General features: G+C 62.1%; 52 protein-coding genes (2 of these 52 cut by a window edge). 38 read left to right on the top strand and 14 right to left on the bottom strand.

The genetic code is table 11. The features are described 5' to 3' along the window. The 32 genes from AC1ROB_RS19930 to AC1ROB_RS19775 form a co-directional block, all read left to right on the top strand. Nucleotides 1–1046: the 3' portion of a DegT/DnrJ/EryC1/StrS family aminotransferase gene (locus tag AC1ROB_RS19930; protein ID WP_492969359.1), read on the top strand. Its footprint begins 127 nt before the window's first position; 1046 of the gene's 1173 nt are visible here — the last part of the coding sequence; its start codon lies off the left edge, out of view; it ends in the stop codon at nucleotides 1044–1046. 8 nt (nucleotides 1047–1054) lie between these two features. Next, nucleotides 1055–1624: an acetyltransferase gene (locus AC1ROB_RS19925; RefSeq protein ID WP_492969360.1), complete on the top strand. Its 570-nt coding sequence runs from the start codon at nucleotides 1055–1057 to the stop codon at nucleotides 1622–1624. Nucleotides 1625–1633: 9 nt separating this feature from the next. Then, the gene (gene neuB / locus AC1ROB_RS19920; RefSeq protein ID WP_492969361.1) at nucleotides 1634–2632 is read left to right on the top strand and encodes an N-acetylneuraminate synthase; all 999 of its coding nucleotides are present in this window, start codon (nucleotides 1634–1636) and stop codon (nucleotides 2630–2632) included. Next, nucleotides 2629–3783 carry a UDP-N-acetylglucosamine 2-epimerase gene (gene neuC, locus AC1ROB_RS19915; protein WP_492969362.1) on the top strand — a complete coding sequence of 385 codons (1155 nt, stop codon included), beginning with the start codon at nucleotides 2629–2631 and terminating at the stop codon, nucleotides 3781–3783. Before neuB ends, neuC begins: the two co-directional genes overlap by 4 nt. Then, nucleotides 3746–4801, top strand: coding sequence for a Gfo/Idh/MocA family protein (locus AC1ROB_RS19910; protein WP_492969363.1), 1056 nt, complete (start codon nucleotides 3746–3748; stop codon nucleotides 4799–4801). Before neuC ends, AC1ROB_RS19910 begins: the two co-directional genes overlap by 38 nt. Further along, the gene (locus AC1ROB_RS19905) at nucleotides 4791–6233 is read left to right on the top strand and encodes a DegT/DnrJ/EryC1/StrS family aminotransferase (protein ID WP_492969364.1); all 1443 of its coding nucleotides are present in this window, start codon (nucleotides 4791–4793) and stop codon (nucleotides 6231–6233) included. The genes AC1ROB_RS19910 and AC1ROB_RS19905 overlap by 11 nt, the downstream gene beginning before the upstream one ends. Next, on the top strand, nucleotides 6233–6955 hold the full coding sequence (locus tag AC1ROB_RS19900; protein ID WP_492969365.1) for an acylneuraminate cytidylyltransferase family protein: 723 nt from the start codon (nucleotides 6233–6235) through the stop codon (nucleotides 6953–6955). Before AC1ROB_RS19905 ends, AC1ROB_RS19900 begins: the two co-directional genes overlap by 1 nt. Beyond that, nucleotides 6952–8073, top strand: coding sequence for an N-acetyl sugar amidotransferase (locus AC1ROB_RS19895; RefSeq protein WP_492969366.1), 1122 nt, complete (start codon nucleotides 6952–6954; stop codon nucleotides 8071–8073). Before AC1ROB_RS19900 ends, AC1ROB_RS19895 begins: the two co-directional genes overlap by 4 nt. Beyond that, entirely contained in the window at nucleotides 8070–9452 is a 1383-nt protein-coding gene (locus AC1ROB_RS19890) for an amidase (RefSeq protein WP_492969367.1), read from the top strand. Before AC1ROB_RS19895 ends, AC1ROB_RS19890 begins: the two co-directional genes overlap by 4 nt. After that, entirely contained in the window at nucleotides 9452–10009 is a 558-nt protein-coding gene (locus AC1ROB_RS19885) for a GNAT family N-acetyltransferase (protein WP_492969368.1), read from the top strand. Before AC1ROB_RS19890 ends, AC1ROB_RS19885 begins: the two co-directional genes overlap by 1 nt. Continuing rightward, the gene (locus AC1ROB_RS19880) at nucleotides 10006–11181 is read left to right on the top strand and encodes a hypothetical protein (RefSeq protein WP_492969369.1); all 1176 of its coding nucleotides are present in this window, start codon (nucleotides 10006–10008) and stop codon (nucleotides 11179–11181) included. The genes AC1ROB_RS19885 and AC1ROB_RS19880 overlap by 4 nt, the downstream gene beginning before the upstream one ends. Nucleotides 11182–11183: 2 nt before the next feature. Beyond that, entirely contained in the window at nucleotides 11184–12284 is a 1101-nt protein-coding gene (locus AC1ROB_RS19875; protein ID WP_492969370.1) for an N-acetyl sugar amidotransferase, read from the top strand. Further along, a complete protein-coding gene (locus AC1ROB_RS19870; protein WP_492969371.1) occupies nucleotides 12281–13177 on the top strand; it encodes a class I SAM-dependent methyltransferase in 897 nt (298 codons plus the stop codon). Before AC1ROB_RS19875 ends, AC1ROB_RS19870 begins: the two co-directional genes overlap by 4 nt. Nucleotides 13178–13198: 21 nt before the next feature. Next, nucleotides 13199–14206 carry a radical SAM/SPASM domain-containing protein gene (locus AC1ROB_RS19865; protein WP_492969372.1) on the top strand — a complete coding sequence of 336 codons (1008 nt, stop codon included), beginning with the start codon at nucleotides 13199–13201 and terminating at the stop codon, nucleotides 14204–14206. A gap of 3 nt (nucleotides 14207–14209) precedes the next feature. After that, nucleotides 14210–15241, top strand: coding sequence for a sugar phosphate nucleotidyltransferase (locus AC1ROB_RS19860; RefSeq protein WP_492969373.1), 1032 nt, complete (start codon nucleotides 14210–14212; stop codon nucleotides 15239–15241). A gap of 15 nt (nucleotides 15242–15256) precedes the next feature. After that, the gene (locus AC1ROB_RS19855) at nucleotides 15257–17026 is read left to right on the top strand and encodes an ABC transporter ATP-binding protein (RefSeq protein WP_492969374.1); all 1770 of its coding nucleotides are present in this window, start codon (nucleotides 15257–15259) and stop codon (nucleotides 17024–17026) included. Between the two features lie 72 nt (nucleotides 17027–17098). Further along, entirely contained in the window at nucleotides 17099–18100 is a 1002-nt protein-coding gene (pseB, locus tag AC1ROB_RS19850) for a UDP-N-acetylglucosamine 4,6-dehydratase (inverting) (RefSeq protein ID WP_492969375.1), read from the top strand. Nucleotides 18101–18146: 46 nt separating this feature from the next. Beyond that, entirely contained in the window at nucleotides 18147–19073 is a 927-nt protein-coding gene (locus tag AC1ROB_RS19845; RefSeq protein WP_492969376.1) for a class I SAM-dependent methyltransferase, read from the top strand. A 95-nt stretch (nucleotides 19074–19168) separates the two neighbouring features. Then, nucleotides 19169–20881 (top strand): HAD-IIIC family phosphatase, encoded by a 1713-nt coding sequence (locus tag AC1ROB_RS19840; protein ID WP_492969377.1) that lies wholly within the window; start codon nucleotides 19169–19171, stop codon nucleotides 20879–20881. Continuing rightward, entirely contained in the window at nucleotides 20874–21128 is a 255-nt protein-coding gene (locus AC1ROB_RS19835) for an acyl carrier protein (RefSeq protein WP_492969378.1), read from the top strand. The genes AC1ROB_RS19840 and AC1ROB_RS19835 overlap by 8 nt, the downstream gene beginning before the upstream one ends. Next, on the top strand, nucleotides 21121–21690 hold the full coding sequence (locus AC1ROB_RS19830) for a GNAT family N-acetyltransferase (protein WP_492969379.1): 570 nt from the start codon (nucleotides 21121–21123) through the stop codon (nucleotides 21688–21690). The genes AC1ROB_RS19835 and AC1ROB_RS19830 overlap by 8 nt, the downstream gene beginning before the upstream one ends. Nucleotides 21691–21705: 15 nt before the next feature. Continuing rightward, on the top strand, nucleotides 21706–22935 hold the full coding sequence (pseC, locus tag AC1ROB_RS19825; protein ID WP_492969380.1) for a UDP-4-amino-4,6-dideoxy-N-acetyl-beta-L-altrosamine transaminase: 1230 nt from the start codon (nucleotides 21706–21708) through the stop codon (nucleotides 22933–22935). Further along, a complete protein-coding gene (locus AC1ROB_RS19820; protein WP_492969381.1) occupies nucleotides 22932–23924 on the top strand; it encodes a hypothetical protein in 993 nt (330 codons plus the stop codon). The genes pseC and AC1ROB_RS19820 overlap by 4 nt, the downstream gene beginning before the upstream one ends. Nucleotides 23925–23926: 2 nt before the next feature. Further along, on the top strand, nucleotides 23927–25768 hold the full coding sequence (locus AC1ROB_RS19815; protein WP_492969382.1) for a hypothetical protein: 1842 nt from the start codon (nucleotides 23927–23929) through the stop codon (nucleotides 25766–25768). After that, the gene (locus AC1ROB_RS19810; protein WP_492969383.1) at nucleotides 25765–26805 is read left to right on the top strand and encodes an N-acetylneuraminate synthase family protein; all 1041 of its coding nucleotides are present in this window, start codon (nucleotides 25765–25767) and stop codon (nucleotides 26803–26805) included. Before AC1ROB_RS19815 ends, AC1ROB_RS19810 begins: the two co-directional genes overlap by 4 nt. An 8-nt stretch (nucleotides 26806–26813) precedes the next feature. Continuing rightward, nucleotides 26814–27863, top strand: coding sequence for an ATP-grasp domain-containing protein (locus AC1ROB_RS19805; protein WP_492969384.1), 1050 nt, complete (start codon nucleotides 26814–26816; stop codon nucleotides 27861–27863). After that, nucleotides 27863–28552, top strand: a complete 690-nt coding sequence (locus AC1ROB_RS19800; protein ID WP_492969385.1) for a cytidylyltransferase domain-containing protein — start codon at nucleotides 27863–27865, stop codon at nucleotides 28550–28552. Before AC1ROB_RS19805 ends, AC1ROB_RS19800 begins: the two co-directional genes overlap by 1 nt. 15 nt (nucleotides 28553–28567) lie before the next feature. Next, nucleotides 28568–29860 (top strand): aminotransferase class III-fold pyridoxal phosphate-dependent enzyme, encoded by a 1293-nt coding sequence (locus tag AC1ROB_RS19795; RefSeq protein WP_492969386.1) that lies wholly within the window; start codon nucleotides 28568–28570, stop codon nucleotides 29858–29860. Further along, nucleotides 29857–30330 carry a GNAT family N-acetyltransferase gene (locus AC1ROB_RS19790; RefSeq protein ID WP_492969387.1) on the top strand — a complete coding sequence of 158 codons (474 nt, stop codon included), beginning with the start codon at nucleotides 29857–29859 and terminating at the stop codon, nucleotides 30328–30330. Before AC1ROB_RS19795 ends, AC1ROB_RS19790 begins: the two co-directional genes overlap by 4 nt. Beyond that, the gene (locus AC1ROB_RS19785; RefSeq protein WP_492969388.1) at nucleotides 30327–31007 is read left to right on the top strand and encodes a PIG-L deacetylase family protein; all 681 of its coding nucleotides are present in this window, start codon (nucleotides 30327–30329) and stop codon (nucleotides 31005–31007) included. Before AC1ROB_RS19790 ends, AC1ROB_RS19785 begins: the two co-directional genes overlap by 4 nt. A 16-nt stretch (nucleotides 31008–31023) precedes the next feature. Beyond that, nucleotides 31024–32112 carry a non-hydrolyzing UDP-N-acetylglucosamine 2-epimerase gene (gene wecB / locus AC1ROB_RS19780; RefSeq protein WP_492969389.1) on the top strand — a complete coding sequence of 363 codons (1089 nt, stop codon included), beginning with the start codon at nucleotides 31024–31026 and terminating at the stop codon, nucleotides 32110–32112. Next, nucleotides 32109–33350, top strand: coding sequence for a glycosyltransferase (locus tag AC1ROB_RS19775; RefSeq protein WP_492969390.1), 1242 nt, complete (start codon nucleotides 32109–32111; stop codon nucleotides 33348–33350). The genes wecB and AC1ROB_RS19775 overlap by 4 nt, the downstream gene beginning before the upstream one ends. A 4-nt stretch (nucleotides 33351–33354) precedes the next feature. Here the strand turns inward: AC1ROB_RS19775 and AC1ROB_RS19770 are convergent, their stop codons facing one another. Then, nucleotides 33355–34485 carry a DegT/DnrJ/EryC1/StrS family aminotransferase gene (locus AC1ROB_RS19770; protein WP_492969391.1) on the bottom strand — a complete coding sequence of 377 codons (1131 nt, stop codon included), beginning with the start codon at nucleotides 34483–34485 and terminating at the stop codon, nucleotides 33355–33357. A 204-nt stretch (nucleotides 34486–34689) separates the two neighbouring features. Here AC1ROB_RS19770 and AC1ROB_RS19765 point away from each other — a divergent pair, with 204 nt between their 5' ends. Then, nucleotides 34690–35757 (top strand): glycosyltransferase, encoded by a 1068-nt coding sequence (locus AC1ROB_RS19765; RefSeq protein ID WP_492969392.1) that lies wholly within the window; start codon nucleotides 34690–34692, stop codon nucleotides 35755–35757. Nucleotides 35758–35763: 6 nt separating this feature from the next. Then, entirely contained in the window at nucleotides 35764–37647 is a 1884-nt protein-coding gene (asnB, locus tag AC1ROB_RS19760) for an asparagine synthase (glutamine-hydrolyzing) (protein WP_492969393.1), read from the top strand. Here the strand turns inward: asnB and rimO are convergent. The 4 genes from rimO to AC1ROB_RS19740 form a co-directional block, all read right to left on the bottom strand. Beyond that, on the bottom strand, nucleotides 37644–38981 hold the full coding sequence (gene rimO, locus AC1ROB_RS19755; RefSeq protein ID WP_492969394.1) for a 30S ribosomal protein S12 methylthiotransferase RimO: 1338 nt from the start codon (nucleotides 38979–38981) through the stop codon (nucleotides 37644–37646). The two genes, asnB and rimO, sit on opposite strands and share 4 nt — an antisense overlap. Nucleotides 38982–39035: 54 nt before the next feature. Continuing rightward, nucleotides 39036–39533: a transcription termination/antitermination protein NusG gene (nusG, locus tag AC1ROB_RS19750; protein ID WP_492969395.1), complete on the bottom strand. Its 498-nt coding sequence runs from the start codon at nucleotides 39531–39533 to the stop codon at nucleotides 39036–39038. Then, nucleotides 39530–40195 (bottom strand): hypothetical protein, encoded by a 666-nt coding sequence (locus tag AC1ROB_RS19745; RefSeq protein WP_492969396.1) that lies wholly within the window; start codon nucleotides 40193–40195, stop codon nucleotides 39530–39532. The genes nusG and AC1ROB_RS19745 overlap by 4 nt, the downstream gene beginning before the upstream one ends. A gap of 67 nt (nucleotides 40196–40262) precedes the next feature. Then, nucleotides 40263–41570: an amidase gene (locus tag AC1ROB_RS19740; RefSeq protein WP_492969397.1), complete on the bottom strand. Its 1308-nt coding sequence runs from the start codon at nucleotides 41568–41570 to the stop codon at nucleotides 40263–40265. A 95-nt stretch (nucleotides 41571–41665) separates the two neighbouring features. Here AC1ROB_RS19740 and AC1ROB_RS19735 point away from each other — a divergent pair, with 95 nt between their 5' ends. Together AC1ROB_RS19735 and AC1ROB_RS19730 are read left to right on the top strand one after the other, a co-directional pair. After that, nucleotides 41666–43420 (top strand): glucan ABC transporter ATP-binding protein/ permease, encoded by a 1755-nt coding sequence (locus AC1ROB_RS19735; RefSeq protein WP_492969398.1) that lies wholly within the window; start codon nucleotides 41666–41668, stop codon nucleotides 43418–43420. Nucleotides 43421–43436: 16 nt separating this feature from the next. Then, on the top strand, nucleotides 43437–43874 hold the full coding sequence (locus tag AC1ROB_RS19730; RefSeq protein ID WP_492969399.1) for a hypothetical protein: 438 nt from the start codon (nucleotides 43437–43439) through the stop codon (nucleotides 43872–43874). A 4-nt stretch (nucleotides 43875–43878) separates the two neighbouring features. Here AC1ROB_RS19730 and AC1ROB_RS19725 read toward each other — a convergent pair whose 3' ends face one another. From AC1ROB_RS19725 to AC1ROB_RS19685, 9 genes are all read right to left on the bottom strand, one after another. After that, a complete protein-coding gene (locus tag AC1ROB_RS19725) occupies nucleotides 43879–44193 on the bottom strand; it encodes a hypothetical protein (RefSeq protein WP_492969400.1) in 315 nt (104 codons plus the stop codon). Nucleotides 44194–44367: 174 nt separating this feature from the next. Next, complete coding sequence (gene hutU, locus AC1ROB_RS19720; protein ID WP_492969401.1) at nucleotides 44368–46044, bottom strand: urocanate hydratase; 1677 nt, start codon at nucleotides 46042–46044, stop codon at nucleotides 44368–44370. Nucleotides 46045–46057: 13 nt separating this feature from the next. Further along, a complete protein-coding gene (gene hutC / locus AC1ROB_RS19715) occupies nucleotides 46058–46825 on the bottom strand; it encodes a histidine utilization transcriptional repressor HutC (protein ID WP_492969402.1) in 768 nt (255 codons plus the stop codon). Nucleotides 46826–46930: 105 nt separating this feature from the next. Then, a complete protein-coding gene (locus AC1ROB_RS19710; protein ID WP_492969403.1) occupies nucleotides 46931–48319 on the bottom strand; it encodes an amidase in 1389 nt (462 codons plus the stop codon). 40 nt (nucleotides 48320–48359) lie between these two features. Further along, a complete protein-coding gene (locus AC1ROB_RS19705; RefSeq protein WP_492969404.1) occupies nucleotides 48360–49646 on the bottom strand; it encodes a M20 family metallopeptidase in 1287 nt (428 codons plus the stop codon). A 44-nt stretch (nucleotides 49647–49690) separates the two neighbouring features. After that, nucleotides 49691–51304: an ABC transporter ATP-binding protein gene (locus AC1ROB_RS19700; protein ID WP_492969405.1), complete on the bottom strand. Its 1614-nt coding sequence runs from the start codon at nucleotides 51302–51304 to the stop codon at nucleotides 49691–49693. 16 nt (nucleotides 51305–51320) lie between these two features. Then, nucleotides 51321–52163, bottom strand: coding sequence for an ABC transporter permease (locus AC1ROB_RS19695; RefSeq protein ID WP_492969406.1), 843 nt, complete (start codon nucleotides 52161–52163; stop codon nucleotides 51321–51323). Further along, complete coding sequence (locus tag AC1ROB_RS19690; protein ID WP_492969408.1) at nucleotides 52163–53104, bottom strand: ABC transporter permease; 942 nt, start codon at nucleotides 53102–53104, stop codon at nucleotides 52163–52165. The genes AC1ROB_RS19695 and AC1ROB_RS19690 overlap by 1 nt, the downstream gene beginning before the upstream one ends. Before the next feature lie 38 nt (nucleotides 53105–53142). Continuing rightward, nucleotides 53143–54744 carry an ABC transporter substrate-binding protein gene (locus AC1ROB_RS19685; protein WP_492969409.1) on the bottom strand — a complete coding sequence of 534 codons (1602 nt, stop codon included), beginning with the start codon at nucleotides 54742–54744 and terminating at the stop codon, nucleotides 53143–53145. Nucleotides 54745–54965: 221 nt separating this feature from the next. On the opposite strand from AC1ROB_RS19685, the gene AC1ROB_RS19680 reads away from it, so the two are divergent. Next, nucleotides 54966–56432 carry a M81 family metallopeptidase gene (locus AC1ROB_RS19680; protein ID WP_492969410.1) on the top strand — a complete coding sequence of 489 codons (1467 nt, stop codon included), beginning with the start codon at nucleotides 54966–54968 and terminating at the stop codon, nucleotides 56430–56432. A 25-nt stretch (nucleotides 56433–56457) separates the two neighbouring features. Next, on the top strand, nucleotides 56458–57671 hold the 5' portion of the coding sequence (locus AC1ROB_RS19675) for a gamma-glutamyltransferase family protein (protein ID WP_492969411.1). Its footprint extends 334 nt past the window's final position; the window shows 1214 of its 1548 coding nt (coding positions 1–1214); it begins with the start codon at nucleotides 56458–56460; its stop codon lies off the right edge, out of view.

Here is a 57671-nt window from a genome sequence, read left to right as displayed (position 1 = left end):
CCGATAACTGGATATCTTCCAGCGGTCCGCAGGTGACGGAGCTCGAAGCGCGCTTCGCCCGTCTGACCGGGCGCGCCGCTGCTGTTGCAGTCAGCAGCGGCACCACGGCCCTGCAGCTGGCCCTTCTTGCCCTCGGGGTGAAGCCGGGGGATACGGTCATTCTGCCGGATTTCACATTTGCAGCGACGGCAAACGCAACAATTCACACCGGCGCAGTGCCCTATTTTATTGATATCGACCCCACAAATCTTGCCATCGATCCCGAACGTTTGGACGCTGTGCTGACCCAGCAGGCCGGTCAGCGCAGGATTGCAGCAGTGATCGCCGTCGACGTGCTGGGTGAAATTGCCGACTTGCCGAAACTGGAAGAAATTTGCCGGCGCCATGGCGTGAAACTGCTATCGGATGCGGCGGGTTCGATCGGTTCGACGCTGGCTGGCCGGCCGGCCGGCAGCTTCGGCGATGCCGCCACCTTCAGTCTGAACGGAAACAAGGTAATCACCGGCGGCGGCGGCGGTATCGTGGTGATGGACGATCCGGCCGTTGCTGCGAGAATCCGGCAGTTGTCGACCCAGGCGCGCAGCGGGCGACGCTACCGTTACGAGGATGTCGGGTTCAATTACCGCCTCACCAATCTGAATGCGGCCGTAGCTGTGGCGCAGTTGCAGCGCCTGGATGAAATTCTTGCAGCGCGACGTGCCATCGCGGCTCGCTACGACGCGGCCCTGGCGCTGCGCGGTGACGATACGCTGCGTGCAACGCCGCGCCAGCAGGCCAACAGCAGCAATCACTGGCTGTACTCGGTTATCTGCAGGGATGCTGCGGCTGCGGACTCTCTGGTCGAGCATCTGCAGGCGAATGGCGCAGAGGCCCGTCATTTCTGGGAACAGCTGTCGCCCCAGCAGCCCTATGCCGGCTTTCCGGCTGAGCAAAATCCGGTTTCGGCTTCGTATTCGGGGCGCATCGTATCGCTGCCGTCCAGCAGCAATCTCAGTGCCGCCGACCAGGATGTCGTTATCGCAGCTCTGTCGCGCTGGCACGGATAATCGCTGGTATGTCGGGTATTGTCCTTGTCGGAGCCGGCGGCCACGCAAAGGTCGTGCGTGACAGCATCCTGGCCCTCGACATGACCATTCTCGCCTATGTTGATGCCCATGCAGCCGCGTGGTTGACGGCAGATCGCTTTGAGACTGAAGCGGCCTTGCATGATGCCATGCCGGGCTGCAGCGTGACGGTTGGTTTTGCCGGTATGGAGCCGGCGGCGCTCCGGCGGCGTCTGGATACGCTCGATGGCTTGGTTCAAATGGGGCATGGCTCGCCTGCGCTGTGTCATCCGTCGGCTCAGATCAGCCCTGATGCAAGGATCGATGCAGGCGTTCAGGTCATGCCCGGAGCTGTGATCAATGCTTTTGCCGCGCTTGGACGTGGCGCCATTATCAACACCCGGGCGATCGTCGAACATGATGCGGTCATCGGGTGCGGTGTCCATATCGCCCCTGGCGCCATTGTCCTTGGAGGTGCAAAAGTCGGCGACTGCAGCATGGTGGGTGCTGGCGCCGTCGTGCTGCCGGGTGTCGAGATTCCGACGGGAACCATGGTTCCGTCAATGACTCGTGCAAAGTAGGGCAAGGGTATGACGGTCAGCGTCATTGCGGAGATTGGCGTCAATCACAATGGTGATCTTGCGCTGGCGCGGACCATGGTCCGGGCGGCAGCGGATTGTGGCGCCGATATTGTGAAATTTCAGGCCTTCACGGCCAGCAGTATTGTTTCTGCGGGCGCCGGTGCGGCGGCGTACCAGAAGCGCAATGCAAACACGGATACGCAGTTTGACCTGCTGCGCGGGCTTGAGCTGAGCCACGGGGATTTCGCTGAGTTGGCAAAGGAATGCGCTTCATGCGGCGTGGAATTCCTTGCCACGCCGTTTGAAACGTCGTTGTTGCCGGGACTGATTGGGCTTGGCATGAAGCGCATCAAGGTGGCTTCGGGCGAGTTGACCAACGCCCCTGCTCTACGTGAATTTGCGGCCACCGGTTTGCCGATCATTCTTTCAACCGGAATGGCCACGCTGGGTGAGGTTGGCGAGGCGGTCGCCGTTCTCCGGTCGGGTGGCGTCTCTGATCTGACCATACTGCACTGCACTTCGCAGTATCCTGCGCCGCCGGAGGCGATCAACCTCGCAGCCATGAATACCATGCGGACGAGGTTTGGCTGCCCGGTGGGCTACTCGGATCACAGTCTGGACGATCATATTTCGATCGCCGCAGTGGCCCTGGGCGCCACGGTGATTGAAAAACACTTCACGCTGGACCGGAACTTGCCCGGTCCCGATCACAAGGCTTCGCTCGAGCCGGCGGCATTCAAGGCCATGACCGCACGGATCAGGGAAACGGCCATCGCCATCGGCGATGGTGTGAAGCGGCCCCATGACAGCGAACTGGACACCAGACAATTGGTCCGGCGGAGCTGGCATGCCGCGCGTCCCATGCCGGCCGGCACGGTGCTGCAGTTGTCCGACATTGCGTTGAAGCGGCCGCTTGGCGGACTGTCGCCAAAGGCTGATCTTGTCGGGCGCCGGCTTGTGCGCGACGTCGACGGCGACGTGCCGATTGTCGAGGCAGACCTGGCGTGACCCGGATTTTGAGCATCACGTCGGGGCGCGCCGATGTGGCCATACTGACTCCGGTTTGGCAGGCCCTGGCTGAGCGGCCCGGTATTGACCTTCACATCCTGGCGACGGGCATGCACATGATGCCGGGTGCGGAAGCGCCACCGGTTCCGGCCGGCTCGGTGTTGCATCGGGCGGGCGCCGATCTGGGCGGCGGCGATGGCCTGATGGCTGCTGCGGGCATGGCCCGTTGCACCGAAGCCGCCGCAGCGGTTATTGCCGAGAATGCCATAGAGTGCCTGTTTCTGATCGGAGACAGGCTGGATATGCTGCCGGCAGCCTCCGCGTCTTTGCCGTTCAATCTGCCGGTGGCCCATCTGCATGGCGGCGAGCTTTCCTATGGTGCCGTCGATGACCGTGTTCGACATGCCATCAGCAAACTGGCGCATATCCACTTTACCAGTTCCGCCGATGCCGCAAGCCGGCTTGCGAACCTCGGAGAAGAGCCGTGGCGCATTCATGTCACGGGCGGTCCGGGCATCGATACCTTGCGCATGGCGCCTGCAGTCAGTCGTATGGAATTTGCAAAAGCTTTGGATCTTCCTTTTTCCGGTGATTTTATTCTTGTGACGGTGCACCCGGAAACGAATAGCACCGATATGTCGGCCCCTATGCGGGCCGTGCTGGCGGCACTGGACAAGGCCGGTCGGCCGGCGCTTATCACGGCTCCGAATTCCGATCCGCAAGGCCGGCATCTGCAGAAGATGATTGATGATTTTGTCCGTGATCGTCCCTGGGCTATCGCCAGATCGTCGCTTGGCGCACGTTATTACCCAAACGCTCTGCGGCATGCGGCTGCGATGCTTGGGAACTCCTCGTCGGGACTGATTGAAGCCGGCTACTTCGGCCTGCCGGTCGTGAATGTCGGTTCGCGGCAGCAAGGCCGTCCTGCCGGAAAGAATGTGATATCGGTATCCAATGACCAGAATGACGTCTCTGCCGCCCTCGACAAAGCTTTGAGTATGCCGCGCATGGACGGCAGCAGTCTTTACGGCGACGGATATGCTGCGCCACGGATTGCAGAGATCCTTGCTGATCTTCCAGGTCCGGAGAAGCTTCTCGGTAAGCAGTTCTTCCATGGGGATTCGCACTTTGTCGCGCCCTGGAAAAACTGATCGAATCAGCATGACGGACAACAGAATACCTGTCGCCATTGTCGGATTGGGGCGTGTTGCGTCACGGTTCGACGAAGAGCCGGGCCGGACAACGATCTGGACTCATGCCGGCGCCTATCTTGCGCGCCCCGACCAGTTCAAGATCGTCGGCGCCTGCGAACCGTTGGCAGAAAACGTCACGGCGTTTCAGCAACGCTGCCCCGATGTGCCGGTCGCGGGCGACATTGATGCACTGTTTGATCTTTGCAAGCCGGCACTGGTCAGTGTCTGTACACCCACGGATGGGCATTCTGCCGCGATACATCGTTCACTCGCCGAGCCGTCCGTGCAGTTTATATGGTGTGAAAAGCCTTTGGCGGGGAATCTTGCCGAGGCGGAAGAAACGGTACAGCGCGCGGCGGAACGCAATGTCCGCATTCTGGTGTCGCATGCGCGGCGCTGGACCCCTTTGTGGAAAGCCGCGCGAGACCATATTCAGCAGGGAGATCTGGGCCAGATTCGGTGCATTCGCGTTGCGATGCCCAATCGCCTGCTCAGTATCGGTTCCCATGCAGTGGACCTTGCCATTATGCTGGGTGGCGACGTTTTGAGCGTCCACTCCATGGATATTCCGGGGCTTCACGAAGATGGCGAGCCGGCGGTGGCCGTCATGCTCGGATATCAGTCGGGCGCTTACGGCATAATCCAGGTGACTGGCCTGCGCGATGTCCTGATTGTCGAAGCTGAAGTTATCGGCGATAAGGCGCGGATGACGGTCCGTGAGGATCGCGGCGAGATTATTATTGAAAAGCTCACCCTGGATGAGCGTTATGCCGGCTATCGTCGCCTCGGAGGCGGGGAAGTCGAGCGGCACTCGACGCTGGGTGACATGTCGCCCTTCGTGGCAATTGCTGACGAGATTGCAGCTTTGTTTCCTGATGCGGCATTGCGGCCGACCTGCGATGCGGCAGCGGCGCTCGAAGTGCAGAAAGTGCTGCAGTCTATGGTGGCCAAAAGGATGATTGGCGATGGAAAATAGTGGAATTGATGAACTGGCCCTGTTCGGCGGCGAGCCGGTCCGCAAGGCGGCCTGGCTGGTCGAGCCAATGGTCGACCAGGATGAGGAAGATCTGGTCCTGGCCGCCGTTCGTGAAAAGAATTTCTCACGTTATATCGGCAGCACGGCGCCCGATATTGAAACGACCCTTCGGATGTCCAGCCGCCAGGCTGCGCAGGTTTCCGATTACTGGCATTTTCTCGGCGGCACAAATGTTCGCGCGTTTTCCGCGGAGTTTGCCGAGATGTTCGGGGTTGAATACGCGATCCCGGTGAATTCGGCCACGACGGGCATCAGCGTGGCTTTGGCTGCCGCGGGTGTTGGCCCCGGTGACGAAGTCATCGTCCCGGGCATGTCCTATACTGCAACGGCAAGCGCCGTTCTGCTGTTCAATTCGATCCCGGTTTTTGTCGACGTCGATCCAATGACCTTCTGTATCGATCCGCAAGCCATCGAACGCGCCATCACGCCACGGACCCGGGCGATCCTGCCTGTGCATCTGACCGGCAATGTGGCCGATATGGGCGCCATTCTAGATATTGCCCGTCGTCACGGCCTCAAGGTGATCGAAGACGCCGCGCAGGCGATTGGTGCGACCTGGAACGGACAGAAAGTCGGCGCGATTGGCGATGCCGGGATTTTCAGCTTCCAGCAGTCCAAGAATATCATGACCGGCGAAGGCGGCATGATCATCACTTCTGACCCTGAGATTGCGCGTCGCTGCCGCCTGATCATCAATCATGGCGAGGTGATTTTCGATGAGCGCCACACGGTCGAAGACGTCGCCAACATCATTGGCTGCAATTTCCGCATGCCGGAATTGTGTGCCGCTGTCGGCCGCGCCCAGCTGCGCAAGCTGGATCGCGTGAACGAGTGGCGCACCAGGAATGCCGACGTTCTGTATTCCGAGCTGAAGGACCTGCCAGGCATCAAGGTCCCGTTGCCGCAGCGCTACGGTAACGGGCCGGCGCGTGATATTCCGCATCTTTTTGTCGCATTGTTCGATGCCGAGGAAATGGGGCTTTCGCGCGCGCAGTTCGTTGCGGCGCTGCGGGCGGAGGGTGTACCGGTCGGCACGGGCTATACCCGGCCGATGTACGCCAACCCGACCTTCCTGCTGAAGACCGCCTACGGCAATAACGGCTATCCCTGGACCGACTCAAGTGTCGAATACAGGATGGGCATGTGTCCGGTGGCCGAGCGGCTGATGGATGAGCAGTTCCTGTGGTTCTATCACATCGCTCATGCCTCCACGGCGAGCGACATGCAGGATATCGGCAATGCCGTGCGCAAGATTATCCGGCACCGGGATCGTCTGGCTGAGACGGATCAGGCCCGTCTTGGTGAACTGGGGGCGCGCGGACAGGGGCGTATCGGTACCGGGCCGGCGGTCCAGGCAAAGGCTGCGCGTTGATGAGATCGCTCGGCGTCATCTGTGCGCGCGGCTCTTCCAAACGGCTGCCGCGCAAGCATCTGCGTCCGCTGCTGGGGTTGCCGCTTGTCGCATGGATGTGCCGTGCGGCAGGGGCCAGCAGCCTGACCCGCGTGGTGATGACGACCGAGGATGCCGAAATCGCCGAGGTCGCCCGGACGAACGGCATTGACGTACCGTTCATTCGTGAAGCGCATCTGGCGGAAGATTATGCTGCCGATTACGACATTCTCGTCGACGCACTGGATCGCTGCGAACGCGGGGGCGATCAGCCCTATGATGCTGTGGTCATGCTACAACCGACCACGCCGTTTACACTGCCGTCTGATATCGACGAATGCCTTTCCCGGCTGGTAGAGGATCCTGCCGTCGCCTGCTGTTTCTCCGCACGGCCGGTGACAGAACCGCCGGCCTGGATGTTCCGTCTGCGCGAAGACAACAGGGCTGTACGGTTTCTCGACGACACGCTCCCGGAATCCCACAAGCAGCTTCTGCCGAAGCTCTGGTTCCCCAGCGGTGCGGTTTATGCCGTGCGGGTCAGCGAATTCCGGCGTCAGCGTCAGGTTTACGCCGAGCCTTTGGCATTCAGCCCGATGGACAGCAGGCGGGCGATGGACATTGACGAAGAAACTGACCTGGTGGCCGCCGAGGCGATGGGGCGGCTGCAGAATTATTCTCCTGTTCCGATGAAGGAAGCCAGATGATGCATCATCAGCAGAACCAGCGCGGCGGCGCGCCGTTTCCGCATCTGCGATACTGCACGCGCTGCTGCATGCCGGAAACGAATGAAGGCATGGCCTTCGATGAGATGGGAATTTGCAAGGCCTGCCGGTCTTCGGAAGAGAAGATGCGCATTGACTGGCATGCCCGCCAGGAGATGCTGCGTGGCATTCTGGACGAAGCCAAGAGCAAGGCGGGCGACAATTACGATTGCGTGGTGCCGATCTCGGGCGGCAAGGACTCGGCATTTCAGCTCTACCTGCTGGTCAAGGTCTTCGGGATGACGCCGCTGGCTGTGACCTTCAGCCACAACTGGTTCACGGAAACCGGCAAGCAGAACCTGGCGAATATCCTGGAGAAGCTGCAGGTCGATCACATGATGTATACGCCCAATCGCGGCTTGATTAACAAGCTGGCGCGGCGTTCGCTGCCTATGATCGGCGACTCATGCTGGCATTGCCATGCCGGCGTCTGGTCCTATCCGTTCCATGTGGCGACGAAATTCAAGATTCCGCTGATTATCTATGGAGAGTCGCCGGCAGAATTTTCCGGGCGCACCACGTATTGGGAGCAGGAAATCAAGGCCGACAAGGATTTCGTAAAGGTCGGCATGGCCAATTCGATCAAGGTGCCCGCCGACAAGATGGTGGGAGATGGAATCAGTCGCAAGGAGTTGAACCTGTTCTTCCCGCCGACTCCTGAGGAACTCGAGACAGCCGGCATCTACGGTGTCTTCCTCGGTGATTTCGTTTTCTGGGACCATGAGCGCCAGACCGAATTTCTGGTCAAGGAATACGGCTGGAAAGAGGACAAGGTCGAAGGCTCGTACAAATGGTACAAGTCGGTCGAATGCAAGATGGCCGGCGTTCACGACTATTCTAAATACGTCAAGCGCGGCTTTGGGCGTGCCACCGACTTCGCCAGCCAGGATGTGCGTGCCGGGTTGCTGACCCGGGAAGAAGCCTTTGATATCGCCGCCGAAGTGGATGCCAAGCGGCCGGAGACCCTCGATTATTACCTGAAGATTACCGGCTACAGCGAAGAAGAGTTCTACGAGATTCTGAAGTCGAAGCGCGAGGGTAAGGCGAAGTTTCTGCCATGAACAAGCAAGCGCCCCTGCAGGATATGACAGAGAACGCTTATCTCTCTGCCGGAAATTCATTGGCATCTCTGGACGCCACGCAGTTCCTTGCCCGGTTCAAAGCGAAGGAAGTCACGGCCCTGGACTACGTGCGGGCCTGCTTCGATCGCATCGAACAGTTCAACGGCGACCTGCACGCCTTCAAATGTTTCGACCGATCGTTGGCCGAGGAACGGGCTCGGCGGATCGACGCGATGGCTGCGGCGGGTCAGCCCCAGGCCGCCATGGCCGGTGTTCCCGTCGGCGTGAAGGACATTTTCAATACCTACGAGTTCCCCACCGGAATGGGGACGCGGATTCTCGAAGATTACATGCCTGGCAATGACGCACGCGTTGTATCGAATATCCGCCTGGAAGGCGGTATCGTCGCCGGCAAGACGGTAACCGCGGAATTCGCCGTTCACACCGCTGGGCCGACACGCAATCCTTATGACCCCGTGCGTACACCGGGAACGTCATCCAGCGGTTCGGCGGCGGCGGTTGCATCCTTCATGGTCCCGGTCGCGTTGGGCACCCAGACCGCCGGATCGATCATTCGGCCGGCAAGTTATTGCGGCGTTTACGGCTATAAGCCGTCCTTCGGTCTGATACCGCGCACGGCAATGCTGAAGACGACCGATACGCTCGATACAGTTGGGTATCTGGCGCGCAGTGTTGCCGATCTCGCACTGGTTTTCGAGGTGACCAGGGTGCGCGGTCACAACTATCCGGTGAGCGAAGCGGCGCTGGCTGATCCGGAGCGACAGGCACCGGTGGGACGGAAATGGCGCATCGGCCTTCTGACTGGCCCCAAAAGCAGTGCAGAGGCAAGCGTCGTCAAAACCGGCATGGACCAGCTGTCTCGGAAGCTTGCGGCGGCGGGTTGCGACGTCTTTGAATACAGGCTCCCGGAAGAATTCAGCGAGTCCCATCATATCCATGACACTCTCTATCAACGGTCCCTCGCCTATTATTTCCGTTACGAATGGGCGACCCATTCGGAAAAGTTCAGCCCCCGGCTGCGTGATATGATCGAAAAGGGCTTGAGCATTCCGCCCGAGCACTACCAGCAGGCCCTGGATAAGCAGTCGCAGCTTATTCATCACTTTGACCGCATCGCGACCCAGTTCGATATTCTGATCTGCCCGTCGACGGCCGATGAAGCGCCGCTTGGGCTGGATGCCGACGACATTGTCGACCACTGCCTGATCTGGACCCTGGTTGGAGCACCGAGCATGTCCCTGCCGCTGCTGACCGGAACAACGGGTAAGCCTGTCGGATGTCAGATCGTCACGCGCCGCTTCGCCGATTACCGCCTTCTGGCTTTTGCCCGTCTCATGAGTGAAGAGCTGGTGCGCTGATGTTTTCAAATGACCGCATTCTTCGCGGCAAGCGGATCGAACTGTCCCGGTTCACGCCGGATCAGGCTTCTGACCGCTATGTCGGCTGGCTGAACGACCCTGTCGTCAATGCCTATTCCCGGCGCCGAAATCTGCCGCCGACCAGCCTTGACGCCGCGCAAGCCTGGCTCAGCGGCCTGGGTGCGAATGACGTCGTTCTGGCCATCAAAGCGGGCACACACGGGCATATCGGCAATATCAAGTTCGGTCCGGTGGATTTCGATAACCAGCGCGCCGACATTTCGATCATGATTGGCGAACCCGCTGTATGGGGCCAGGGCTACGGCGCCGAAGCCATCTATGTCGTGACCGGATTCCTGCTGACTGAAGCCGGCCTCAACCGTGTCGATGCCGGCTCGGCCAACCCGGCTTTCCTGGCAAGCGTGCGCAAGCTGGGTTGGGATGTCGAGGGCGTTCAACGCGAGCGCGTGCGGCTGGGCGATCGCTTCGTCGACTGGACGCTGGTGGCACAGTTGGCGTCGCGCTTTACACGTATTCCGGAATACGAACCGTCATGATTTATTTTTTCTGTCAGCGAAAGCTGAACAGCCTCGATAGTGCAATCCCGGTGTTGCTGGAAATGCATCGTGCCACCGGCAAGCCTGTGCGGTTCATTTTCTTCGACAAGCCGACAATCGAACTCGTCAAGCGGAATACCGTCCTGTATGACGCGATCTGCTCGATGGGCGATCTTGCCTATCTGGGATCGGGCGGTACTGCGGGGCTCACCAAGTTTCTGCTGCGCGCCCGGGCCGTCTTTAGCCTGATTTGGCTGCTGATCAGGACGATCAGTCGAGGTGCGGTATTTATTCATTCCCGCGCCTTGAACGAATGGCCGCTGCGGTTCCTGTATTTTTTCAACCGCAATCGCACCTACATGTTCGGTTCGGACTCGTATGGCATGACCGAAGTCATGCATAAGCTGACATTTATCGCGCAAGTGCCGAAGTCGAGAAAACGCAGGCTCTCTGCCAGTGCTGTCGTTGGCTATACAGAGGACTGGCCATGGCTGGCTTATGCCCGAGAGCATGGCCTCAAGTCTTTTCTGATTGGCCCACCGCGGTCCCAGCAAAGCTTTGTCCAGTATATCGCGTCAAAGTCCGATGCCTATGTCGATGCGGAACTTGAACGGCATGGTATTCGAGCGGGTACCGAGATTATCGCTTATATGCTCACCTATCTCGACCGGATCGATTATCTGTCGGGCGTCGACTCAACCCAGAATCTGCTGCGACAGACGATGGATGTCCTGGCCGAAGTTTCCAATGGCTTGCCGATCCTGATGAAGCCGCACCCCACAACCGATGTTCGCATCGTCGAGGCAGAAATAGCCAAGCGGCCTAATGCCCGCTTTGTGATAATGCATCTGCACCCAACTGTCCTGGCCGCGCGCGCGAAAGTCGTGATTGCCAATCATTACAGCGCAACCCTGGCGGACAGTTTCCTGATGAATACGCCGACTATCGAGTTTACCGACTATTCGGCCGATGCTCTGGCTATCACCGGGAACCGGTCTATGCGGCCGGAATTCGTTACGCATTTCATCAACAGGGACCAGGCGGCATTCCGTTCTATTGTGGCGGCTTGCATCGCGGCGCCGCGCCAACAGAAACCGCGCGTTCAATCGGCAGCGATTCGCCCGCTTCTGGATGATGTCTGCGAGCGACTTGGCGTCGCCAGGGCGGCCTGATCGTGCTGCGTTATTGCGCGCGTTGCGTTTATCCGAACTCGAAGCCAGGGATCAGCTTCGATGACAGTGGCGTCTGCTCGGGATGTCGCGCTCAGGAACGTAAACGCCATGACATTGACTGGTCTGGCCGCAGGCGCGAACTGGAAGCCCTGGCGGCGCAATGCCGCGGCAAAGGCCCCTACGATTGCCTGATTCCGGTCTCGGGCGGCAAGGACAGCCATGCCCAGGTTCATATTGCGAAGGAAGAACTGGGATTGCGTCCGGTTTGCGTCTCTGTGGCTTCGCAGATGATTACGCCTGAAGGCCTGGCCAACATAGAGAATCTGCGCCATCGCTATGGGGTCGACCTGATCCTGCTGAACCCCAATCCCGATGTATCGAAGCGCATCGCCCGCGCCGGCTTTGAAAAGAATGCCTGGCCAAACTGGGGGCACGACAAGCTGATCTATTCATGGCCGCTGCGAATGGCGGCAGACATGGATATCAAGCTCGTGATCATGGGTGAGAATCACGATTTTGAAGGCGGCGGCAAGGATCTCGGCCATGGAGCCAATGCCTTTGAACAGATGCTTCACACGCTGGATGGCGAACTCGATCTTGAAGCCTGGGCTGCCTACGGGTTCGCGGCTGCTGAACTCGGCGCTTATCTGGCGCCACCCAAGGAGCGTCTGCTGAAGTCCGCGCTCAATGTCGTCTGGATGGGATATTTCATCAACTGGGATAGCCATCGCATTTTCGAGCTCGCACAGGATAATGGCTTCAGGCCTCTGGCGGCACCGCGGCCCGGTACTATCGACAATTATCACGGCATTGATGATTTCGTTGTGCCGGTCAATGCCTGGCTCAAGTTCATCAAATTTGGCTTCTCGCGCGTTACCGATGTGGCATTTAATCATATCAGCTACGGACGGATGTCGAGAGACGAGGCTGTATCGGCAGTGAACGACTGTGAGGGCGTTCTTGCGCCGGAGATTAAAGCTGCTTTTTGTTCTTATACCCGTTTGTCCGAGGATGAGTTCGACCGCATTGTTGCGCGATTCGCCAATCGCGAAATTGTCGAGTGGCGCGGCGGCCGCTGGCATCTGAAGCACGCAGCACGATGACAAGCCTCCCGGTGAGCGGAATGTCCGGTTCTGGGGTGAAGCCAGCCTACGAATTCTGGAATGAAGAATTCTTTCCTTGGTTTCGCGATAATGCCTATCCGTCTGATGAGTCATCAGGCAATGCATTCTATGCAGTGCGTCGGCATCATGTGATGGAGATCGTAAAAAGCCTGAAGCCGGGGCGCGCGCTTGATATCGGCTGTGGCAGCGGCGAGCTGACGGGTGATCTGCGGGCGCTGGGGTGGTCGGTGGTCGGTATCGATATCTCGCCGAACATGCTGCAGCTGGCGCATGATCGGCTGTCCGCCCGTGGCATGGCTGATACGGAATTCTACCTCGGCAACGCCGCTGATTTGCAGCCTGGACTTGGTAAGGTCGATCTTATCCTTTGCCTGGGGCCGGTCGAGTTTCTCACCTCAGACCAGGCCGACAAATTCTACAGAGATGCTGCCCGTCTGTTGACGTCCGGCGGCAGCCTGATTGTCGCTCATGCAAACGCACTCTTCGATCTGTTCTCGGTCGATAAGTATACGGCTGAATTTATTGCGGATCTGTGCCGTTCAACCGGAGCAATTGCGCAGGAAAATGAAGAGCTTCTGCTTTCTCAGCTGCATGAAGCCCTGGATGCGCCGGCGTCTTCTGTCAGACCATTGCGCGAGCGTGTCGAGGTCCGGCCGGACAATCCGTTGGAATTGCAGGCCACCTTGCGAGTTTTCGGCTATACCCTGAATGACACTGTTTTCTACCGCTTTTATTCTGTGCCGCCCCGCATTGCGCGGGCCGCGCCAGCTTTGGCGGTCGAGCCTTTGTCAGCTGAACTGAGCCTGGCAAGGAACTGGCGGGGAATGTTCCTCGCTTCTGGATTTGTGACCCATTCCATTCACCAGCAGTGAGCCGGTCACAGGAGTAGATGTATGTCAGACGATATTCTTGAAGGCAGCTTCATCGGTGCGCAGGTTGAACAGCGTATCCGGACCGAGGCTTTATCGCCGACGCCGGCGCTGCCATCCAAGATCTCCATAGAGATCAATAATTCCTGCAATCACAAATGCTTCTTTTGTCCCAATCCGACAATGGAGCGGGCGCGACAGGTTATGGACGACGCCACTCTTGAGCGCGTGGTGCGGCAGGCCTATGAGGCGGGTATTCGTGAGATTTCTTTCTACAGCACAGGCGAGCCTTTCCTGAATAAGAAGCTGCCTGATTATGTGCGTTTGGCCAAAAGCATTGGCTTCACCTATGTATATCTGTCCACCAATGGTGGACGCGTGGTCGGGCCCAAGCTCCTGCCTGTTCTGGAGGCCGGTCTCGATAGTCTCAAATTCTCCATCAACGCCGGCGACCGGGAAACTTACGCCCTGGTGCATGATGCGGACGAATTTGATGCCGTCATCGAGAATCTGCGCGTGGTTGCGGAATATCGGCGCAAGGTGCGCCCGATGAAGCTGTTTGTGAGCTTTGTTGAAACGCCGCAATCTGCCCATACTTTCGAGACACTGAAGGACCTGATCGGAGCAGAGGTCGATGAGGTGGTGCGGTATCCCTTCATTGTCATTGGTACGCCGCTGAAGCACAGAGTCGTGAAGGGCGAAGAGCGTCCGTATGTCGGCTACGAGGATGTCGACAAGTCGGAGACCCTGAATCGCCTGCGCACCACGCTGCCCTGCTATCAGCTGTGGTCATACCTGAACGTGACGGTAGAAGGTTATCTGAGCGCATGCTGCTCGGATTTCAACAATGACCTCATTGTCGGAGATCTGAATAAAGCGTCTCTGCTGGAAGCTTGGAATTCCGACGAGTTCCAGGATTTCCGCCGCCGTCATATCGCCCGGAAAATTGGCGGCACCTTATGCGCGGGCTGCATCGCGCAGCGCAATATTCCATACAAAAAAGCCTACCCCCATCTGCTTGGCTCGGCCTGAGTTATGCACAGTATACGAAATGTAACGCCCTTTGTGCTGAGCCCGTCCTCGACGCTGCGGGAGGCTATGGAGCGGATTAATCAGTCGCCGCAACAATTTCAGGTCATTGTCAGCGCCACAGGCCATCTGCTCGGGACGCTTACCGATGGCGATGTCCGGCGCGCTCTTCTGCGCGGCATGACGTTGGAAGCCCTGGCCAGGGATTGCATGAAGGTCGACCCGGTATTCGGTCAGCTGAATGCGCCGGGGCGTAACGCGGAAATTCTTGTGTCGAAGCAGTTGGCATTTATTCCGGTTCTGGATGAAACCGGCGTCCTGCGTGAAATTCTGGTTGCGGCGGCAGCGGCCCAGAAGGTGAAGACGGCAGTGGTCATGGCCGGGGGATTCGGCAGACGCCTTGGCGAGCATACGCGGGACAAGCCGAAGCCTTTGGTTGAGGTTGGCGGGAAGGTTCTGATCGAGCGAACCTTGGAGTGGCTCGAAGCCTCGGGAATCGAAACTGCCTATGTGACGGTGCACCACCTCGCCGACCAGATTGTCTCTTTCCTCAAGGAGCGTCGCGGCAATGTGCAATGCCATGCCGTATATGAAGCCCAACCTCTGGGAACGGCTGGTGCGCTCGGGCAATTCGCGGCTCTGGATGAGCCTCTCCTGATCGTAAATGCCGATGTCCTGACCAATTTCGACCTGCTCCGGATGACGAATTTTCACCATCAGCATGGCAATGACGGGACCATTGCAGCCGTCGTGCACGAGTATGAAGTTCCGTTTGGGGTCATACGGCATGGCGACGATGGGGGCTTCCTCGGTATGGAAGAGAAGCCGCTATTGCGTCATTTCGTGGCTGCAGGCGTATATGTGATGGCGCCGGTCGTTCTTGCCCTGGTTCGCAAGGGACAGCAGATCGATATGCCGGACCTGTTGAACGCAGGCAGGAATATCGGCCTCAAATTCGGAGTATTCCCGGTGCACGAATACTGGCGCGACGTCGGGCGGCCCGAAGACCTGAAGGCTGCTCGTGTCGATTTTGAGTAGGCGGAACCGGTTTTGATGTTGCAATCGATGTTGCCGCCGGCGTTGACGCTTGCTTTGCGGCTTGGCGTTATACGTGTACGCGAAATCGTCGCGGTTGTTGGCGTCAGCCTGGTTGGCGCCGTAACGGATGTTTTCGGGCTCCTGATGGTGCTGCCGCTTCTGGAGTATATCCAGAGTGGCAGCAACGCTTCGGCCCTTGCCGCCAAATCGCGCTTTTGGACGGAATTGGTCAGCCTGTATGGCTGGTTTGGCATACCGGTCAGTCTCGCGTCGCTCTCGATCGCAGTGATATTTTTTATCGTTCTGCGCAGTATTGCGCTTGCTGCTGCCGTCATGCTGGGTGCCGTATTGCGTGAGAAAATAGCATCCGCTCTGCGAATGCGGTTGTTCTCCGCATTTTCCGAGGCCAGCCCCTCCGCCATCCGTGGCATGACGAGCGGCAGCTTTGTTGTGGCATGCTCTCAGCATGCTCAGGCATCGGGGAATATTGCTGGCAGCCTGCCGTCAGTGGCGACGGCTTTGATCTCGGTCGCTGTATACGCAGTAACTTCACTGGTTATTATGCCGGGCCCTACAATCCTTGTGCTCCTGGCCGCCATACTTATCATGCTGACGCTTGGCCGGTATGTGGCTGTTGCCAGGCGGCTTTCCGTTCGCCTTGCCGGCCTGCAGGAAGATTATGCACAAAAGACCGGGCAGCGCTTTCGCGGCTGGCGTCTGTTGAAGTTCGCGTCCGCCGCAGAGCGTGAAACAACGGTGTTCCGTGGCTTGAGCCGGGAGATTTCCGCGACCTATCTTGGTCATACCCGCGCTGCGGCCATGATTGGGCTCATTGTTACGCCGCTGGCGGCCATTCTGGTCATCGGCACCCTGGTCGTGTCGGTAGAGTGGTTCCAGCTCGATGTCGCGCGCATTACCCTGCTGACACTGATCATGATCCGGCTCCTGCCTCTTGTAGAGGCCTTGCTGCGGACTCGTCAGCAGATTGCAACCATTGGGGCGAGCTTCACGCGTGTGGATGATATCATCCGCCTGTTGGAGGCAAGCAGGGAAGTTCGCACCGGAGCGCAGCCGTTTCCGGCGCTGAACCATGGCATAGACCTGATTGATATCAGCAAGACGTATGATGGAACGGCGCAGGCTGCGGTAAGCAATGTCTCGGTACATATCCAGGCCGGCAGGCTGACGGCGATCGTTGGCGAATCCGGCGCTGGTAAAACCACCTTGGTTGACATCATAAGCGGTCTGGAACAGCCATCGAGCGGCACGCTGACCTTTGACGGGATCGCGGCGGGCGACATCGGGCTCGGCGATTATCGGAATCATATCCTCTATATTCCCCAGACCCCCATTTTTTACGACGGCACGATAGCCGACAATATCGGTTATCTTTCGCCAGAAGCCACGCCGGCTCAGATTTCCTGGGCGGCCGCCCAGGCGAATGCGGCCGGCTTTATCGACGCTCTGCCTCGGAAATACGAAACATTGTTGAGTGAGGACGGTACGAATCTTTCCGGCGGACAACGCCAGCGGCTTGCGCTGGCGCGGGCGTTTCTGTCGTCGGCGCCGATTATTATCCTCGATGAGCCGACGAGCGCAGTTGACGACAAGTCGGAAGCAGCAATACGTGAGGCCATTTCCAGGCTGCGCGATACGCTCGGGAAAACGATCTTGCTGATCTCTCATAGCAGCCAGGCCGTAGCGGATGCCGACAGCATCCTTTATCTAAAGCACGGCCGTCTGGATGTCGTGCGCGGACGAGATGCGCCCTTAGCCGCGCATTGAAAACTTTCATCACCGGATGCGCGAGGAGCGGATGCCGGTGAGTTTAGACCGTATAGCAGCAGGTTAGAAAAGATGGACGAGACCTTGTTTAATGATAAGGCAATACTGGTTACGGGCGGAACGGGCTCTTTTGGGCAGAAGTTCGTTTCCACAGTGCTGGAGAAGTACAAGCCGCGCCGCCTGATCGTCTTCAGCCGCGACGAGCTGAAGCAGTATGAGATGGCCCAGCATCTGTCTCCGTCCGATCATCCCAGCCTGCGGTATTTCATCGGCGATGTGCGTGATGCGGGACGCCTGGAGATGGCGATGCGCGATGTCGATATCGTCGTGCATGCTGCCGCGCTGAAGCATGTGATGGTTGCGGAATACAATCCGTTTGAATGCATACGCACAAATGTGATTGGTGCGGAAAATGTCGTGAATGCCGCCATGAAGTCGGGTGTGCAGCGGGTCATCGCATTGTCCACCGATAAGGCGGTCAATCCGATCAACCTGTACGGCGCCAGCAAGCTGGCCTCGGATAAGATTTTCGTTGCGGCGAACAATCTGAGCAGCGGCGTCAAAACCCGGTTTTCTGTTGTGCGCTACGGAAATGTCCTGGGATCGCGCGGCAGTGTCATCCCATATTTCCGGAAGCTGATTGCGGAGAAGGCGGAGTTCCTGCCGATCACGGATGCACAGATGACACGGTTCTGGATTGCTCTGACCGATGGCGTGAATTTTGTGCTTTCCCGCTTGCAGGATATGCATGGCGGCGAAATCTTTATTCCGAAGATCCGCAGTATGCGTGTCACAGATCTTGCCACGGCCATGGCGCCCGACATGCCGCAGCGCGTGATCGGCATCCGGCCCGGAGAGAAACTGCATGAATTGCTGATCTCCAAGGATGACGCCAGGATGACCTGGGAGACGGATGATCGATACCTCATCGAGCCAACCCTGAACCAGTTCACCAGGAAAGCCCTGTTTGGCAACGAGTTCCGCAAGGCGAATCCCGAATTTGAATACGCCAGCAACAGCAACAATGATTGGCTGACGATCTCGGAACTGCGCGATCTGCTCGCCACGGTGTGAAGCGCACCCCTTTTCCACACTGGCGGATATGCAGGATATGGCAAGCATGACAACATCAACTGCGGCACGGCTGGAACTTCTGCTGAAGGCCTTCGCCGACCGCAATCCCATGGGCTGGAGATCGGTTGAGACAAACCGGGCCGGTAATACGGCGCTGTTCGATGAACTGGGCGGCAAGATGTCGTCTTGGGCGGAAGCGGTGCTGGGGGATAGCTGGGCCACAACCCTGATTGATGGCTATAAATTCTTTACGACCAACGTCAATCGCCACCAGTTGCTCTACGAAGGTGCCGGGCGTTATCGCCACAGCAATTACCAGGAAGTCTATGAGGCGACATACAGTCAGGCCGACTTTATGAATGCCTATCATTGGGGCGTCTACCTCACGACCTTCTTCTGGGGGCATCACCTGAAGCTGTATGGCTTTTTCCGTGACCAGTTTCTGGCTCGCCTGCAGCCGGAAGATCGCCATATTCTGGAGCTTGGTTCGGGATCTGGTATCTGGGGCTTCCTGGCGGTCGACGGGCAGCCCAGGCTTTCGGTGTCCGGTCTTGATATCAGCGAAACCTCCGTTGCCCTGGCGCGCCAAATGGCCTCTGCCATTGGGCTGGCCGATCGCGCTTCATATACGACGGCGGATGCTTTGCGTGCAGCGCTGCCCGAGCCGGCCGACGCCTGCATCAGTTGTTTCCTCGCAGAGCATCTGGAGCAGCCACAGGACCTGTTCGAGAGCATCGCCCGTAACACGAAAAGCGGTGGCTTGGTGTTCGTGACCTTGGCGCTGACGGCGGCGGAAGTCGATCATATCTACGAATATAAGCGCGAATCCGAACCAATCCTGATGGCCGAGCGTGCCGGGTTGCGTCTGGTGGCGGCCAATTCGGCCGCTCCGGAAGGTTTCCCGCTGGAGCGGAAATACCTGCCGCGGTCCATGGCGATGGTTCTGCAAAAGCGTCGTGGCGATATCTGGTAATCGGTCCCGTCATGCAGGCTATGCCAACTCTCCCTGAGATCGAGGACGTACTCGCCGCTGCGCCCGCCACGAGGCGGCCGCGTCTTAGCCTAGCCGTGCTGCGTTCGATCACGGTGGAGGGCATCGAGCCTTATTTGAAATACCTTGGCCTCCAGGCGGGCTTTCAAACCGAGGTTCGCTTCGGTGGGTTCGACACGGTCATCCAGGAGGCGATAGCCCCGCAGTCCGATATCCTGACGAAAGAGCTGGATGCAGTTCTTGTTTTCATGCCGGTGGCTGCGGTTTCGCCGCTGATTGCCCGGGGGCTTGCGGCTGGGAAGCCTGAAGAGATCGAAGCGGAGCTCGACAGGCTTTCGGATATCTTCCGTATTGTTGTGGCCGGGATTCGGGAAAAGACCAGTGCCCTTGTCCTCTGGCAGGGTTTCGAGGGGCCGCTGACTCCCAGTTTCGGCGCCGTCGATCCGGCCCTGGAGCATGGGCAGGCCGAGGTCGTTGCCCGTCTGAATGGCCGGTTGCATGCCGTTTTGCGCGAAGCGCAGGATGCTTTTGCCGTCGATCTTGACCTCTGCCTGCGTCGCGTCGGCGCTGCAGACTTTTACGATCCTCGGTACAGGCTCATCGCGCGTGCGCCATACAAAACGCGCGGCCTGTTTGAAATTGCAGTGGAGAATTTCAAATTCATCCGCGCGGCCAAGGGCCTCAACAAGAAGTGCCTTGTTCTGGATTGCGACAACACCCTCTGGGGCGGCATTGTTGGCGAGGATGGTCTGGCAGGTATCAAGATCGGCCAGGATTATCCTGGCTCGGCTTTTGCCGACCTGCAGAATGAAGTCGTCAATCTGTACCATCGCGGCATCATACTTTGCCTGTGCAGCAAGAATAACGAGGCCGACGTCTGGGAGGTTTTGAGTGACCACCCGGATATGCTGCTGCGGCCACACCACATCGCCGCCTCCCGCATCAACTGGTCGAATAAGGCGGAGAATCTGAAGGCACTGGCTGTCGAACTAAATATCGGTCTCGATAGCATGGTGTTCATGGATGACAGTGATTTCGAAATTAATCTGGTCCGGGAAAGCCTGCCTGACGTGGCGGTCATCCAGTTGCCCAAGGGCCGTCCCGCCGATTTCGCCGGCACTCTGGCGAATTGCGGCCTGTTTGACTCGTTGCGTATCACGGCTGAAGACCGCAAACGCGGTGAAATGTACAAAGTCGATGCCGAACGCAAGCGGGTTAAGGCTGATTCTGTCGGGCTGGGAGATTATCTTCGCGGCCTGCAGATGCAGCTTGAGTTCGGATATGCCGATGCGCAGACCTATGCGCGGATCGCGCAGCAGACCCAGAAAACCAACCAGTTCAACCTGACGACGCGGCGGTATAACGAAGCCGATATTGTGACTTACTCCCAGTCGAACCGGCATGACGTCATATGGCTGCGGGTGGCCGATAAATTCGGCGACCTGGGCGTGGTGGGCACGGCCATTCTTGCCTATGAGGGTGCTGCGGCGCAAATCGATACGCTGCTCATGTCATGTCGCGCGCTTGGCCGTGGCATAGAAGCGGCTTTTCTGGATGAACTGCTGCGTGTTGCACAACTACGCGGGGCGAGCAGTGTCGAGGGTGAGTATATACCCACGGCCAAGAACAAGCAGGTCGAAAGCTTCTATCCTGCCAATGGCTTTTCGGAACTGGGGCGTGATGCGGCGGGCGTTTCCCGGTTTTCGCGCAGCCTTTCCGGCTATGAATATCGGCGCGACAATACTTTTTCCATGATCAGGAATGCAGGCGAGGACAGCGTCAATGAGTGACCAGAAAATCGGACCGCAGGTCTATGAGCTTATTGCCAGCATCATGCGGGTTCCAACGGACAGTGTGACGTCGGATGCGTCGCCGAAGACGATCCCGCAATGGGATTCTCTGAAGCACATGACCCTGATTCTGGCAGCAGAGGAAAAGTTCAAGGTCGCTTTCAGCGACGAAGACATCGTTGGCATCGACGATGCGGTCAGCCTGATTGCTGCGCTGGAGGCCAAGAGGGGGGGCTGGCATGTATAATCCCTATGCCATTGGCCGGCGGGTTTACCTGCGACATCCGACAGAACAGGATGCCGAAGGTCGCTGGCACGAATGGTTCAGCGACGAAGAGACCGCACTATGGATCGGGTCTCATCATTTTCCCAATTCGGTGGATCGCCAGCGTGAATTTTACCGGTCGATAGCCAATTCGAAGGATCGTGTGGTTCTGTCGATCATCGACAAGGAAACCGAGCGCCATATTGGGGTTTGCAATCTGAATGGTATCAATTGGGTGCATCGGTATGCCGATCTGGCCATTGTGATGGGTGAGCCGGAATTCCGCAGCGGCCCTCATGTCATAGATGCGTTTTCCACTCTGATCCGGGTTGCGTTCATGCGCCTCAACCTTCGGATTGTGAAGGGTGGCTACATGGCCTGCAACGAGGCTTCGAAGGCCATTCTCGACCTTCTGCGGTTCCAGGAAGTCGGTCGGATCAAGGATATGTACTGGGTCAACGAGGCATATACAGATGCTGTTTCGGTTGCCCTGCGCCAGGAAGACTGGCTGAAGCGCAATCCCGGTGCCAGTGATGCCGGTTGACGGGGAGCGCGCCTGATGACGGATGCGCCGGTTAAGCCCATGCTGCCTTATGGGCGGCAGGATATAGATGACACGGACATCGCTGCGGTTGTCAGCGCGCTGAAGTCAGACTTCCTGACCACGGGTCCTGCCGTACCCGCCCTTGAAGCGGCATTGTCGAGCCGTATGGATGGCGCTCATGTGGTCGTCTGCAGCAATGGTACGGCCGCCCTCCATCTGATGGCGCTGACGCTGCCGCTACAGCCCGGCGATGTGATGGTTGTGCCGGCGATAACCTTCTTGGCCACGGCCAATGCGGCGCGTTATGTCGGGGCCGAAGTTGAATTTTCCGATGTTGACCCCGATACGGGGCTGATGACGCCGGAAAACCTGCTGCAGGCCGTGAAGCGGGCTGAGAACAGGTTTGGCAAAAAACCGCGCGTTGCCACGGTTGTGCATATGGGCGGTCAATGCGGTGACTTGCCGGAACTCGCGGCGACAGCAGGCGGCCTGAATATCGACCTGATGGAAGATGCCGCGCATGCCGTCGGGACGCGATACGCCGTCGGCAATGACTGGATTCCGGTCGGGGCCTGCCGGCATTCAACGATGACGAGTTTTTCCTTTCATCCAGTCAAGACCATGACAATGGGCGAGGGCGGTGCGGTGGCGACGCGCGACCCGGTTCTGGCCGAGCGACTGGCAGCGGCCCGCAATCATGGCATGCGTCGCGATCCGGCCAGCTGGAGCCCGGACAGCCCGGGCCGTACAGCCGAGGGCGCTGGCCTGCCCTGGTATTATGAGATGCAGGAGCCAGGCTATAATTACCGGGCCACCGATATCCAGGCTGCTTTGGGGCTAAGCCAGCTTGGCCGTCTGGATCATTTCGTCAGCCGCCGCACCGCGCTGGTTGCCCGGTATCGTCGCGGATTGGCCGACCTGGCACCTGTGGTGCAGCCTGTCCGCGAACATGAAGGCTGTGATGCCGCCTGGCATTTGTTTGTGGTGCGCATCGACTTTGCAGCACTGGGCCTGAGCCGTCTTGATGTCGTCCGTCGCCTGCAGGCCAGCGGGATCGGCACGCAGGTGCATTATATCCCGCTGCATTGGCAGCCTTATTACAGCGGCCGGTATGGTGAGATCAGCCTGCCTGGCGCCGAATCCTATTATGCCCAGGCATTGTCGCTGCCGCTGTTCTCGGCAATGTCGGAATCCGATGTTGATCGGGTCATCGAGGCGCTGACGAATATTGTACGTCGGGGATGATCGAGCGCTGGTATTTCCGGGTCGCTTCGGCTGCGAGTTGGGGCGCAGGCCATATGGCCCGCTGCCTGCCTCTGGCGCGCGCAATGCGGCATGCTATGCCAAATGCGGAAATCCATTTTCTGCTTGATCACGATGCACTCGGCTGGCGGGAAATTCTTGTGTCAGAAGGCTTCCCTGTTGCTGACACGATCCCGGCGCAAGGTCTGTTTGGCCTGATTCTGGATCACCCAGAGCCGGATGAAGCGGTTTTCCCGAATGCCGCGATGGTTGCTTTTATTGACGATGACGGCAGCGGCTTTCGCGCGGCAGACCTGATTATTCACCCTCACCCCGGGCGCACCGATAATGTCATTATGGGTATTCCGGCATTATGCGGTGCACCGTATGTCCTGATCGACTCCGCCTGGCGGGATTTGCGGAATGACCGGGCGCCGCGTCCCGTTGCATCGATCCTCGTTGCCTTCGGCATGGTCGACAGTGTCAACGCCGCGGGAGCTGTCCTGTCGGCGCTGCAGGACTCCGGTGGCCCTCTGCCGCATATCGATATTGCGATCGGCGCCGCTGCGCTGCATCGGCAGCAGATTGAGGATTGGGTAAGCGGGCAGGGTCATTCCGCCCTGCATATCGGATCATCAGACATTCGGGCGTTGGTTTCGCAGGCTGACATCGTGATCGGCGCCTGCGGGGTCAGTCTGCTGGAGCGGCTGGCGGCCGGTGCGGTCAATCTGGTTGTCTCGCAAAATGCGACGCAGGCCCGGCTTGCGCAGAATCTGATGGCGCATGACGCGATTGTCATGGGCGGTACGATGCCCGATTTTGACCGCCGGGCTTTCCTCACGGCATATCGGGAGCTTTGCGCTTCGCCGCATCTGAGGGAAAAACTCTCGGCGGCAGGCAGAAATCTGGTCGACGGTCTGGGGCCTGCGCGGGTCGCCAGCCACCTTGCGAAGCTGTCGAGCGACGCATCAAACACACCCCGGGCAAACTGAGTATGGATCTGTCACAGTACAAGGTCGTGTTCTGCGACAGCCTGGAAGCCCTGGATGCGGCGCAGCGCGACGGCCTGTCGGCCAATGCGCATATCCTGTCGAGCTCACCCGCCGTTCTGACCGGGCTTCAGGCCGCGGAAGATGTGGATGCCCGGATTCCGCATGATGTCACGGAGGCATTCATCCGGCGCGTCGGGCAGTATACCTCTTCTCTTTTCTCGGCTCTTTCTGAATCCGCGGAGCTTCGTGAGGCAGCGATTGCGGGCGCGTATGGCGCATTTATGGGGCATATGTTCCTGCATAAGGCTCTGATGGTAACGGGTGAGGATCTGACCGAGCCGCGGCTGGTGCTGCAGCCCGTTACCGGTACCGCAAAGGTTGATCGCGACCTGCAGTCGCCCTGGCCGGATTTCCTGAAAGCGAATCCGCTCCTGAAGACGGTCGACATCAAAGTCCAGCTCCCCTCGCATGGAACATCCTTTGGTGGGAAAGCTCCCAGCCTTGGCTGGCATATGAGGAATTTGCGGCTGAACCGGATCGCCTATCGGGTCCTGGCGGCCATCGGGCCGCGCCTGCCTGCAAGCTGGCGGCTCAAGCCGGACGTTCTGGTTCTCCGGGACAGCAATGAGTTGGTCAAGGATGCCGCCGTTGCGCTGGCGGTGAAGGGTCACAGGATCATTCCGCTGAAGCTGCCGCTTGGCAACAGCCGCGCCCTGACAGAGCCGCAGCACAAGTTTCTGAAAGCCGCCGTCCGGAGTGCTTTCGATCGTCATTACAAGGAATTCTTCCTGCCAGCGCTGCATGACCAGCTTGTCGAGAGACTGGTGGCATCCTCTCAAAGCCAGATGGAATCCTCTCGGGGCTTGCAGAAACAGGCAGCCAGCCGGCTGGAGACGTATAAATCCGATGGTTCTGAACCCCGGGCGATGATTTTGCATGGCGCGCCCATGACCGCGGGTGGGGCCGGCCTGCACGCTGCCGCTCGGACTCTCGGCATCCCGATGTTTGGTTTCCAGCACGGAGTGCGTCGTGAAATTGCCAACTGGCCGATCGATGCCAGCGTCATCAACGAAAATAACTACTGCGACGCGATGCTGACCTTCAACGGAGTCGCGGCCCGGGTGAGCCGTGAGGGCAACGCGTTTTCGTCATCACCGGCCTATACCGTTGGCCTGCCCAGTGACTACTGGCGTTTATCGCGTCTCGCCATGACGCCGGCTGTCCAGCCCCTGCTTTACGTTTCGACCCTGTTGTATCGCGGCATACGGCAGATATCGACAACGGCACTCACGGATCTTGAACGGGGCGAGCGCGAGATCGCCATCATTTCCAGGGTTCTTTCCAGGCTCCCGCATCAGGTGCTCTACAAGCCATACCCTTCGCTCCGGTATGCTGACCTTGATCCGGCCTTGGCCGCAGCCGGCCGGGCGGATAATGTCGATGTCTTTCTGGATGAGTTCGACCTGAGGTTCATGGTGCGCCGGCACAGGATCGTGGTCACGGGTGGCGCGACCAGTACCGTCGGATGGTGCGCATTATCCGGCCTGCCACTGGTCTTTATCGACGACCCGGCGGCACAGCCGCTCAGTTCGGAAGCGCGGCAGATGTTCGACGACGCGTTTTTCCGCTTTGATGCCGCGGCGCCGGATTTCCATGACAGGCTCAAGGATTTTCTCTCCCTGCCGATAGAGCAGATCGAAGCGGCGGCGCGTGCGAAATCTGCTGCGCGCGCGCGAGTCGTGCAGGAGCTGTTCGGTGCGGCTGCAAGCCCGGGGCGTGCGGCGCGCGAGGCCATCCTCGGCCACTTGCAGCGCAACTTGAAGGAAGAGGGGCTTACCCCATGACGAAAACATGGAATGGGGTGATCGAATTTGGCGGGCGGCGCATAGGCAGCGGATCGCCCACTTTCGTGATTGCAGAGATCGGGATCAACCACGAGGGCGATGTCGCCGCCTGTCTGGATATGGTGGATGCCGCAGCCAAATGCGGTGTTGACGCGATCAAGCTGCAAAGCGTGAATGCAGACGAAAGCTACGTGCAGGGCACGGAAAGCCACAAGATATTCTCGGCGGCGGCTCTCACCCCTGAGGAAACCGGCCGCGTATTCGAGCGCGCCCAGAAGCTTGGCATGGAGGCTTTCACGACGGTTGGCGATCTGCCGACCCTGGAATGGGTGCAGCGCCTTAATCCGCCCGGCTACAAGATTTCTTCCGGATTGCTGTCTGCCGGCCCAATCCTGCGGGCGGTAGCCGGCCTGCAAAAGCCGCTGTTGATGTCGACCGGGATGTCCGAGGCCGGCGAAGTCGACGCTGCCGTTGCACTGGCGAAATCCGCAGGCGCAACAGGAATCGGCCTGTTCCAGTGTACGTCGATTTACCCGGCTCCGGCAGAGACTTTGGATCTCCGTGTCATCGGCACGTACCAGCAGAAATACGGCATTCCGGTGGGCTATTCCGATCACTGCCTCGGCATCGATGCCTGTGCTTTTGCCGTTGCGGCCGGCGCCGACATGCTGGAAAAGCATTTCACCCTGGATGTCAGCCGTCCGGGTTTCGACCACCGCATCTCTCTTGATGTGGCCGACATGACGGAAATGGTGCGCAAGGTGCGTCTGGCCGAAGCCATGCTGGGACATGCCGCCAAGAGCTTGCATCCGCTTGAGCGGAAGACCAGGGAATTCGGACGTCGCTGCCTTGTCGCGCGCCGGGACATCCAGTCTGGCGAAGTGTTGTCGGCAGATAATGTGGCGGTCAAACGCCCGCTGCCCGGCAATCGCGGCCTGGATCCGGCCTTCTACGATGCAGCTATAGGGAAAAGGGCGCGAACGACGCTGAAGCGCGATCAGGTTCTGTCTGCCGCCGATGTTGAAGGACTGGATTGAGTATTCCGATGTCGCCCACACCCATCAGACTTCTGTTGACCTGTGCCGGAGGGGCAACGATTCCCTTCCTCGCGGCCGCGCTGGCCTCGTCGAAGATTCTGAAAGTGACGGTGTTCGGCTGTGACTCAAGCCGCGCGGTCGGAGACAAAGCTGGTTTGCCCGACGTACATCTCGTTCCGGCCGGCAGCGATCCGGGTTACGCGTCCGTTTTGCTCGCGCTGGCGCAGCGGTTGGCCATCGACATCATCTGGCCCGGGTCGGATGAAGAAGCCATGGCGCTGGCGGCCGCCCGGTCAACATTCGATGCGGCCGGCATCCGCCTCCTGGTCAGCGATGAGCAGTGCCTGCGCCTGCTGACCAATAAGGCGGATGTCTACAAGCGTCTTGCAGCGGCAGAGATACCGTGCCCGGACTATACGGTGGTGCATGGCGCGGATGACCTGCAGAAGGCGCTGTCTTTCTATGAATTTCCGCGCAGCGCTGTCGTGGTTAAGCCGGTATCCGGCCGCGGTGGCCGTGGCGTTATTGTTCTGCCCGGCAATGCCAGCGTCGAGCCGTGGATCGGCAGCGGCGCGCGCGAAGCGCGGATGTCCGGGACCCAGCTGCCGGATAGTTTTAATGCCGCCGTGTATTCGAGCGGCCTGATGGTCATGCCGATCATGGGTGGGCCGGTTTACGATGCCGATGTTTGTGCCATCCGTGGTCGGCCGATCGGCATCTCCGTTCGCAAACGTTATAATCCGACCGGTATTCCCTATACGGGAAACCTGGTGTTTCGTGACGCGGCGCTGGAGCAGTTCTGCGGCAGGATTGCCGCAGCGCTGAATCTCGATGCCCTGCACGACTACGACCTGATGACCGATCGGAATGGGAATATCAGGTTGCTTGAGGTCAATCCGCGACCCAGCGGCAGTTTCATATCGACGGTTGCGGCCGGATCGAATCTGGCCGAAGTTGCCATTGCGGCAAAGCTGGATATGGAAATACCTTACCGGCCCGTGGATGGCGCGGTCGATGTGTCGCTGGAGGCTGGCGCCTTGCGGGTGCGGGCGGCCTGATGAGAGCTGTTGCCATTATCCAGGCGCGGATGACGTCGACCCGGCTGCCGGGCAAGGTTCTGGCTGAGATTGGCGGCAGGCCCAGTCTGCAGGTCATGATCGAGCGCATCCGGCCGACACAGGGTCTGACCGAGATTGCTGTTGCAGCAACCGTGCTGCCGCCGGACGACGCCATCGAAAGCCTGTGCCGCGATATGGGAATCCGGTGCTTCCGCGGCGATGAGCAGGATGTGCTGGGCCGCTATGTTGCCGCGGCGGCGGCTTTCTCTGCCGACATCGTGGTGCGGCTGACGGCCGATTGTCCCATGCATGATCCCGCCGTGATCGAGCAGGCGCTGCAGCTTTTTGCCAAAGGCGGCTACGATCATGTCTCCAATGCAGTGCAGCGGACCTATCCTGATGGCCTCGATGTGGAAGTGATGAGCCGGGCTGCGCTGGAACGGGCCGGTCGCGAAGCCAGTCATCCCTTCCTGCGCGAACATGTGACCACCTATATCCGCTGCAGCAAGCCGGAACTGGGCTGTGGCCAGTTCTCGCTCGGTCATATCCTGAACGACAGCGACCAGTCGGCCATGCGCTGGACGGTCGATCGCCAGGAAGACCTGGATCGCGTGCGCCGTTTCTTCGCCGGCCTGCCGCAAGGATTTTCCTGGCGCGAGGCGGCCAGACGCAATGATGAATTCTCCTGAGGCACCGAGGTAATCATGCCCCGTAATTACGAAAAGTCGCTGGCGTTATACGAACGCGCGACCCGCACCATTCCGATGGGCACACAGACTCTCTCGAAAGCCTCGATCTCGCTGGTGAAAGGCGCGGGCCCGCTGTTCCTGCAGTCGGGCAAGGGCGCCCATGTCACTGATGTGGATGGCAATGTTTTCGTCGACTACATTCTCGGTCTGCTGCCGGTCGTCATTGGCTATGCGGATGAAACGGTCAATCAGGCCGTGATCGGGCAGGTGGAGCGCGGGGCATCCTTCTCGCTGGCCACGCCGCTGGAAGCCGAGCTGTCGGAACGGCTGGTCCGGCTGATTCCGGGCGCCGATATGGTGCGTTTCGGCAAGAACGGTTCCGATGTCACCACGGCGGCGATCCGGCTGGCCCGCGCCCATACCGGCCGCGAGGAAGTCGCCATGATGGGCTATCATGGCTGGCATGACTGGTATATCGGCACCACGGCGCGCGATGCCGGCGTGCCGGCCGCCATCAAGGCGCTCTCGCATGCACTGCCGTTCAACGATGCGGATGCCCTGGAAGACCTGCTGCGCAAGCGCGGCGACAGGATTGCCGCGCTTATCCTGGAGCCTTCGAGCAAGACGCCGCCGCTGCCCGGTTTCCTGCAGAAGGTCCGGGCCCTGACCGAACAGTATGGCGTGATCCTGGTCTTCGATGAGATCATCACCGGCTTCCGGATCGCCATGGGCGGCGCCCAGGCCTATTACGGCGTCACGCCGGACCTGTCGTGTTTTGGCAAGGCTATGGCAAACGGCCTGCCGCTGTCGGCGCTGGTCGGCCGGGCCGATATCATGCGGGGCCTGGACCGGATCTTCTTCTCCACGACATTCGGCGGCGAGGCGTTGTCGCTGGCCGCGGCCATTGCCACGATCGACAAGCTGGAAGCCACCGATGGGCCGACGCGGCTTTGGCGCCTGGGTGAGCGGTTGATCGCCGGTGCCAACGCGCTGATGGATCGCTATGGCCTGGGCAACCAGATCCGGTTCGAAGGCGAAGGCTGGTGGCCGCGATTGGCGCTGCATCCGGAAGGGGCGGTCGATGCCGGTCTGCTTGGCGGGCTGCTGCGCCAGGAACTCGCCGAGCGCGGCATATTGCTGGCGTCGAGTTTCAATCTCTGCCTGGCCCATGATACGCCGGCGGTGGAAGCCGAAACGATGACGGCCTTTGCTGCTGCGGGCGAGACGCTGCGCGCGGCCCTGGCCAGCAGCGACCCGCGGCAGTTCCTGCGCGGCGAACTGGTCGCCCCCGGCTTCTCGGTGCGATGACAATTCGGCTTCGGCCTGCCGGCAGTGCCGATGCCGCGCAGCTGTTCGACTGGGTCAACAGGCCCGACTCGCTGGCCGGCAAGCGGCATACGACGGCGGCCATTCCGTGGGACATCCATGTTGCCTGGCTGACACGCCAGCTTCAGGATCCGGCTTCCGGACTGTGGATCGTCGAACAGGATGGCGTGGCCGTGGGCCAGGTGCGCCTAGGCAATACGCCCAGCGGTCGACGATTGGTTGATATCTATGTCGTGGCGGCGGCCCGTCGCAACGGTCTGGCCTCGGCCGCGCTTCGGCTGGCCCTGCAACAGGCTGCAGCCCGCTGGCCGGGGCAACCGGTCCATGCCGAGGTGATGGCGGATAACCAGCCGTCCCACCGTCTGTTCCGGCATCTAGGTTTCGCGCCGGCTGGTGGCGACGATACATACATGCTTTACGAATTCACACCGCAAGGCGGAGACAGACCATGACCCAGGGCAGGCCCCGCCGCGTAGCGGTGATCGCGGCGCATCCGGATGACGAAGTGTTGGGCTTTGGCGGCGCCATTGCGCGGCATGCCGATGAAGGAGCCGAAGTGCGGATTCTGATCCTCGCCACCGGCCTGGCATCGCGCGGCCCTGCTGCGGCCGATGCGCTGGCCGCGCTGCAGGATCACGGGCGTCGGGCCGCCGCTATCCTGGGCGCCGGCATCGAGTTTGCCGACTTCCCCGACAACCGCATGGATTCCGTGCCGCTGCTGGATGTGGCGCAGCGTGTGGAAGCCTTCCTTGCCGGCTTTGCGGCCGAGCAGGTCTATACACACCATGCCGGCGACCTCAATGTCGATCATCGCATCACCCAGGCCGCCGTACTGACAGCCTGCCGGCCGTTGCCCGGTGCCGTCACGCGGACCCTGCTGGCTGGGGAGGTGAACTCGGCGACCGACTGGGCTGGCCCCAACGCCGCCCCCTTCATGCCGACCGAGTATCTCGATATCGGTACGACGCTGGACCGCAAGCTGGCCGCCATGGCCTGCTATGCGGGCGAGCTGCGCGACTGGCCGCATGCCCGTTCGCTGGATGCCATCTGCGCCCAGGCCCGTTTCCGCGGTGCCCAGGCTGGCCTGCCGGCCGCCGAGGCCTTTATCACCCTGCGTCGTCTGGCCTGATTCTGTGGCGGGAGCAATGACACATATCGTTACCGTGGTCGGCGCGCGGCCGCAATTCGTCAAGGCCGCAACCCTCTCGCGCCGCCTGCGTGCTGCTGATATGGGGGGATTGCGGGAAACCATCATCCATACCGGCCAGCATTACGACGATGCGATGTCCGGCAGTTTTTTCCGCGATCTGGGCATTCCGGCACCGGCTTTGAATCTGGATGTCGGCAGCGGCTCTCATGGCGCGCAGACCGGTGCTATCATGGCCAGCCTGGAGGCGGCTCTGCCCGATCTGGCGCCGGACCTGATTCTGGTTTATGGCGACACCAACTCCACCCTGGCGGCGGCACTGGTTGCCGCCAAGGCCGGTATTGCGCTGGCCCATGTCGAGGCGGGTCTGCGCAGCTTCCGCCGGGCCATGCCGGAAGAGATCAATCGCGTCGTGACCGATCGCCTGTCCGATCTGCTGTTCTGCCCGTCGCAGGGTGCGGCAGACCAGCTGCGGCGCGAAGGCCGCGATCAGGGCGTGCATGTCTGCGGCGATGTCATGTATGACAGCTTCCTCTACTATCGCGACCACGCGGATGCGCAGGCGGCAACGGCAAAGCACGGTTTGTCCGGGCGACCTTTCATTCTGGTCACGCTGCACCGCGCCGAGAATACCGACGATCCGGCGCGGCTGGCCTTCCTGTTCGCGGCATTGAGCCGTGTTGCTCAAACCATGCCGGTGCTGCTGCCGCTCCATCCGCGCACACGCCAGGCCATTGCCCGTCTCGATATCCGCCCCGGTCCGGGTATCCGGATCACCGACCCGCTGCCCTATGCCGAAACCATCGGCCTGGTCAGTGCCGCTGCGGCGGTGGCGACGGATAGCGGCGGCTTGCAGAAAGAAGCCTTCTTCGGTGCAACGCCCTGCATCACGCTGCGCGATGAAACCGAATGGGTCGAAACCGTCGCGGCAGGCTGGAATCGCCTGATGCCCAAGGGTGACGAGGCTCTGGTGGCAGACAGCATCCTGCAGGCGGCGGCCGAGCGGCCTGCGGCGTCCCCGCCGCCGCTATTCGGTCGCGGCGATGCTGCCGGCGAAATTCTGGCCGTGCTGAAACAAGCCCGATGAAAGTGCTCTATGTCGCCCGGCTGTTCAGCGGCCTGGAGACCAGCCTCAGTCGCGGGGTCTGGGCGCCATCCGGCGTTCCCACCATTTTCAAGATCATCGAGGAACTGGCGCGGACGGCAAAGCCGCTGCGCCTGATCCTTGCCCGCAAGCCCGGGCATGGCAGCTGGCAGCGCCGGGACGATACCGATCTGGCCTGTGCCGGCCTGCCGGCCGAAGGCCGGGTGCTGGCCGGCGCGGAACGTTATCCGGCCTGGCTCGGTCGCCTGGGACGCATCCTGACCGAGGTGCGCCAGGCCTGGCTGATTCTGCGTGAAGTGCGTCAGTTCCGGCCCGACCTGATCTATATCGACCACGGCAATGCCTGGATTGCCGGTGTGCTGGCGCGCTGGGCGACGGCACCGGTTGTGTTCCGCGTCATGGGCGTCTATCCGGCCATGCGCGAAGCCCTGGTGGCACGGCGGCCGGCTGCCGTGCTGTTGCGCTGGTGCTATCGCGCGCCCTATGCCGCCGTGATCTGCACACAGGATTCCAGCGGCATCGAAACCTGGCTCGAAACGGCGTTGCATCCGGCGGTGCCGCGCCATGCGCTGGTCAATGGCGTCGATCTGCCGCCAGCCGACACGGGCAGTTCGGATCTGCCGTTCCGCAAGCCGGATGGGGCAACCACCGTAGGGTTTCTTGGCAAGCTCGAATGGAGCAAGGGCTGCGATGAGTTTCTCGCCGGCTTTCTTGATGCCTGGAAAAAAGCGCCGGGCCTGCACGCGGTTTTTATCGGCGCCGGCAGCCGTGAAGCCGATCTTCGCGCCGTTGCGCAGGCGGCCGGCGCAGCCGACTGCGTGACCTTTGTTTCCCGCGTTCCACATCCTGTGGTGCTGAAACTGCTGCGCGAGATCGACATCTATGTGTCGATGAATCGCTTCGGCAATCTCAGTGTCGCCAATCTGGAAGCCATGCGGCTGGGTCTGTGCATGGTGTTTCCGGCCGCCCAGCCGGAAACCGGCGTGGATGTCCTGACCGAACTTTACATGCCGGACAATACGGCCCTGCGCATTGCATCGGCAGCCGACAGCGCCGGCCTGAGTGCCGCGATCACCCGGTTGCATGCCAATCCGGACGAGCGTCGTCAGCGCGCAGCAGCGACGGCCAATGCGGCTGCCGCATTCATTCCCGGCTGGCGTCAGCGGATCGATGCCGAAATGGATATCATTCGCGGCGTTGCCGCCGGTCGTCAGTCCTGATCCGTCAGGCCGCGAGGCGGACAGCCGCGATGATCCGGTCTGCCACGGCATCCGGCATGAATGGGTGGAAGGGCAGGCTGAGAATGTCGCGGCTCAGCTGCTCACTGACCGGCAGCGACCCGGCACCGGCGCCAAAGGTCTCATAGGCAGGCTGCAGATGCATCGGGCGGGGATAATAGACCGCGGTCGGAATGCCGGCTGCCTTCAGCTTCGTAGCCAGCGCGTCGCGCTCGGGTGTCAGGATCGAATACTGCGCCCAGGCGCTGCGATGCCCGTCCAGGCGCCGGGGCGTCGTCACCACGCTGGCAAGACCCGCATCGTATCGCGTGGCCAGCGCCTCGCGCGCCACCAGTTCATCGGCAAAACTCGGCAGCTTGGCCAGCAGGATGGCGGCCTGCAGGGTATCCAGGCGGCCATTCACGCCAACCCGCACGATGTCGTATTTGTCATCGCCTTTCCCATGCGCGCGGATCGAGCGCAGGATATGGGCCAGGCTGTCATCGTCGGTCATGATGGCGCCGCCATCGCCGTAGCAGCCCAGCGGCTTGGCCGGAAAGAAGCTGGTCGTGGTCACTGGCGCCAGGGTGCCGACATGACGGTTGTTCTGCATCGCGCCAAAGCTCTGTGCCGCATCGGACAGCACGAACATGCCTTCGCGTTCGGCGAGCGCATTGAGCGCGGGATAATTGGCCGGCAGGCCGAACAGGTCGACGGCGATGATCGCACGCGGGCGCAGGTTGCCGGCCTGCCGGACAGTTTTCAGCGCGGCTTCCACCGAGTCTGTATCGATATTGAAGTGGCGCGGGTCGACATCGACGAAAACCGGCGTGGCGCCTAGCAGCAGCACGACTTCGGCGGTCGCGGTAAACGTGAAGGCTGGCATGAAGACCGCATCGCCCGGACCGACGCCCTTGGCCATAAGCACCATCTGCAGGGCATCGGTGCCGTTGGCGACGCCGATGACATGACGAGCGCCGCAAAAGGCCGCCAGGGCCTGCTCCAGCTCCGCAACTTCCGGACCCAGAATGTAGTTGCCATGAGCCAGGACCTGCGCAACACGGGCATCGACCAGCGGCTTCAGTTTTTCGTATTGCGCTTTCAGGTCGACGAAGGGAATGGCTTCAGGGGACGACATGGCTCACTCGTTGCGAAGCAGGGTCTTGAAAGCGCCGCGGAAGGTAGGAAATACGCTGTCAATCAGAACTGCCGGATCAAAAGGTCAGCCATTATCGATGATGCGCAGAGAGCGTCAATAGCAAGCGCAGCAGCTTTGAGCCGTGGTGTGTTTGGTGGAAGTTTGCGAGACTGCCGGCTGCATGGCTGAGCAAAGTTGCCGTCGATGATGAGGGTCGTTGCAGTTCTGCCCAGCCTTGCGGGCGGGGGTGCCGAGCGCGTCACCATCACGCTGTTGCGCAGTCTCGATCTGTCCCGTTATCGGCCGCAGCTGGTTCTGCTGCATGGCGCCGGCCCGCTGGCGGCCCTGCTGCCGGCTGACCTGCCGGTGCTGGATTTGCAGCGCCCGCGTCTGCGGCAGGCTATGCCGGCCTTGCTCGCGGCTCTGCGGCGGCTGCAACCGGATGTGACCTTCTCCAGCCTTGGCTACGTCAACCTGGCGCTGGCGGCGACCCGGTCGCTCTGGCCCGGCCGTCTGGTGCTGCGCGAAGCCAATCTGCCCAGCCTGGCCCTGCCGCAGGCGCCATGGCCGTGGATGACCAGGCAGGCTTACCGCTGGCTCTACCCACGCGCCGATCGCGTTCTGGCGACGTCCCGGCGCATGGCCGGTGAGCTGGCGGCCCTTGGCACACCGGAAGCGCGCCTCGAGATTTTGCCCAATCCTGTCGATGTCGCCGGTCTGCGGCAGTTCGCCGCGACGCCGCAGCGCCGTTCCGGCCCGGGGCGGCGCTTCGTTGCGGCCGGCCGGCTGGTGGTGCAGAAAGGCTTCGATCGCCTCATCCCGCTGCTGGGCAAGCTGCCGGATGCCCATCTCACCATTCTTGGCGACGGACCGCAGCGCGCCGCGCTTCAGGCGCTGGCGCAGCAGCATGGTGTCGCGCTCGACCTGCCCGGGTTTGTGACCGACAGTCCGGCCTGGTTTGCCGGTGCCGATGCCGTATTGCTGCCGTCCCGCTGGGAAGGCATGCCGAATGTGGCGCTGGAGGCCCTGGCCTGCGGCACGCCGGTGATCGCAACGCCGGAGTCCGGCGGCATTGCCGAGATTGCCGCAGTTGCACCGCCGGGTGCAGTGACGGTCGCGGGCTTCGACGCCGCCTTCGCAGCGGCAATGGCGGGCGCAGCGACGCGCACCGCAATCAGCCTGAGGGACAGTCTGCTGCCGCCGGCCTATGGCTCCGACGCCGTCGCCGTGCAGTTTGCCACGCTTCTCGACCACGTCATGCAGGGAGATTGATGACGGATGTGCGGCATTGCCGGCCTTGTTGATCTGAATGGCGTTGGCGCAAATGCGCGCGAACGCCTGGCGCCGGCTTTGCAGCGCATGCGCTTCCGTGGTCCCGATGGTGCTGAAACCTGGGCCGATGCGCGCTGCGCCTTCGGTCATCGCCGTCTTGCGATCATCGACCTGTCGCCGGGTGGCGTACAGCCGATGGCGCGGCATGACCGCGTCATCACCTTCAATGGCGAAATCTACAATCACGAAGCCTTGCGTCATGAGCTTGAACGGCTCGGCCATATCTTCCAGTCGCGGTCGGATACCGAGGTGTTGCTGGCAGGGTGGAAACAGTGGGGCCGCGACCTGCTGCCGCGGCTCTCTGGCATGTTTGCCTTCGCACTCTGGGATGCGGCAAAAGGCGAGCTGGTGCTGGCGCGTGACCGCTTCGGCAAGAAACCGTTGGTCTATGCCCAGACTGGCGGTCGGATCGGCTTTGCCTCCGACCTGACCGCGCTGCGCGGCATCATGGATGTTGCCGGCGATATCGATCCGCAGGCGCTGAAGCTGTATTTCGCCCTGCGCTACATTCCCGAACCCTGGACGATCCTGAAGGCCGCCCGCAAGCTGCCCATGGGTTCGCTGGCGCGCTTCAGTGCCGCCGGTCTGGTGATCGAGCGCTGGGATACCGGGGCCAGAGCCACGCGGCCGGTCTTCACAGATCGGCAGGACGCCATCGCCGCACTCCGGACGCGTTTCGATGCGGCCGTGGCCGAACGCCTGGTCTCGGATGTGCCGGTCGGCGCTTTCCTCTCTGGCGGCATCGACTCCGCCATCGTCTGCGCATCCCTGGCCAGCCAGGGCCGCAAAGTGCGCAGCTTCACCGTCGGTTTTCCCGGCGCGGCTGAGTATTACGAGGAGCGTCCGGCGGCGCGCCGCGTGGCGCAGCATCTGGGCCTCGACCATACCGAAGTCGAAATCGGCAGCGAAGATGCACGTGCTGCTGTCGAGGATGTTTTCGCCGCCTGCGACGAGCCCTTCGCCGACAGCTCGGCCCTGCCGGTCTATCTGCTGTCGCGGGAGACCCGCCGTCATGTGACCGTGGCGCTCTCGGGCGATGGCGCCGACGAGGTGTTTGCCGGCTATCGCAAGTATCAGGGTGAATTATGGGCCGGACGCTGGCAGGCGGTTCCGGCGCCGCTGCGCGGCATGGCCAGGGCGACGCTGGCTGCGCTGCCCGAAGGCAAAGGCCATCCGCTGCTTGAGCGTCTGCGGCAGGCCCGCCGGTTCATGGCCCATGCCGACAAGGCTGCCGTGGCACGGCAGGCCGGCTGGGCGGAAATGCTGGATGAACCCGCGTTATCGGGGCTGCTGATCGATGCCCCGGCGCAGCCCAGTGTCGAAAGCCTCTTCGCAGCGCTGCACGGCGCTGCTGATGGCGACGACATCAATCGCATGCTCTATGCCGAGCAGGGACTGGTGCTGAACGCCGACATGCTGCGCAAAGTCGACCTGATGAGCATGGCCAATTCTCTGGAAGTGCGCTGCCCCTTCCTCGATCGCGAGCTGACGGATATCGCGGCCGCCATACCGGGGGCCTGGAAACTGGAACCCGGCCGCGGCAAGGCGATCCTGCGCGATGCCTTCGCCGACCGGCTGCCGGCAGACGTCTTCCAGCTGCCCAAGAAAGGGTTCGAGATGCCGATTGCCGACTGGCTGAAAACCAGCCTGCGCGATCGTCTGCGCGCGGCCAGCGATCCGCAGCGCCTGAAGCGCCAGGGCCTGTTCCATGCAGCACCGGTGCAGCAATGGGTTGCCGATCTGGACAGCGGCCATCGTGATACCAGCTGGCAGCTTTGGGCCCTGATGGGCTTCCAGGCCTGGGCCGAGCGCGAGGGAATCGGTCTTTAGGAGATGGCGCTGCCGTTCAGATCGTAAGGCCCGGCCTTCTCGATCTTCACCTTAATCATGTCGCCGACCTTCACATCGGCGGCATTTTTTATTTTCACGATGCCGTCGATCTCCGGCGCATCGGCAAAGCTGCGGCCGGTGGCGGTGGTGCGCTTGGTCTCGTCGACCAGCACATCGAGGGTGCGGCCAACCAGGCGCTTGAGACGGCGCGCGCTGATCTTCTGCTGGGTTGCCATGAAGCGCTCCCAGCGCTGCTGCTTCACGTCATCGTCCACATGATCAGGCAGGTCGTTGGCGCGTGCGCCTTCGACATTCTCGTATTTGAAGCAGCCGACGCGGTCCAGCTCGGCCTCTTCCAGCCATTGCAGCAGGAATTCGAAATCGGCCTCGGTCTCGCCGGGGAAGCCGACGATGAAGGTCGAGCGGATTGACAGGTCCGGGCAGATTTCGCGCCAGCTCTTGATCCGCTGCAGCACCTTTTCCTGATTGCCCGGCCGGCGCATGCTTTTCAGCACGCGCGGCTCGGCATGCTGGAAGGGAATGTCCAGATAGGGAAGGATCTTGCCCTCCGCCATCAGCGGAATGATCTCGTCCACATGCGGATAGGGATAGACGTAATGCAGCCGCACCCAGGCGCCCAGGCTGCCCATGGCATCGGCCAGTTCGGTCAGCCGGGCTTTCACCTTGCGGTCGCGCCACTGGCTTTCGGCATGCTTGATGTCGACGCCATAGGCCGAGGTGTCCTGCGAGATCACCAGCAGTTCTTTCACGCCGGCCTTGACCAGGCGCTCGGCTTCGTAAAGCACGTCGTTCGACTGCCGGCTCGCCAGCTTGCCGCGCATGGACGGGATGATGCAGAAACTGCAACTATGATTGCAGCCTTCGGAAATCTTCAGGTAGGCATAATGCCGCGGCGTCAGTTTGATGCCCTGCGGCGGCACCAGGTCGATGAAGGGATCGTGCATCGGCGGTGCGGCGTCATGCACGGCATTGACCACGGCCTCGTATTGCTGCGGACCGGTGACGGCCAGCACATCGGGGAAGATGCCGCGGATCTTGTCGGCCTCGGCGCCCATGCAGCCGGTGACGATGACGCGGCCGTTCTCGCGCATGGCTTCACCGATGGCTTCCAGCGATTCCTGCTTGGCGCTGTCGAGGAAACCGCAGGTATTCACCAGCACCACATCGGCGGCATCGTAGGAGCCGGAGATGGCATAGCCTTCCGACCGCAGCTTGGTGATGATGCGTTCGGAATCCACCAGGGCCTTGGGGCAGCCAAGACTGACGATACCGACCTTGGGGGCGGCGACGGGGGCGGAAGCTGGTTTACTCATGGCGGCGGCTTATAAGCCCGAATCGGGCGGCTGACCAGCCTGTCCGGCGGCGGATCAGGCGGCTTCGATCTGGCGGAGCGGCATTTTGGTCCGAACCATCCGCCCCATGAGGGATATCAACAGGATAGCCCGGTTGCCGTCGACGGTTTCCTCGAACAGGGCCTGGGTGTCAGCCATCGGCCCCTCGGTGATGCGCAGGGCCTGTCCGCGCTGGAAGACCGGGCCGTTCAGGCGGATGAAGCCCTTTTCGTCCTCGCGCGACTTGATTTCGGCCATCACGGGATCGGGCACCGGCAGGGGGCGGTCGCCGCTCATCACCAGGCCAATGACGCCGACCGTGCCGTTGACCGAGCGCCAGCGCTGCTGCTGCATGTTGATGCCGGCAAACAGGTAGCGCGGGAACAGCGCCGTGGCCACGATCTCGGTGCGGCCGGCATGACGCCGCAGTTTCTGGTATTGCGGCAGATAGACCTCGAAGCCTTGATTGCGCAGATGCTGCGCCGCCAGGGCTTCCTTGCTGGACTGGGTATAGACCGCGTACCAGGCCATCATGCCGCGCGCTCCTCATCGGCCGCTTCGACCGGCTTGGTCGTCGTCACGTGCAGCAATCGTGGCACCACCAGAAGATCGGTAGCCAGCCGCGGCTGCATCTGGTCATACAGCGCCTGCGGTTTCGCGGAATCGGCGATCACCACGGCTTCCGCGCCCTGGGCCAGGGCGGCATCAAGATCGCGCAGCGCGGGGCGGCCATGGAAGTCGGCGTTACGGCCGGGCGCGATGACGGCGATCACGGTCAGCCCGGCGGCCGAGGCCGACAGCAGGGCGATCTCCGCCAGTTCGCCGCTGCCGGCAATGGCGATGCGCTTCACGCCCTTGGCCGCCAGGGCAACAAAGGCTTCTTCATACTGGGTGCGCGCGCGCCGGAAAAAGGTCAGCGAGGATTCGAGATACTCGGCCACCAGGCGGCCTTTTTCGGCAAAGCCCTTCGGAGTCAGGTAATAGGCATAGCGGCGCGCCGGGGCATTATGGATCTTGATCAGACCCTTGGAGACGCAGCGGCGCAGCAGGGCATTGGCCAGGCCGAGCGCGACATCCAGGCGGACAGCGAGGCTGCGCTGGGTATGCTGCTCCGAGCTGCCCACGGCAGCCAGCAGCGCCACCATGGTGGCGGCGTCCTGTCCGCTATCCTCGGATTTGTCCGGCTTGTCGTTCATGGCGTGAACGATAGCCGGATGCCGGAGGCGGGTCAAACAGAATATAATGTTGATTTATCAGGATGAATCAGCCGGCCATGGCTGTTTCCACCGTAGCCGCCATGCGCAGCAGCCGGCGGTCATGGCCATTCCGGGCCACCAGCATCAGACCCACAGGCAGGCCATCGGCCCGCAGCCGTGCCGGCACCGGCAGGGAAATGGCGCAGAGATCGAAGAAATTGGCCATGCTGGGGTTGCGCAGCAGCAGCAGGTTGGTCGCCGTAAAGGCGGCCTCGTCCTGGGCCAGATCGGCGATCCGGGGAGCGGTGATGGCGGTGGTCGGCAGCACCAGGGCGTCGAGATCCGCCAGCCGGGCATCCATGGTCCGGATCAGGGCGACGCGGCGGCGCTGGGCGAAGACATAGTCCATCGCCGGGATGCTGCGGCCCCGTTCGATGCGACCGCGCACCAGCGGATCGAAATCGGCGGCGCGGCTCTCGAACCAGTCGCGATGGATATGAGCGGCCTCGATGGCGGCGAAAGGCCCCTTGGCCGTTGCCTCCAGCATCGGCGCCAGCAACGCCAGCGGCTGGTCGCTCAAGGCAACGCCGGCCTTGCCGAGCAGGCCGAGCGCGGCCTCGAAGGCGTGGGTCACCTGGTGATCCAGATTCTCCAGCAGCAGGCCGCGCGGAATGCCCAGGCGCAGGCCGGCCAGTGGCGCGGCGTCCAGGGCCGCCGGCATTTCGCCGGCCATCACCGCATCGGCCGCGGCGCAATCGGCAACGCTGCTGCCCATCGGGCCGATGCTGTCGAGCGAGAAGGAGAGCGGGAAGGCGCCCTCGGTGGGCACGCGATACTGGCTGGGCTTGAGGCCGACGATGCCGCACAGCGCCGCCGGGATGCGGGTCGATCCACCGGTATCCGAGCCGATGGTGATCTCGGCCATGCCGTCCGCCACCGAAACCGCGCCGCCCGAGCTGGAGCCGCCGGGGATGCGGGCGCGGTCGGCCGGATTGCCTGGCGTGCCGTAATGCGGATTGATGCCCACGCCGGAGAAGGCGAATTCGGTCATGTTGGTCTTGCCGATGATGACGGCGCCGGCACCGCGCAGGCGGGCGATGGCCGGCGCTTCCGCGGTGGCGGGGCTGGCATCGCGCAGCAGCTTCGAGCCCGCCGTGGTCGGCTCGCCCGGCACGTCGAACAGGTCCTTGATCGAAACGATGCGGCCGTCCAGCGGACCCAGGCTCTGGCCCAGTTTTGCCCGGGCATCCGAGGCGGCAGCCGCCGCGCGGGCCGGTTCGGCATAGGTTTTGGTAAAGACGCGGCTGCCTTCCCCGGCCGGGTCTGCGATGCGGGCGAGACAGGCTTCGAGGCGGGCGGACGCAGGGGCGGTCATCGTCGATTCTCCAGGAGATGCCCGGGCACTATCGCGGATTTGATCCGTTGGGCAAGACCTAGCGATCTTGTTCCGGCCGGCGCATATTTACCCCCATGAGCTTTGTCCATATCTATGCCCGCGTGCTCGGGCTGCTGAAGCCGGAGCGCAAGCTGGCCGTGATGCTGGCGCTCGCCAATATCGGCCTGGCCGGCGTCGGCTTCATCGAGCCGCTGCTGTTTGGCCGCATCATCGACGTGATGTCGAATACGGCGGGCCTGACACCGGACGAGAGCTGGGCCCGGACCATCGAGCTGCTGCTGCTCTGGTGTGCGGCCGGCCTGGGCGGCATTTTCGCCGGCATCCTGGTGGCGCTGCATGCCGACCGTCTGGCGCATCGCCGGCGGCTCGCGACCATGGCATTGTATTTCGAGCATGTGCTCAGCCTGCCGGTCGCGTTCCACAGCGCCACCCATTCCGGCACGCTGCTCAAGATCATGCTCAACGGCGCCGACAACCTGTTCGGCCTGTGGCTCGCCTTCTTCCGCGAGCATCTTTCCACTTTCGTTGCCGTGCTGGCCCTGCTGCCGCTGTCGCTGTACCTGAACTGGCGGCTCGGCCTGCTGCTGATCGGCCTGATCGTGATCTTTGCCCTGGTCAGCGCCATCGTGGTGGCCAAAACCGAGAAGGCCCAGGGCAAGGTCGAGGCCTATCATTCCGAGCTGGCGGCGCGTGCCGGTGACGCGCTCGGCAATGTGGTGCTGGTGCAGAGCTTCGTGCGCCTGGCACTGGAGGGGCGCGAGCTGGCCAATGTGATGGAACGCCTGCTCAAGGCGCAGTTCCCGGTGCTCAACCTCTGGGCGCTGATGACGGTGCTGAGCCGCATGGCGGCCACTATCACCATCATCTCGATCTTCGTGCTCGGCAGCTGGCTGCATCTGCACGGCAAGACCAGCGTGGGCGAGATCGTCACCTTCATGGGCTTTGCCACCATGCTGATCGGCCGCCTGGAAGCCGCCATGGGCTTTGTCAGCCGCATGTTCTTCCAGATGCATTCGCTGGGCGAGTTCTTCCAGGTGCTGGATACCGCGTCCGCCGTGCATGACGCCCCCGATGCACGCGATGTCGGCAGCCTGAAGGGCGCCGTGGCCTTCGAGCATGTGACGCTGTCCTATGACGACAAGCGCCCGGCCGTGGTGGATGTCAGCTTTGAGATCGAGGCCGGCAAGACCGTAGCCCTGGTTGGCCCGACGGGATCGGGCAAGACCTCGACCATGGCGCTGCTCAGCCGCCTGTGGGATCCGCAGTCCGGCCGCATCACCATCGACGGTATCGATATCCGCAACATGACGCTGGAAAGCCTGCGCCGCAATATCGGCGTGGTGTTCCAGGATTCAGCGGTCTTCCATCGCTCGATTGCCGACAATATCCGGGTCGGACGGCCGGAAGCGAGCGATGCCGAGGTCGAGCAGGCGGCGAAGCTGGCCGAAGCCCATGACTTCATCATGCGGCAGTCGCATGATTACGCCACCATGGTGGGCGAGCGTGGCGTGAACCTGAGCGGTGGTGAACGCCAGCGCCTGTCGATTGCGCGTGCGCTGCTGAAGAATCCGCCGGTGCTGATCCTGGACGAAGCGACTTCAGCGCTGGATGCAGCGACCGAGGCGCGTATTCAGAAGGCGCTGGATGCCCTGATGCAGGGCCGTACCACCTTCATCATCGCCCATCGGCTGGCCACGGTGCGACAGGCCGATCTGATCCTGGTGCTGAAGGACGGTCATGTGGTCGAACGTGGCAGTTTCAACGAGCTGGCGGCCCAGGGCGGCCTGTTCGCTGATCTGGTGCGCACCCAGTTTGCCGGCGCGCATTAGCGCCACCGGAGAGAAGATGGAATACCGGCTATTGCGCCGCGCTCTTCTGGCGATCCTGTTGGCTGGTCTGTTTGCAGGGCCGGCGATCGCGCAGGATTTGTCCGGCAGTTGGTATGGCGAGCGCAAGACCCGTGACGGCCTGTTCGTGCAGTGGCTGTCCGACCGCCGGACGGATGGCTATTTCGCCATCGAGTTCCGGTATTTCAAGGACTGCAAGCTGGAGCATACCGAGCACCAGGTTGGCCGCTGGTCATTCGCAGGCAATATCCTGGCCACCCATGTACATATGCTCGATGGCGCGCGCAGGGATATCCGCCATCGCTATATTGTCGACCGCCTGGAAGGCGACCAGATGCAATATCGCCATGTGGAAACCGGCACGCCGTTCCGGGCTGCCCGGGTGCCGGCTGGTTCCGACTGGCCGGATTGCGAAAGCGCCGAGCTGACGTCCTGACGCGTCAGCGCCAGACGCGGCGCACGCGGTCGGCATCGGCCGGAGCGGTCGGTTCGGCTGCTGCGGGTTTGGGGGCGGCATCGCGAACGGCCTGGCGCTGTTCCCAGGCTTTGCGCAGGGTTTCGTGGCCTTCGATGCTCTGCACCGTCAGTTCGCACTCGGCCGCAATGCTCTGCAGCACCATCTTGTCCAGCTTGGCGTAGTTCTTCATTTTCGCCATCACGCAGTCTTCGCGCTTGGGCGTTACGCCGGGCGTGTAATAGGTGGTATCGGCGCTGCTGCTGCCGGGCCGCAGCGCATAGCCGACATAGCCCAGCACAAGCAGGATCAGAACGACGCCACCGCCGGTGGTGAGGACGCGACGGTTGGACGGATGCAGGATCGCAAGCGGATTAATGGGGAGGCCCTCAACGTTTCGTGCAGCATAGCGCAGAACCGGAGGGCCCCGACAGGTTAAGAATTGCGAACCTTGGGATGATCGCCCTGTTGCCGTTTAATCGGGCAGGAAGGGCAGGTTAAGGCCTTGTTCACGGGCACATTTCACCGCGATGTCATAGCCGGCATCGGCATGGCGCATCACCCCGGTGGCCGGATCGTTCCACAGCACCCGTTCCAGCCGGCGTGCCGCGGCCTCGGTGCCATCGGCGACGATGACCACGCCGGCATGCTGGGAAAAGCCCATGCCGACGCCGCCGCCATGATGCAGCGAGACCCAGGTGGCGCCCGACGCCGTATTCAGCAGGGCGTTCAGCAGGGGCCAGTCGGAGACCGCATCCGAACCATCCTTCATCGCTTCGGTCTCGCGATTGGGACTGGCAACCGAGCCTGAATCCAGGTGATCGCGGCCGATCACGACAGGGCCTTTCAGTTCGCCGTTTTTCACCATCTCGTTGAAGGCGAGGCCGAGGCGGTGGCGTTGCCCCAGGCCGACCCAGCAGATGCGCGCCGGCAGGCCCTGGAAGTGAATGCGCTCGCGCGCCATGTCGAGCCAGGTATGCAGATGAGCATCGTCGGGGATCAGCTCCTTCACCTTGGCATCGGTCTTGTAGATGTCTTCCGGATCGCCCGACAGCGCCACCCAGCGGAACGGCCCGACGCCGCGGCAGAACAGCGGCCGGATATAGGCCGGCACGAAGCCGGGGAAATCGAAGGCTTCCGCCACACCGGTTTCCTTGGCCATCTGGCGGATGTTGTTGCCGTAGTCGAAGGTGGGGATGCCCAGCTTCTGGAAATCCAGCATGGCGCGCACATGGGCGGCCATCGAGGCTTTCGCCGCCTTGACCACGCCCTGCGGATCGGTGGCCTTGGCCTTTTCCCACTGTTCCAGCGTCCAGCCCGCCGGCAGATACCCGTTCAGCGGATCATGGGCGCTGGTCTGGTCGGTAACGGCATCGGGGCGGATGCCGCGCTTCACCATCTCGGGCAGCAATTCGGCGGCATTGCCCAGCAGGCCGATGGAGATCGCCTTGCCGGCTTTCCGGGCGTCTTCCAGCATGACCAGCGCCTGGTCCAGCGTATCGGCGCGGGCATCGACATAGCCGGTGCGCAGTCGCATCTCGATGCGCGAGGGCTGGCATTCGATGGCGATCATCGATGCGCCGGCCATGGTGGCGGCCAGAGCCTGGGCGCCGCCCATGCCGCCGAGGCCGGCAGTGAGAATCCAGCGGCCCTTCAGGTTGCCGCCATAATGCTGGCGGCCCATTTCGACGAAGGTTTCATAGGTGCCCTGCACGATGCCCTGGCTGCCGATATAGATCCACGAGCCGGCCGTCATCTGGCCGTACATCATCAAACCCTTGCGGTCGAGTTCGTGGAAATGCTCCCAGGTGGCCCATTCCGGCACCAGGTTGGAATTGGCCAGCAGCACGCGCGGCGCGTCTTCATGCGTGCGGAACACGCCGACCGGCTTGCCCGACTGGATCAGCAGGGTTTCATCAGGCTTCAGCGTGGTCAGCGCTTTCTGGATCTGGTCGAAGGCCTGCCAGTTGCGGGCGGCGCGGCCGATGCCGCCATAGACCACCAGTTCTTCCGGCTTCTCGGCCACATCGGGATCGAGGTTGTTGCGCAGCATGCGATAGGCCGCCTCGATCTGCCAGTTGCTGGTGTGCAGATCGCTGCCATGGGGGCTGCGGATGACGCGGGTGTTGTCGCGGCGATTGTCGGCAGACATGCGGGCCTCGTGCTTACAGATGGGTGCGCTTCGACGTGCCGTCGGCGCGATAGGAAAAGCGGGTGGCAAAGCGATGGGCATGGCCCGGGTAATACAGCGTCGCCGCCGACACGATCTGCGCGCCGGACCAGGTGCGGCGGCGCAACCTTAGGCAGGGCTCAGCAGCCACCATTTTCAGCAGCTTGCGGATGCGGACATCGGGCATCGTGGCTTCGACGATATGCTCCACTTCCGTGGCGGGCGCCGCCTGCATCAGAAATTCGTTCGGCGTCAGCGCGGTGAAATCGGCGGCCAGGTAGCCTGGCGCCGTGGCCGGATTGACGAAACGGTCCTCCACCTGCAGCGGCACGCCATCGGCCATGTGAACCAGCACGGAATGATAGACGGGGACGCCCGGGCTGAGCCCCAGGTCACGCGCCACTTCGGCAAGGGCCTTTTCGCTTTTCAGCAGCTCGACACGGGCGGTGTGGCGCTGGCCGCGTTCGGCGATTTCCTCGGCGATGTTGCGCAGTTCGACCAGGTTGAAGATCGGGCGCTTTTCGGCAACGAAGGTTCCGGTGCCCTGTACCCGCACCAGCAGGCCTTCATGGGTCAGTTCGCGCAGCGCCCGGTTGACGGTCATGCGGCTGACCTTCAGCTGCTTGACCAGTGCGCTTTCCGACGGCACCTGGTCGCCCGCGCGCCAGTCGCCCGCTTCCAGATGGCGGACGATGAATTCCTTGACCCGGCGATAGCGTGGCGTCGGGCCGTTATGCGCTGCTGCTGAACCTGCCCCGGGCATCCGGTTTTCCCCGCCTAGCCATGGCTGCGGCGGAGTATAGGTTCAATTGTATATACAAGTCCAGTCGGGTCGTGTCCGCCGGCCGGTTCAGGGCTGCGGCCAAGTTCAAGGTTGGGGCCAGGGCCGCAGCGCCGGCCGCATCTGCTCGTAGATATGGGCCATGCGCAGTACGCCGGCATCGTCGAAGCGGCGGCCGACGATCTGCAGGCCGATGGGCAGGCCGTCGGCATCGTAGCCGGCGCAGATCGAGGCGGCCGGCTGTTCCGACATGTTGAAGGGCGCGGTGAAGCGGATATGTTCCGACTTGTATTGCGGGTCGTTGCCGGGCGCGGCTTCCTCGGCATCATAGGCCGTGATCGGCGAGGTCGGCGACAGCACGTAGTCGAAGGGCAGGGTGGCCGCCACGGTGGCCTCGCGCAGGGCAAAGACCTGGCCCAGGCCGCGCATGGCATCCACCGCCGTATAGTCGGCCGCCATCCCGCACCATTTGGCGATATAGGGTAGCACCTTGGCCTGGCGTTCCGGCGACATGGCCGAAAAATCCGTATAGGCGCGCGACTGGAAGAAGGTGTTGAGCCCGTTGGCCATGTCCTGGGTCATGAAGGGTTTCACCGGCTCGACAATGGCGCCGGCAGCTTCGAACAGCTTGGCCGCCCGCAGCACGGCATCCTTCACTGCTGGCTGCACCGGTGTGCCGAGGCCGGCATCCAGCAGCAGGCCGATCTTCAGGCCCTTGGTCTCGCCATCCAGCAGCTTGGGGTAATCCAGTTCCTGATAGGGCAGCGCCATGTAATCGCGGCCATCGGGGAGGGTCAGCACATTCATCAGCATGGCACTGTCCATTACCGTGCGCGTCATCGGTCCGGTGACGCGGCCGAGCGCGGGCGGATTGATCGGGATACGGCCCAGGCTGGGCTTGAGCGCAAAGATGCCGTTATAGGCGGCTGGCAGACGCACCGAACCGCCAATATCGGTGCCGAGCGCCAGCGGGCCATAGCCGGCGGCAATGGCGGCGCCGGCACCGGAGGAGGAACCGGCGGTGTTGCGCTTCAGGTTCCACGGATTGCGCGAGGTGCCGTGCAGGCTGGAGACGCCCGATGCCAGCATGCCGAAATCGGGCATGGTGGTTTTGCCCAGGATGACGCAGCCGGCTTCCTTCACGCGGGCGGCGGGCGGTGCATCCACCGGGCTGGGTGTCAGGATGGCAGCAGCCGTGCCGATCGGCGTCGGCACGCCCTTGGTGGCGATGTTTTCCTTCAGCGTGATCGGCACGCCGTCCAGCGGGCCGAGCGCTTCGCCGTTCTTCCAGCGTTTTTCGGCGGCCTTGGCCTGCGCCAGCGCGCCCTCGGCATCGATGATATACATGGCGTTGATCTTCGGTTCCCAGGCCTCGATGCGCTTGAGCGCGGCCTTGGTCGCCTCCACCGGCGAGAGACTGCCGGTGCGATAGCCCATCCACAGGTCATGGGCGGTCAGGTCATGCAGATCGGTCATGGCGGAGTCCTGTCTTCGCGAGCGGATGGTTTTTTGTGTCTTAAAGCCGATTGAGCCCGCACCAGCGTGCGGTGAACAGCGCCAGCACGGTGGCAACTTCCATCATGCTGTCGATCGATACCCATTCATCGATGCCGTGGATATTGGCGGCCTTCGCGCCATAGCAGGTGGCCGGGATGTTGCCGTAGAGATTGAAGAAGCGGGCATCGGTGGTGCCGGTGAAGGCGTTGAACTCGACCTCGCTGCCGGCGACGCTGCGATGGCAGTCGGCCAGCGTGGTGACCATCGGCGTGTTGATGTCGAGCACGAAGCCTTCGGCCTGGAAGCCTTCGTAGATCACCTTGTACTCGATGCTGTTGTTCTGCGGATGCTGGCGATGGGCCTCGGCGAGCAGGGTTTCCACCGTCTCGCGCACTTCCGTCGGCGTGATGCCGGGATAGAAGCCGAGCCGGATATCGGCACGGCAAGCCGTCGGCACCGAGGAGGCCCATTCGCCGCCCTGGATCTTGCCGAGGTTGAAATTCACCGGATGCTCATGGGCGTGGTATTCCGCATGGCGGCCGTCCGGCGCATTCCACTTATGCTCCAGTTTCTTCAGTTCGCCGAACATGTAGAGGGCGAAATCGATGGCGGCGACGCCGGTATGGGCCACCGAGGCATGCACCGGCTTGCCCGCCACTTCCAGCGCCAGCCACATGACGCCCATCTGCGCATGCATGATGCCGTTGAAGGGTTCCGGGATGATCGCGGCATCGGCGCGATAGCCCTGCACCAGACAGGCGAGCGCGCCATTGCCGGTGCATTCCTCTTCGACGACAGATTGCAGGATCACGTTGGCGGCGGGCTCGACGCCCAGCTTTTTCAGGGCCTTCATGGCGACGATATAGGCGACGATCCCCGATTTCATGTCGCCGCCGCCGCGGCCATAGAGTTTGTCGCCGTCCACCCAGGGCTCGAAGGGCGGTCGGGTCCACAGTGCCTCGGCGCCGACGGGCACCACATCGATATGGCCGTTGAAGATCAGCGATTTGCCTTTGGTGCCATGGCGGGGCTCATGCACGCCGACGATGTTGTGGCGCCCGTCGTAAGACACGATGGAGGGCGAGTAGCCCGGATGGTCCTTGATCTTTGCCTCGTCGATGGCGAATTCATCCACCCGCAGGCCCATAGTCTCGAAATGGCCGCGCACCAGGGCCTGGGCCCCGGCCTCATCGCCCAGCAGGGAGGGTTCAGCCACCAGATCGGACAGGATCTGCACGGCCTCGTCGCGCAGGGACTGCACGGCATCGGCCAGATCGGCAGTCCGGGTATCGGCCAGCGTGGTCATCGTATCCTCCCCTGACAGCGTCGCAGTGGATACGGCCGCTGCGGTCAGTTGCTGCGTTCGGCCTCCAGCCAGTCGCGGCCGGGCAGGGCGGCGAACAGCTGCTGGGTGTATTCATGCTGGGGCGCGGCAAACAGCTGCGCCGTCTCGGCGAATTCCACGATCTTGCCGCGCTGCATCACTGCGATGCGGTCGCACAGCCGGGCGGCAACGCGCAGGTCATGGGTGATGAACAGGATGCTGATGCCGAACTGGTCGCGGATGCTTTCCAGCAGGTCGAGCACCTGGGCCTGCACCGAAACGTCGAGCGCCGATACGGCCTCGTCGGCGACCAGGATTTCCGGCTCCATGGCCAGCGCACGGGCGATGGCCAGGCGTTGGCGCTGGCCGCCGGAGAACTGGTGCGGATAGCGTTCCAGCGCATTGACGTCGATGCCGACGATGTTCAGCAGCCGGCGGGCGCGGTCCAAGGCTTCCTTTTTCGAGATGCCATAATTCAGCGGCCCCTCGATCAGCGACTGGCCGACGGTGCGGCGCGGATTGAGCGAGCGATACGGATCCTGGAACACCACCTGGATGCGGCGGCGGTAGGGATGCAGCTTGCGCACGTTCATATGGGCGATATCGGTGCCGTCCAGCAGCACCTTGCCGCCGGTGGGATCGATCAGGCGGGCGACGCAGCGTGCCGCGGTCGATTTGCCCGAGCCGCTTTCGCCGACGATGCCGAGCGTCTGGCCCTTGTAGAGCTGCAGCTGGATGCCATCGACGGCGCGCACCTCGCGGGTGCCCTTGAACATGCTGCGGCTGACATAGAGCTTGCTGAGGTTTTCCGCCGTCAGCACCGGCTCGGCGGTGATCGGCGTCGCCTGCCGGGGTTTCAGCCGTGGCACGGCCTTGATCAACATCTTGGTATAGTCATGCTGCGGTCGGTAGAGCACGTCCTCGGTCTTGCCGCTTTCCACCACCTCGCCGTAGCGCATCACCACCACGCGATCGGCGATATCGGCCACCACGCCGAAGTCATGGGTGATGAACAGCACGCCGGTGCCGCGCTTCTGCTGCAGCTCGCGCAGCAGGGTCAGGATCTGGGCCTGCGTGGTCACGTCCAGGGCGGTGGTCGGCTCGTCGGCGATCAGCAGGGCCGGTTCCAGCGCCAGTGCCATGGCGATCATCACGCGCTGGCGCTGGCCGCCCGAAAGCTGGTGCGGATAGGAATTGAACAGGCGCTCGGGATCGGGCAGATGCACGTCGGCGAACAGCTGCTGCACGCGCTCTTCGCGGCTGACGCCGCGGCCGGTCCAGTGGTGGGCTTTCAGCAGCTCGACCACCTGCTCGCCAACCCGATGCACCGGGTTCAGCGCCGTCATCGGCTCCTGGAAGATCATCGACATGCGGCTGCCGCGCAGGTCGCGCAGGCGCGCCTTGGAGGCTTCACGCAGATTCTCGCCTTCCAGGCGGATTTCGCCGCTGACGATGGGCAGGCTGCCCAGCCCCATCACGGTGCTGGCGGTGACCGATTTGCCTGAGCCGCTTTCGCCGACCAGGCAGACGATCTCGCCGGGCATGACCTCGAAACTGACCCCCTGAACGGCCAGGCCGCGGTCGCCGCCCTTGGGCAGGGCGACGGACAGATTCTTGACGCTGAGGACCGGTGCAGGCATGGCTTCGGGCATTGGTTCAGGCCCCCAGCCGCTTTTTCATGCGCGGATCGAGCGTGTCGCGCAGGCCGTCGCCGAGGATATTGACGGCCAGGATGGTGCAGGCGAGGAAGCTGCCGGGGAACAGGATGATCCAGGGCGCACGCTGAAACACCGAGCGGCCTTCGGCAATGATGTTGCCCCAGGTGGGGATTTCCGGCGGCAGGCCGGCGCCGAGGAAGCTGAGGATCGATTCGGTCAGGATGGCGGAGGCGCAGATATAGGTGCCCTGCACGATCAGCGGCGCGATGGTGTTGGGCAGGATATGCTGGATCAGGATTTTCACCGTCGGCGTACCCAGGCCAACGGCGGCCTCCACATAGGGCTCTTCACGGATCGACAGCACCACGCCGCGGACCAGTCGGGCAACGCGCGGGATTTCCGGAATGACGATGGCGACGATCACGGTGGAAAGCGAGGCGCCGCTCAAACTGACCAGCGCGATGGCCAGCAGGATGCCGGGGATCGCCATCAGGCCGTCCATGGCGCGCATCACCGGCCCGTCGAGCCAGCGGATATAGCCGGCGACCAGGCCGATGGTCAGGCCGATGGAGATCGCGGTGATGGCCACCACGGTGCTGACCAGCAGCGAAACGCGGCCGCCATGCACGACGCGGGTCCAGACATCGCGGCCCAGCATGTCGGTGCCCATCATGAATTCGCCCGACGGCATCCGCAGGCGGAAGCGCGGCGCGATCTGGCTGGGATCGAATGGCGTGAGCAGGGGCGCCAGCAGTGCGACGATCAGCAGAACGACCAGGATGCCGCCGCCGATCAGCACGGACGGATTGCGGAAGGCCGGGTGATGGAGAAGGCGCGGCATCAGTACCTGATTCTGGGATCGAGCAGCACATAGGCGATATCGATCGCCAGGTTGATCAGCACATAGATGCCGGAGAACAGCAGGATCACGCCCTGGATGATCGGGTAATCGCGGGCCAGCACGGCATCCACCACCAGGCGGCCGATGCCGGGGATGTTGAACACGGTTTCGGTGATCACCACGCCGCCGATCAGCAGCGCGAAGCCGATGCCGATCACCGAGACGATCGGGATGGCGGCATTGCGCAGCGCATGCTTCACCAGCACCACATGATCCTTCAGGCCCTTGGCATGGGCGGTGCGGATGTAATCCTCGCCCAGCACGTCCAGCATGGCGGCGCGGGTGATGCGGGCGAACAGCGCGATATAGATGAAGCTGAGCGCGACGGTGGGCAGGGCGATGCGGGCCAGGAAGCCCGGCAGGCCGTCGCGCAGGCTCGAGAAGCCCTGCACCGGCAGGAGATCGAGTTTCATCGAGAAGATGAAGATCAGCACATAGCCCAGCACGAAGACCGGGATGGAAAAACCGGCCACCGAGACGGCCATGATGCCGCGATCCAGCCAGCTACCCTGTTTCCAGGCGGCGAGAATGCCCGTCGGCACGGCGACGATGATGGCAAACAGCAGTGTGCACAGCGCCAGCGACAGGGTCGGCTCGACGCGCTGGCCGATCAGGGTGGTGACCGGCTGCTTGGAAAAGACCGAATGGCCCAGATTGCCCTGCACCAGCTGACCGATCCAGGTGACAAACTGCTCCGGGATCGGGCGGTCGAGGCCAAGATCGCTGCGGATGGCCGCGATCATGTCCGGGGTGGCGGTGTCGCCGGCCAGGATCGCCGCCGGATCGCCCGGGCTCAGGCGCAGCAGAAGGAAAACGAAAATGGCCACCACCCCCATGACGGGGATGGCGGCCACCAGACGTGAAAGAATCAGACGAAGCATGGAAAAACGCTACGCAACAACTATGCCATGCTTGGAGATTACTTCTTTTCGACGTTCCACAGGGCAAGCGCCGGAGTCTGCAGCGTGCCTTCGACGTTTTTCCGCATGGCGCTGACCTGGTGGTATTCGCCCAGCGGGATGTAGATGACCTGCTCGTAGGCGCGCTTCTGCACGGCTTCGGCCAGGGCCTTCTGCTTCGCCGGATCGGTCTCGCGGGCATAGGCGTCGCGCAGCTTCTCGATCTCGGCATCTTCAGTCCAGCCGAAGAAGCCGCCGACCTTGCCCAGACCCTTCACGCCGGCATTGGCGATCGGGTTCATCATGTCGGCAGTGCCCCAGGCGGTATGGAAGATATGCCAGCCGCCCTGATCGATCGGGTCCATCTTGGCGCGGCGGCCCACCAGGGTCTGCCAGTCCATCGACTGCATGTCGATGTTCATGCCGATCGACTTCAGTGCCGCGGTGGTTACCAGCGGCAGCTGGTTGATGCTGTTCAGGTCGGTCGGGGCCATGATGACGATCTTCTCGCCCTTGTAGCCGCTCTCGGCCAGCATCTTCTTGGCGAGCGCCATATCGGGCTTCTTGACGCCGACGGCGCCGGCATCGGTCTTCAGCGGGGTCGAGCAGCCGAAGAAGGCGCCGCAGACGTTATAATACTCGGGATCGCCGATCTGCGCCGCCAGGTAGTCTTCCTGGTAGACGGCATGCAGGATCGCCTGGCGGACCTTGACGTTGTCCAGCGGCGGCTGCAGCCAGTTCATGCGCAGCATGTAGTTCATGCCGAGCGGCAGCAGGTCCTTGATGACCACGTCTTTCGACTTCTTCAGCTCCGGCAGCAGGTCATAGGAGGCCTGCTCGATCATGTCGATTTCGCCCTTGAGCAGCGCATTGGTCGAGGTCTGCGCATCGCTCATGGTGATCCACTCGACGCGGTCGACCTTGACGACCTTGCCGCCCGACAGGCTGCTGGCCGGCTCCGAACGCGGCTTGTAGTCGGGGTTCTTTTCGTAGACCACCTTCACGCCGGGCTGGAATTCGGCCTTGACCATGCGGAAGGGACCGGAACCGATTTCATCCGGCACATTCTGGTTGGCCGGGGTATCGGCCATCGCCTTGGGCATGATGAAGGGCACGTTCGAGCTGGGCTTGCCCAGCGAGTCGAGCACCAGGCCGTAGGGCTCCTTGAGGATCAGCTGGAAGGTCTTGTCGTTCACCGCCACCAGTTCCTTGGTGTAGCTGAACAGCTTCTGGCCCATGGCGTCGTTCTTGCCCCAGCGGGTCAGCGAGGCAACCACGTCAGCCGAGGTGACCGGCGCGCCAGTGTGGAATTTCAGGCCGTCGCGCAGGGTGAAGCTGTAGGTCAGCTTGTCGCCGCTGACCTCATATTTGTCGACCATCTGCGGCTTCACGGCCATCTTGTCGTCCACGCTGAACAGCGTGTCGTAGATCATGTAGCCGTGGTTGCGGGAGATGAAGGCGGTGGTGATGATCGGGTCGGTGATGCGCAGGCCGGAATGCGGCACCATCTTGAAGACTTTCTTGTCCTGGGCGGCGGCATCCGTGGCGGCGCCAGCCAGCAGACCCAGTCCGATGCTCAGACCGATGGCGGAAACGAGCATATGGAATTGACGCGAACGCATGGCACTCCCCCTTGTCATTGTTTGACCTCTAATGAAAGCTGACCATGGTATGTGTGTTCCGGTCAAGGGAGTCTTTGCCGATTGTTGAGGCACTCCCGGTAATGCCCTTTCGCTGTGCAGCATGCCTGTTGCCATGGCGGCCTCTGTATAACCAGGAGACATTGGTCCATGACGAAGACTCGTGACGGTTCCGGGATTTGCCGCAAACGGGAGAACGCCTGATGAAAGTCTTCATCGCCTGTCTCGGCACCGAGACCAACACCTTCTCGCCGCTGCCCACGGCCGAGGAAGGCTTCCGGGAATGGATGCTGTACCGCGGCGATGCAACCAAACGGCCGGAAAACCTGTTCTCGGCCCCGTTGCATGTCTGGCGCCGCAATGCCGAGGCCCAGCAGGCCCAGGTGGCGGAAAGCCTCTCGGCCTTCGCCCAGCCGGCCGGAATCACCGTGCGCAAGGTTTACGAGGGCTTCCGCGACGAAATCCTGGACGATCTGAAAGCTGCCATGCCGGTCGACATTGTGCTGTTCAGCATGCATGGCGCCATGGTGGCCGATGGGTATGACGACTGCGAAGGCGACCTGCTGGAACAGGCGCGGCAGATCGTCGGGCCCAAGGCCGCCGTCGGCGCCGAGCTGGATCTGCATTGCTCGATCACGGAAAAGATGCTGCAGAATGCCGATGCGCTGATCACCTTCAAGGAATATCCCCATATCGACAGCAAGGAGCGGGCCCAGGAGCTCTACGATATCCTGCTGGCCAAGCATCAGGGCACGGCGAAGCCGGTGATGGCGGTGTTCGATACCCGCATGATCAACCTGTGGCGCACGCCGCTGGAGCCGATGACCTCCTTTGTCAGCGAAATGAAGGCGCAGGAAGGCAAGGACGGCATCCTTTCCGTCTCCTTTGCCCATGGCTTCCCGATGCAGGACGTGCCCGACGCCACCGCCAAGATGATCGTCATCGCCGATGGCGATGCCGCCAGGGCCGCAGCCACCGCGGAGCGCTTCGGTAAAAAGATCTGGAGCCTGCGCGAACAGACGGCGGCACGGAATCTCAGCATCGATGCGGCGCTGGATCGCGCCACGGCGGCCACGGCGAAGCACCCGGTGGTGCTGGCCGATGTGACCGATAATCCCGGCGGCGGTGCTGCCGGCGATGCCACCTTCATCCTGCGCCGCATCATCGAACGCGGCATCGGGAATGTGGTGAGCGGCCTGTACTGGGATCCGATGGCGGTGCGCTTCTGCCGCGATGCCGGCGAAGGCGCCACCTTCGCATTGCGGCTCGGCGGCAAATGCGGACCGACCTCGGGCGATCCGCTCGATCTGACGGTGACGGTCAAGCGTATCATCACCGATGGCATGCAGCCGGCCCTGAGCGGCGCAGTGCCGATTGGCGATGCAGTCTGGGTGCAGCTGGCGGGCGATATCGATCTGGTGCTGATTTCCACGCGCACGCAGACCTTCCATCCCGGCGCGTTCGAGCAGTTCGGCATCGATGTGAAGGCCAAGGCGATCATCGTGGTGAAATCGACCCAGCATTTCCATGCCGGCTTCGCGCCGATTGCAGGAGAGATCCTGCATGTGGAAGCGCCGGGCGCCATGCGCTCGGACTTCGCCGATATCCCGTTCCAGAAGGTGCGTGGACCCTACTGGCCGCGCGTCGCCGATCCCTTCGCCGCCGAGTAATTTCTAAAAACGGAAGAGTCTCGCCATGTCCTCGAATCTCAATCGTACCCTGCAGTTCCGCAAATCCGCGGCCAGCAGCCGTCGCGGCGTTGTCGCGGCCCAGAACCAGAAGGCGGCCGATGTGGGCGCCGAGGTGCTGCGCGCCGGTGGCAACGCCATCGACGCCGCGGTCGCCACCTCCTTCGCGCTCGGCGTGCTGGAGCCATGGATGAGCGGTGTTGGCGGCATCGGCTATATGCAGGTCTGGGATGCGAAGGCAAAAAAGGCACATGTGATCGATTTCAGTGCGATCAGTGCGTCCGGGCTCGATCCGGCCGACTACCCGCTGGCGGGCGGCCAGGATGACAGCATGTTCGGCTGGCCGAGCGTGCTGGAGGACCGTAACATCTACGGCTATTCCTCGATGGCCGTGCCCGGCGTGGTCGACGGCATGCGGCTGGCGCTCGAAACCTTTGGCACTCGCAGTTGGGCCGAACTGCTGGCGCCGGCCATCGCGCTGGCACAGCGCGGCATGGAAGCCGACTGGTTCCTCAGCCTGCAGGTCACCGGCGCAGCGCGCAACCTCATCAAGTCGCCGGCAGCAAAGGCGGTCTTCCTCGCCGATGGCCTGCCGCCCAGCGCCGAAGCCGGCGGCTATCTGAAAAACGACGCCCTGCATGCCACGCTGGAGCGTCTGGCCAAGGCCGGCGCGCGCGACTTTTATGAAGGCGAGCTGGCGAAGAGCATCCTTGCCGATCTGGCAGCCGGCGGTTCGAAGATTTCCGCCGCCGATCTGAGCGGCTATCGCGCCCGGCTGCTCGAGCCGCTGCGGTATGAGTATGGCGGCAAGACCGTGCTGCTGCCGCCCAATCTCACCGCCGGCCCGTCCCTGCGCGACGCCTTCGAAGTCGCCGGGCCGAAGCTCGACCGCAAGGGCCTGAGTGCCCAGAGCTATGTCGCCTATATCGAGGGCCTGACGGCGGCCTACGAGAAGCGGCTGGCCGGCATGGGCGATGCCGATAATGGCAAAAGCTGCACCAGCAATTTCTGCATCGTCGATGGCGATGGCAACATGGTGGCGGTGACGCAAACGCTGCTGGCCGCTTTCGGCAGCTGCACCATGCTGCCGGCCAGCGGCATCACCATGAACAACGGCATCATGTGGTTCGACACCCGCCCGGGCAATCCCAATTCGATCGGCGCCGGCAAGCGTCCCTTGAGCAACATGCTGCCCACCTTGGTGCTCGATAACGGCAAGCC

The sequence above is a fragment of the Ferrovibrio sp. GW821-FHT12F09 genome, from assembly GCF_058806775.1.
Note: the sequence above shows the minus strand (reverse complement) of the source record. Positions and strands in the feature narration are given on the sequence as shown.

Coding starts and splice junctions, on each gene's coding strand:
- AC1ROB_RS19925 (WP_492969360.1), top strand. CDS start 1,055: ATGTCGGGTATTGTCCTTGTCGGAGCCGGCGGCCACGCAAAGGTCGTG.
- neuB (WP_492969361.1), top strand. CDS start 1,634: ATGACGGTCAGCGTCATTGCGGAGATTGGCGTCAATCACAATGGTGAT.
- AC1ROB_RS19910 (WP_492969363.1), top strand. CDS start 3,746: ATGGGGATTCGCACTTTGTCGCGCCCTGGAAAAACTGATCGAATCAGC.
- AC1ROB_RS19905 (WP_492969364.1), top strand. CDS start 4,791: ATGGAAAATAGTGGAATTGATGAACTGGCCCTGTTCGGCGGCGAGCCG.
- AC1ROB_RS19900 (WP_492969365.1), top strand. CDS start 6,233: ATGAGATCGCTCGGCGTCATCTGTGCGCGCGGCTCTTCCAAACGGCTG.
- AC1ROB_RS19895 (WP_492969366.1), top strand. CDS start 6,952: ATGATGCATCATCAGCAGAACCAGCGCGGCGGCGCGCCGTTTCCGCAT.
- AC1ROB_RS19890 (WP_492969367.1), top strand. CDS start 8,070: ATGAACAAGCAAGCGCCCCTGCAGGATATGACAGAGAACGCTTATCTC.
- AC1ROB_RS19885 (WP_492969368.1), top strand. CDS start 9,452: ATGTTTTCAAATGACCGCATTCTTCGCGGCAAGCGGATCGAACTGTCC.
- AC1ROB_RS19880 (WP_492969369.1), top strand. CDS start 10,006: ATGATTTATTTTTTCTGTCAGCGAAAGCTGAACAGCCTCGATAGTGCA.
- AC1ROB_RS19870 (WP_492969371.1), top strand. CDS start 12,281: ATGACAAGCCTCCCGGTGAGCGGAATGTCCGGTTCTGGGGTGAAGCCA.
- AC1ROB_RS19865 (WP_492969372.1), top strand. CDS start 13,199: ATGTCAGACGATATTCTTGAAGGCAGCTTCATCGGTGCGCAGGTTGAA.
- AC1ROB_RS19860 (WP_492969373.1), top strand. CDS start 14,210: ATGCACAGTATACGAAATGTAACGCCCTTTGTGCTGAGCCCGTCCTCG.
- AC1ROB_RS19855 (WP_492969374.1), top strand. CDS start 15,257: ATGTTGCAATCGATGTTGCCGCCGGCGTTGACGCTTGCTTTGCGGCTT.
- pseB (WP_492969375.1), top strand. CDS start 17,099: ATGGACGAGACCTTGTTTAATGATAAGGCAATACTGGTTACGGGCGGA.
- AC1ROB_RS19845 (WP_492969376.1), top strand. CDS start 18,147: ATGACAACATCAACTGCGGCACGGCTGGAACTTCTGCTGAAGGCCTTC.
- AC1ROB_RS19835 (WP_492969378.1), top strand. CDS start 20,874: ATGAGTGACCAGAAAATCGGACCGCAGGTCTATGAGCTTATTGCCAGC.
- AC1ROB_RS19830 (WP_492969379.1), top strand. CDS start 21,121: ATGTATAATCCCTATGCCATTGGCCGGCGGGTTTACCTGCGACATCCG.
- pseC (WP_492969380.1), top strand. CDS start 21,706: ATGACGGATGCGCCGGTTAAGCCCATGCTGCCTTATGGGCGGCAGGAT.
- AC1ROB_RS19820 (WP_492969381.1), top strand. CDS start 22,932: ATGATCGAGCGCTGGTATTTCCGGGTCGCTTCGGCTGCGAGTTGGGGC.
- AC1ROB_RS19815 (WP_492969382.1), top strand. CDS start 23,927: ATGGATCTGTCACAGTACAAGGTCGTGTTCTGCGACAGCCTGGAAGCC.
- AC1ROB_RS19810 (WP_492969383.1), top strand. CDS start 25,765: ATGACGAAAACATGGAATGGGGTGATCGAATTTGGCGGGCGGCGCATA.
- AC1ROB_RS19805 (WP_492969384.1), top strand. CDS start 26,814: ATGTCGCCCACACCCATCAGACTTCTGTTGACCTGTGCCGGAGGGGCA.
- AC1ROB_RS19800 (WP_492969385.1), top strand. CDS start 27,863: ATGAGAGCTGTTGCCATTATCCAGGCGCGGATGACGTCGACCCGGCTG.
- AC1ROB_RS19795 (WP_492969386.1), top strand. CDS start 28,568: ATGCCCCGTAATTACGAAAAGTCGCTGGCGTTATACGAACGCGCGACC.
- AC1ROB_RS19790 (WP_492969387.1), top strand. CDS start 29,857: ATGACAATTCGGCTTCGGCCTGCCGGCAGTGCCGATGCCGCGCAGCTG.
- AC1ROB_RS19785 (WP_492969388.1), top strand. CDS start 30,327: ATGACCCAGGGCAGGCCCCGCCGCGTAGCGGTGATCGCGGCGCATCCG.
- wecB (WP_492969389.1), top strand. CDS start 31,024: ATGACACATATCGTTACCGTGGTCGGCGCGCGGCCGCAATTCGTCAAG.
- AC1ROB_RS19775 (WP_492969390.1), top strand. CDS start 32,109: ATGAAAGTGCTCTATGTCGCCCGGCTGTTCAGCGGCCTGGAGACCAGC.
- AC1ROB_RS19770 (WP_492969391.1), bottom strand. CDS start 34,485: ATGTCGTCCCCTGAAGCCATTCCCTTCGTCGACCTGAAAGCGCAATAC.
- AC1ROB_RS19765 (WP_492969392.1), top strand. CDS start 34,690: ATGATGAGGGTCGTTGCAGTTCTGCCCAGCCTTGCGGGCGGGGGTGCC.
- asnB (WP_492969393.1), top strand. CDS start 35,764: ATGTGCGGCATTGCCGGCCTTGTTGATCTGAATGGCGTTGGCGCAAAT.
- rimO (WP_492969394.1), bottom strand. CDS start 38,981: ATGAGTAAACCAGCTTCCGCCCCCGTCGCCGCCCCCAAGGTCGGTATC.
- nusG (WP_492969395.1), bottom strand. CDS start 39,533: ATGATGGCCTGGTACGCGGTCTATACCCAGTCCAGCAAGGAAGCCCTG.
- AC1ROB_RS19745 (WP_492969396.1), bottom strand. CDS start 40,195: ATGAACGACAAGCCGGACAAATCCGAGGATAGCGGACAGGACGCCGCC.
- AC1ROB_RS19740 (WP_492969397.1), bottom strand. CDS start 41,570: ATGACCGCCCCTGCGTCCGCCCGCCTCGAAGCCTGTCTCGCCCGCATC.
- AC1ROB_RS19735 (WP_492969398.1), top strand. CDS start 41,666: ATGAGCTTTGTCCATATCTATGCCCGCGTGCTCGGGCTGCTGAAGCCG.
- AC1ROB_RS19730 (WP_492969399.1), top strand. CDS start 43,437: ATGGAATACCGGCTATTGCGCCGCGCTCTTCTGGCGATCCTGTTGGCT.
- hutU (WP_492969401.1), bottom strand. CDS start 46,044: ATGTCTGCCGACAATCGCCGCGACAACACCCGCGTCATCCGCAGCCCC.
- hutC (WP_492969402.1), bottom strand. CDS start 46,825: ATGCCCGGGGCAGGTTCAGCAGCAGCGCATAACGGCCCGACGCCACGC.
- AC1ROB_RS19710 (WP_492969403.1), bottom strand. CDS start 48,319: ATGACCGATCTGCATGACCTGACCGCCCATGACCTGTGGATGGGCTAT.
- AC1ROB_RS19705 (WP_492969404.1), bottom strand. CDS start 49,646: ATGACCACGCTGGCCGATACCCGGACTGCCGATCTGGCCGATGCCGTG.
- AC1ROB_RS19700 (WP_492969405.1), bottom strand. CDS start 51,304: ATGCCTGCACCGGTCCTCAGCGTCAAGAATCTGTCCGTCGCCCTGCCC.
- AC1ROB_RS19695 (WP_492969406.1), bottom strand. CDS start 52,163: ATGCCGCGCCTTCTCCATCACCCGGCCTTCCGCAATCCGTCCGTGCTG.
- AC1ROB_RS19690 (WP_492969408.1), bottom strand. CDS start 53,104: ATGCTTCGTCTGATTCTTTCACGTCTGGTGGCCGCCATCCCCGTCATG.
- AC1ROB_RS19685 (WP_492969409.1), bottom strand. CDS start 54,744: ATGCGTTCGCGTCAATTCCATATGCTCGTTTCCGCCATCGGTCTGAGC.
- AC1ROB_RS19680 (WP_492969410.1), top strand. CDS start 54,966: ATGAAAGTCTTCATCGCCTGTCTCGGCACCGAGACCAACACCTTCTCG.